This window comes from Planctomycetota bacterium, from assembly GCA_016125255.1.
In the GTDB taxonomy this organism is placed as follows: Bacteria; Planctomycetota; Phycisphaerae; order Phycisphaerales; family Zrk34; genus RI-421.
Genome location: WGMD01000019.1, coordinates 1 through 41,017 on the forward strand (window position 1 = coordinate 1; position 41,017 = coordinate 41,017).

The following is a 41,017-nucleotide window of genomic DNA, read 5'->3' on the forward strand; positions in this document are numbered from 1 at the left end:
ACCGTCATAGTTACGGCCGCCATTGACTGGTGCTTCGGTCGCCAGCTTCTCAGACGAATCTAATAACCGGCTTCCTTAACATTCCAGCATTGGGCAAGCGTCAGACTGTATACATCCTGTTGCCAGTTCGCACAGTCCTGTGTTTTTGATAAACAGTCCCCAGAGCCTCTTCTCTGCGCCCTCACCTTGCGGTGGAGGGACCCCTTATTGCGAACGTACGGGGTGAATTTGCCTAGTTCCTTAACAACCGTTCTCTCGAGCGCCTGAGGCTATTCGCCTCGCCCACCTGTGTCAGTTTTGGTACGGATCGGCTGATTGTCCACAACGGCTTTTCTTGGAATCCATCCATCCAGCATACCCATCTAAGAGGTTACCCTTGCGGGAACGGTCACGTCTAATCGACCGCCTGAACTTCTGGATCCGTCGCGTTGCTTCAACCGCACAACCGAGTGCAGGAATATTAACCTGCTGTCCATCGACTACGCCTTTCGGCCTCGTCTTAGGGCCCGACTAACCCTGGGCGGATTTACCTTCCCCAGGAATCCTTAGGCTTTCGGCGAACAGGATTTTCACCTGTTTTATCGTTACTCAAGCCAGCATAATCGCTTCCTGCCGCTCCACGAAACGTTACCGTTTCGCTTCTGCGCCGACAGGAACGCTCCTCTACCACTTGTGCAAGCACAAGTCCACAGCTTCGGTTCTCGCCTTATTCCCGATCATTTTCGGCGCCAAGTTCCTTGACCAGTCCGCTATTACGCGTTGTTTAAATGAGTGGCTGCTTCTAAGCCAACATCCTGGTTGTCTTTGCAACTTGACTTCCTTAAGAACTGAGACGAGATTTGGGACCTTAGCTGGTGGTCTGGGTTGTTTCCCTTTTGACCACGGATATTATCACCCGCAGTCTGACTCCCACGACAGAGGCATACGGTATTCGGAGTTTGGTTGGACCGGGTAGGCGGGTAGCCCCCCAAATCCATCCAGTAGCTCTACCCCCGTATGCTGTAACGTGAGGCTAGCCCAAAAACTATTTCGAGGAGAACGAGATATCTCCCAGTTTGATAGCACTTTAAGCCCTCCCCACAGCTCATCCCATAACTTTTCAACGTTAACGGGTTCGGTCCTCCAGGAAGTTTTACCTTCCCTTCAACCTGGCCATGGGTAGATCACTTAGGTTTCGCGTCTAACCCCTGCGACTAGTCGCCCTATTCAGACTCGCTTTCGCTTCGGCTACGTCCTTGTTGGACTTAACCTTGCCACAGAGGCTAACTCGCTGGCTCATTATGCAAAAGGCACGCTGTCACCCCCGAAGGGGCTACAACTGTTTGTAAGCATGTGGTTTCAGGTACTTTTCATTCCCCTTATAGGGGTGCTTTTCACCATTCAGTCGCCTTACTGGTAAACTATCGGTCGTTAGGTAGTATTTAGCCTTGGGGAGTGGTCTCCCCGGTTTCACGCCGGGTTTCACGAGTCCGACGCTACTCTGGTACACCTACCAGACTTTGATCTCACACGACAGGGCTATCACCTTCTATGGCTTACCTTTCCAGGTAATTCACGATCAATCTGGTCTGGATATTGGTGCCCGCAACCCCAGTCCGAAGACTGGTTTGGGCTATTCCGATTTCGCTCGCCGCTACTGACGGAATCGAGGTTTCTTTCTTTTCCTGTAGGTACTTAGATGTTTCAGTTCCCTACGTTCGCTTCGACAACCTATGCATTCAGTTGCCGATGAACTGCCAGGTTGCCCTGACAGAACGGGTTGCCCCATTCGGAGATCCCAGGATCGAAGCTTGGTTCCAGCTCCCCTGGGCTTATCGCAGGTTCCCACGTCCTTCATCGCCTCCTAACGCCGAGGCATCCACCACATGCTCTTAGTAGCTTGATCACATCGACTCAGAGTCGATGCCATCATTCCAGTACGATATCAACTGGAAACCCTCCCGTTCGAACCTAGGCGGATCGAACAGAAGAGCAGCCCAATAGCCATGCGCTACTCAGTGTCACATACATTATGTGAATGTATGCGGCATTCCAGACTTATCCACTTGTCAAAGATCACTTCCAGATTTCAATCGGCCTTGGCCGCTTCATCTGGGGCGGAGCAATATACCCGCCTCAAAGTTCGTGTCAACCCCTGTTAAGGGACTGCGAATTATTTTTTTGCCTACCTGATCGAGCGTCTAACGAAACAAGGTCGCGGGCAGTGCCGCGACCTTGAAGATGGGTCGTACGGGGGTGCTGCCGAGTGGTCTACCGTGTGTCCTTGTTTGGCATGTAGTGCGTATTCCTTACCTGAGCAGCGTTACTCCAAGCAGCAGTCTTCTTGCGACTGTGGGGCTAATGATATCCTCATCCATCGGACTGTCAAGCGAACCACCTGCGAATTTTTTCGCTTTTCAAAAGGCCCGGTAAATCCGCTGAAAATAGGCCTCTTTCGCCTCGGAGTGTGCGTCCTAGGACAGGATTGATACGCATGGGTCCGTTGACCAGTTCGATCCAGGATACAGAGGCGATTCGCGTCTTGAAGGTCGTGGCGGACCGGACGTAGCGGAACGAACCTGAATGTCGGCGGCAAGCGGTCCCGATGCCGCTGATTTTCCTTGCCTTCGCGCCGGGGGCGACGGTATATTGGCGTTGGCAGGGACGACGGCGTGTTCCGGAGTCCAAGTCGAGAATGTGATACGCATAACAGAGCTGAGGAGGTTTTGCGATGAGATCGGTCATTGTCGGTGCCGCTGCGCTTGCGGTTTGCGTCTGCGGGGCGGGCATTGTTCCGGGGGCGGGGGTTGCCCGGGCGGCTGTCACCTTCACTTGGGCGGACATCGGCAACGCAGGCAATGCGGCCGATCCCTCGACCGGCTACGGCGCGGTGTTGTATGACTACCGCATCGCCACGACCGAAGTGACCAACGCCCAGTACGCCGAGTTCCTCAACGCCGTGGCCGCAAGCGATCCGCACGGCCTGTATAACAGCAACATGGGCAGCGACGCCCGCGGCGGCATCACGCGGACCGGAGCGGACGGAAGCTACACCTACGCCACGAAAACAAACATGGCCGACAAACCGGTCAATTATGTGTCCTGGCTTGACTCGGCCCGCTTCGTCAACTGGCTGAGCAACGGCCAAGGATCGGCCCCTACCGAAAGCGGCGTCTACACGATCAACAACGGCCTGACCGAAAGCCGAGCCGGCGGCGCGTCGTATTTCCTTCCCAGCGAAGACGAGTGGTACAAGGCCGCCTATTACGACCCCAATACCAGCAGCTACTTCCTCTACGCCACCGGCTCCAACAGTGTACCGACTCTCGCTACCGCCAACGCCATCGGCGATATTTCCAACCCCGGCGCGAACGTGGTGAATTTTAACTCTGGCGCCGTTTGGAACAGTCAGAACGGGAACGTCACGACAGTGGGTTCAGCAGGAGCGGCCGGCGCCAGTCCGTACGGCACGTTCGATCAGAACGGCAACGTTTTGGAATGGAACGAAGCACTCATTTCGGCTTCTTTTCGCGGCGCCCGCGGCGGCTCGTGGAGCGTCAACGAGCTCCGCCTGCGGTCGTCCACCCGAGGCAACGGCATCCCGACGGACGAGACCAGCAACATCGGGTTCCGTGTCGCAAGTTCTGCCTTGGCGGTGCCCGAGCCGACGTCGGCGATGCTGATGTTGCTCGGTTCGGCGGCCACGTTGTACCGACGACGGCATTGACCGGTTGCTGGTCCGCATTCGCAACTTTTGGGCATGAATCCGCGACAACACTTGGAGCAGTTTCGAAGTCCAAATAGCGCTTCCAGCGAGCCGAGGCCATGAGAGACCGGGGTCTTCAAATATTGATTGCATTGATGTTTTTTGTGATTTTTGTTTTCGTCGTAACTGCGAACAACAAAGAAAATGGCGTCATTATCGCCTGCGTCGGCACAATTCTCCTTGGGTCCATTCTTATCCCCGTTCAACTGATCGAGGGCACCGCGAGATTCAAACGATGGGACATCGGCGTCGAAGAACATCCGCGCATTTATTGGATGTGGATTTCGTTACAGGGGGTCCTGCTCGTGCTCGCGCCGGCGGGATATGTGATTTGGCACTTGTTCCAACCGTAAAAGGCACAGGGGGCGCTGAAGCGCCCCCTGCCGTGTGCTGATCCCTGATCCCCGACCCCCGATCCCCGGTCAGCCCAACGCGGCGAGGTCCTCGTCGGGGATTTCGAAATTCGCGTGGACCTTCTGCACGTCGTCGAGGTCCTCGAGCGTGTCGACGAGGTTCATGACTTTGCGGGCGATGTCGCCGGTGCATTCGACGGTGGTCGAGGGGATCATCGACAATTCCGCCACTTGTGTCTCGAGTTTGGCGTCTTCCAGTGCGGTGCGGACGGCATGGAAGTTCGTCGGCGGACAGGTGATCTGCCAGACTTCGCCTTCGTCCGTCACATCCTCCGCCCCGGCTTCGAGGGCCAGTTCCATGATCGCCTCTTCGCCGATGGCGTCCTTGGCGACGGCGAAGACGCCGGTCTGCGTGAAGGTGTAAGCCACGGAATTGGTCGTGCCAAGGTTGCCGCCGGCCTTGTCGAAAGCAGTGCGAATATCGCCGGCGGTACGGTTGCGATTGTTGGTCAGACACTCGACCATCATCGCCACCCCGCCGGGTCCATAGCCCTCGTAAATCACCGGCTCGTAGTTTTCGCCGCCCAGTTCGCCGGTGCCCTTTTTGATGGCGTTGGCGATCGTGTCCTTGGGCATGTTCTGAGCTTTGGCTTCGTCGATGGCGTAGCGGAGACTCAGATTGGTGGCAGGATCGCCCCCGCCGTTGCGGGCGGCGACGATGATGAAGCGGGCGCATTTGCTCCACATCTTGGAGCGGCGGGCGTCCTGCCGGCCTTTACGGTGCTTGATATTGGCCCATTTGCTGTGACCAGCCATGGCGATGATCCAGATTGCGAAGTTTGGTAGGCGGAGTGCGGAGTAACAAGACAAAAGCCGGGGGCGTCACTTGTTGCCGTCGGGCGGGGGTTTTTCGCCGGGGATGGACGCCACGGCGGGCGGACGGTTGGCGGAGACGGCGTCGATCTTGGCCTGAAGACCCGAGCGGATCTTCGCCAGGTCCGGCCGGCGATCGACGTCCATGGCGTTGGCCTGCTCCAGCGCCTGCTTCCAGATGTCCGTCGCCCGGCCCTTCACGTCAAGCCGCCACAGCGCATCGCCCAGGTGATCGAGAATCACCGGGTCGTTGCCTTCGGGCTTCGTGCGGGCTTCTTCGAGCCGGCGACGCGATTCGTCGAACCGGCCCATCTTGTAGAACACCCAGCCCAGCGAATCGAGGTACGCCCCATTTTCCGGGTCGGCGGTGACGGCCTTGGTCGTCATCGACAGCGCCTGCGGCAGATTGCGATTGTCGTCGGCGTAGAAATAGCCCAAGTCGTTGTTCGACGGCGCGTGATCCGGGTCGATCTTCAGCGCTTCGAGCAGCACCTGCTCCGCCTTGTCGGGCTTCTCCATGGTGTGATACACCATGGCCTTTTCGTAAAGCACATCCGCCGGCTTGGCGGGCTTGGACGCCAGCGCCAGATCAAGCTGCTCAAGCGCCTTTTCCGGCTGATCCGCCTGCCGGTACACGACCGCCAGCGCCATCCGCAATTCGACCGCCTGTTCGGGCTTGAGCCGGACCGCTTCCTCGAGCCAGTGCGCCGCCTTGTCGTCCTTCTTCCATCGCGCGTAGAGCGAATAGAGCTTGATCGCGCGATCGAAGGACTCATCCTGACGCATCAGGAAGGCCTCCATGCGCGGATAGTACTGATCGAGCTTGCCGAGTTTTTCGGAGACCGCCTCCAGGAGCAGCATCGGCGTGGTCTCCTTGACCTGCGGATGCTTGTCGAGGAAGTCGAGCAGGTACTTCTCCGCTTCGGGCGCCCGGTCCGTCTCCATCAGCAGGCCGACAAGCTGCGCCATCGCCGTCATGTCCAATGCGTCTTCGGTCAGCAAACTGCGCAGGTTCTGCTCCGCGCGGTCGTACTGGCGATTGGCGCTGTACCACTCGGCCATCTTGAGCCGGGCGATGCGGCTGGCGGGTATCTCGCGTTGGACCTGCTTCATGAGCCGAATCCAAGCCGTATTGTCCGTCCGCGGATTCTGCTCGTACAGATCGAAAAGCTCGACGTAGGCGGCCTCGTACGTGGCGTCCAGATCAAGAATGGACCACAAGGTCCGCTCGGCGGCGTTGTAGTCCTTGCTCTGCCGCTCGACCTGGGCGCGGAAGAGGCGATATTCGAGATTGCGCGGCTCAGCGGCCTGAAGCGTGTCCATGATCTTCAGGGCGTCGCCGAATTTCTCGGTCCGGGCCAGCACCTTGGCGCGTGTGAAGCGGATCGCCGGATCGTTGGGGTCCTTGACCTTGTCCAATAGCGCCAGCGCCTGATCGTACCGACCGAGGCGGATCTGAAGTTCGATCGTCGCCACCTGCGGCGTGAGGAACGCCGGGTCGATTGTCTGGGCCTTGTCGTAGGCCGCCGCCGCCGGATCGACGCGACCGGCCGCATCATTGAACGCCCCGCGCAGATACCACGCCGCCGCCGAGTCGCGGTCGGAATCACTGAGTTTATCCACCAGCGAAAGCAGCTTGTCCGCATCGAGCTTGTGCTTGTCGAGGGCCTCGACGTAATCGCGGGCGGCTTCGGGGCGTTTCTCAATGAGCTTGACGACGGTGGCGATCAGCGCGGCGGGGTCCTTCTCGGCGACACGCGACGCGTAACGATCAAAAACGAGCATGTCGCCGGGCTTGGCGGTCAGATGATCAGCCAGAAGCGCCGCCGCGTCATGGTCATCGACCAGTTCGGCCAGCGCGAGCACCAGCGGGGCCGGACGATCCTGCTGCACGTACAGCGATTGCACGAGCGTGACGAACTGCTTGCGATTGGCGGTGTGATCGGCGACGTAGGGGACGAGCGAGAGCGACGGTGCGGAGACGCCGGTCGAGCGTAGCTGATCGACGAGGGCCTGTTCGGCCGAATGGGGCCGGCCCATCGCCATGAGCACATAAATGCGGCGTGCGGCGAGCTGGGCGTTGTCGATGGGCTCGTCGTCGTCGCCGGTGTTGCACTGGGCGTAGTGGTCGAAAGCGGCGTCGAACTTACCGAGGCGGCAAAGCGCATCGCCGACCTGCATGTGCACCCGGCTTCGCTGACGATCGAGGAAGGCCAGCTCGCGCAGCAGCGCCGTCGTGCGGGCGAAACGATCGGGCAGCTTCAGGTAGTTTTCTAGCTGCGTCACCGCCGCGGCGTCGTAACCCTGCTGCGCCAACGCCTGCCCGAGATAGTACGGGCGAAGGTACTCGACGGCGGGGTCGACAAGCTCCTGCGACACGGCGGCGGAGCGCGCCAGCGCGACGGTCGCCTCGGCCCAGAGCGATTTCTGAAACGCAAAACGCCCGAGCAGGAACAGACTCTGCCCATCGTCGGGGTCGAGTTTGACGGCTTCGCTTAAGCGCTGGGCGCCCTTCACATCGTTGCCGTAGGCGAAGTAGATCGAGCCGAGCAGGCGGAGAATCTGCGGGGAGTTGGGGTCGAGTCGCTGGGCCTGCTCAAGCTGCGTGATGGCCTGCCAGCGGTTGCCTTCCTTGTACGCCGCCCGGCCGAGGACGTAGGCCTTGACGGCCGCGGGGGCGGGCTCGGCGTCCGCGGGCTGAACATCCGCGCCCGGTGCGGGTTTGGGCGCGGGGGTGAGGTAATCGGGCGTGGGCAGCTTGGCGATCACCTGATCGAACGAAAGGGACGCATCCTCGAGCGCCTTGCCCTTGTGCGGTTCGACGAGCTTGGCGTCCACGCTCGGCGGAGCCGGCAGCTTGAGGTTGAAACTGTGCGGCGCGGCATTGGACTCCGCCTGCGCCTGCGCGGCGAGCCGCTCGACCGGCCCGTTGCCGGCGGGCGTCGAAGCCGTCGGCGTCGTCTTGGCCGGTTCACCACATCCGATCAGCCCCGTGACGATGACCACGCAGCCGATGACCTTCAGCCCAGTCCGTCGCACGCATCCAGATCGGCATGTCCGCACGTTGATATTTCCTAATGAATGACCTTGTTGATGGGGTAGCTGAAGATGCCGGTCGCGCCCACTTTGTGCAGCTTGGGCACCAGCTCACGCTCCACGCGCACTTCCAGAATGATTTCCATCGCGACCCATCCCTCATCCGCCAGCGGACTGACGGTCGGCGACTTCTCCGCCGGAAGCATGGCCATGATCGCATCCATCTTTTCGCGCGGCACGTTCATCTTCAGGCCAACGCGATGCTTGGCGCCGATCGCTCCGTTAAGCAAAAGCGCCAAGCTTTCAATCTTATCCCGTTTGACCGGGTCCTTCCATGACTCGTGATTGGCGATGATGCGCGTCGTCGAACTCATGATTTCGTCAATAATGCGAAGATTGTTCGCGCGCAGACTCGAGCCCGTCTCCGTAATGTCGACGATGGCGTCGACCAGCCGGGCCTTGACTTCCGTCGCGCCCCATGAGAACTCGACCTTGACGTTCACGCCCCGCTTCTCGAAGTAGCGCTTGGTTGTGTTGACCAATTCCGTCGAGATGATGCAGTTGGCCAGGTCCTCGGGCTTCTTGATCTCCGATTCCTCCGGCACGGCGAGTACCCAGCGGGCCGGTTTGCTCGTGGCCTTCGAGTACGCCAGCTCGCACACTTCGTGCACGTCCGACGCGTTCTCGACGACCCAGTCGTGCCCCGTGATGCCCACATCGACCACGCCGTCCGCGACGTACCGGCTCATCTCCTGCGCCCGGAACATCACGCACGAAATCTCCGGATCGTCGATCTCCGGAAAGTAGCTGCGGCTGGGGATGCGCACCGAGTACCCCGCCCGGGCGAACAGGTCGATGGTGCTCTCTTCGAGCGAGCCCTTGGGCAGGCCAAAACGCAGAATCTGCTGCTGATTGCGACGGATCATCATCGGGTCGCCTTCTTCTTCGTCGTCGACTTCTTCGTCGGACGCTGGGTGGATTTCTTGGTGGACTTCTTGGTGGTCTTGCGCGGGGCGCCGCCGTCGAACTTGATCGGCCGCTCGACGTAGGCGCGCATGAGCACATACGCGACGATCCCGTCGGCGGCCCGGATATGCGTCTCCAGGAACGACTGCACCTCCGCCATCGTCGCTTCCTCGTCCACGATCCCGTCGCGCTTGAGGCGATCGAGCAGTTGATCGTCGACCGGCATGGCGTGACCGTCCAGACTCAGGAGCACCACGCTCGCCGCCACGAACGGCGGCATGCCCTCCAGCCCCTCCAGATACTCGCGCGCTTCGCGCTTGGGCAGTTCCTTGACGCGCGACAGGTCCATCGCGTGCTCTTTGCGGTAGATCGCATGCAGCGCCCGGCTGAGCCGATACGCACGCTCCTCCGCCCGGCTGTACGACGAGCCGATGATCGCGACGATCTGCGCCGGGTCCGTCACGCGCAGGTCGTTGAAGTCCACGACCTCGCGCATGAGCTTCACGAAGGCCTGGTCGGCCTGATTATGGCTCGACTCCCAGCACAGGAAGCTGTGCACGAGCTGCTCCAGCGGCGGACGCTCGGGCACTTCGCGCTCCGAAGCCGACTTGTGCAGATAGCTGATCAGTTTCGACAGATGCTTGGCGTAGTCGCTGGCATTCTTCACTGGGAAGCATCCTCATTAGCGTCATCGGTCCCGGCGTCCGTCGCCGCGCCCGAATCCGTCATGTCTTCGTTGGCCTTGTGAATGGCCTCCATCACCGCCGCCTGTTTCTTGAGCGACGTGTCGAGCACGAACTGCAAATGCGGCATGGTCCGCACCGCCACGCGCTTGCTCACCGTCGCGTGCAGATGCCGGGACGCATGCTGAAGCGCCTTGACCGTCAGCGCCTGATGCTCCTCCGGCAAGACCGATACGTTCACCAGAGCCGTGTGCCCGTCGTCCGACACCTTCACGCTCAAGACCGAAATCATCCCCCGCACGCGCGGATCGGAAAGCCCTTCGGCGAGCACCTGCCCGAGGGCCTTGCGGAGCGTCGATTCAAGTTGTTCGCGGCGATGAGACATGGGGGGATGGGGGTCGGGGGTTAGGGGTTGGGGATCGGGGGGTTCCGGGGTGTTCGAGTTTCGGATTTCGAGTTTTCCTCAGTATCCGTTCAATATTTCAATCCGTCGGTCATTCAACACGAAGCGCCCGTCGCTTCGGAGCTGCTCGACGATTTTGTCGAGCGTTTTCTGGGCCATCTGCCCGTCGTTGGTCACCGTCACGATGCCCAGCACGGCGACCTGGTGGGCGTCGAGTCGATCCACCTCCGCCGCCGCCACGTTGGCCGACTGCCCCAGCTTCTCCTTGACGCTCATGACGATCCGCCGCTTGTCCTTGAGGCACATCGCGTCGCCGATGACCAGTTCAACCTGAAGGATGCCGATGACCATGAGGAGAGTTCGGAGTTCGGAGCGGGGAGTGCGGAGTAAAAGGCAGGGTCACGCGTCTGTTGCCTATCACTCCCCACTCCGCACTCCCCACTCCACACTTAAGCCAGTGTTGTCTTGACCGTCGTGGTGACGTAGCACTCGAGCACGTCGCCCTGGCGGATGTCGTCGTATCCTTCGATCTTCATGCCGCATTCCATGCCGGCGCGGACTTCCTTGGCGTCGTCCTTGAAGCGTTTGAGGGTTTCGAGGGTTCGGTCGTGCTCGATGACGATGCCGTCGCGCGTCACGCGGATATGCGCGTTGCGGCGGACGACGCCGTCGGTGATGTAGCAGCCGGCGATGGAGCCGACCTTCGAGACGCGGAAGACTTCGCGCACTTCGGCGTGTCCGAGCACGTCTTCGCGTTTGGTCGGGGCGAGCATGCCTTCCAGGGCCTTCTTCACGTCGTCGACGATGTCGTAGATGACGCGGTAGAGGCGGATTTCCACGCCGCGGCGCTCCGCTTCGTTGCGCGCCTGCTGCGAGGCGATGACCTGGAAGCCGATGATGACCGCGTCGGATGCTTCGGCCAGAAGCACGTCCGACTCGGTGATCCCGCCCACGGCCACGTGAAGCACCTTGACCGTGACTTCCTCGTTGCCCAGCTCTTCGATCGCCTTCTTGAGCACTTCCATCGAGCCCTGCACGTCGGCCTTGAGCACGACGCGGAGGTCCTTGGTCTGACCCGCCTTCATCTGCTCGAACACGTTGTCGAGCGTAACGGCGCCCTTGGTGGCCAGCTCCTTCTTGCGCTCACGCTCGCGGCGCTGCTCGGCGATGTTCTCGGCCTGCTTGAGCGACGTCGTCACGTACATCTTGTCGCCCGCGTCCGGCACTTCATCAATGCCGGCGATTTCGATCGGCGTCGCCGGACCCGCTTCCTGAAGCTGCTTGCCGTGATCGTCCGTCATCGAGCGCACCTTGCCGTACGCACGACCGATCACCACGAAGTCGCCCACCTTGATGTTGCCCTCTCGCACGAGCACGCGCGCGATCGGCCCGCGGCCCATGTCCAGCTGCGCCTCGATCACCTGACCGTGCGCCTGACCGTCATAACCGGCCTTGAGTTCGAGCAGTTCCGCCTGATAATCGAGCACTTCGATGAGTTCAGGGACACCCGTCCCCGTCGTCGCCGACACCTTCATCACTTCCGTCGACCCGCCCCACTCGGTCGGGTTCAGTTCATGCTCGGCGAGCTGGCCGTAGATGCGCTGGATGTTCTTTTCCGTCGCCTCGGGCTTGTCGATCTTGTTGAGCGCGACGACGATCGGAATCTTCGCCGCCTTGGCGTGATTGATCGACTCGATCGTCTGGGGCATCATGCCGTCGTCGGCGGCGACGACGAGCACGACGATGTCGGCGAGGTTCGCGCCGCGGGCGCGCATGTTGGTGAACGCCTGGTGACCGGGGGTGTCGAGGAACACGACGGTCTTGTCTTCGCCGTCCGAGCCCTTGATGGTCGTGCGGAAGGCGCCGATGTGCTGCGTGATGCCGCCAGCTTCGCCGCTGGCCACGTCCTCGGAGCGGATGCGGTCAAGCAGCGACGTTTTGCCATGGTCCACGTGACCGAGCACGGCCACGACCGGCGGGCGACGGCGGATGTCCTTGTACTCGACCGCCTCCAACTCGCCGGCGATCTGCTCTTCGGCCGTCTGGGCTTCCTTGACGATCAATTCAATATCGTTTTCGAGGCAGACTTCCATCGCCGCCTCGGAGTCGATGGCGTGATTGATGGTCGTCATGATGCCCTTGTTGAACAGGAACTTGATGATGTCAGCGCCCTTGATGCCCGTCGCCGCCGACAGGTCCTTGATGGTGAACGGCGCGGCGATTTCGACGCGGCCGCCGACGTCCATCGGCGTCTGGGCGATCGATCCGCCCTCGGCGCGCTTCTTCATCTCGCGCCGGCGCTGCTTCAGGAACCCGGCCGCGTGGCTCAAACGCTCCTCGCGCTCCACCAGGTCCTGCTCACGCCGCACGCCCTTGAACCACACATCCGCATCGCCCGTGCGGCCCTTGCGCGGGCTGGCCGTGCCGGTCCGCTTGTTGCGCCGCGGCGAGCGTCCCGACTCGTCGTCCGTCTGACCCTGCGCCGGACCGCCGGCGCCGCGGCCGCGCACCGGGCCGCGCGAACGAATCACATCCGGCGCCGGCTGCTCCGGCGCTCGCGCCGCAGGTCGGGCCGGACCGCCGTCGGCCGCTCGACGCGGACGCGGGGCGCGCATCACCTCCGGCTCTTCGACACGGATGACCTTCGGCCCGCGCAGCTTCGCCGCCTTGGGCGTCACCAGTTGCGGACCGGCCGGCTTGACCACCGGCTTGGCTTCCTCCGCCGGCGGCTCCTGGGCCTTGGGCTCTTCCTTGGGCTTGGCCGTCGCCGGCTCCGCCTTCTTCGCCGCTTCGGGCGCCGCCGCTTCGGCGACCGGCTCGGCGACCGGCTCCTGGACCGCGCCTTCCGCTTCCGCAGGCGCGGGGGCTTCCGCCTCGACCACCTCGGGTTCGGGCTCGGGCTCGGCCGTCTTCTTCGTCGCCTTCGTCGGCTCCTGGACCGGCTCCTGGGCTGTGTCCTCGGCGGGAGTTTCCTCCTCGACCGGCGCCGGGGGCGCATTGAGCTTCTTGCGCGGGCGGGCCTTCTTGATCTTCGCCAGATCGACCTTCTCGGCCGTCTCGATCGCCGTCGAGCCCGGCTCGTCGCTGTCATGTTCGCTGAACCACTCGCGGATCGTCATTTCAAGCCCGATCGGGATCGCCGCCATGTGGTTCTGCAGATCCAGACCTTCAGCGCGACACTTTTCGAGGATCGCCTTGGACTCGATCCCGATTTCCTGCGCGACCTGAAATAGACGTTTGGCCTTGGCCAAGACAATGCTCCTTGCGACCTGCCGCGGCCGCGCTTATCCGCATCAGCGGCGGGCGCACAATACGCCCGAACCGCCCGATGCTTCACGACTCCGATTCATCTTCGTCCGTCTCCGCTTCGCCCGTCGCAAGCTTGGCGATTTCCGTCTCGTCCTGCGACTGTTCGATTTCGATTTCCGCCGGGCTCGCCTGACGCTTGCTCCGCGCCTCGGCCTCCGCCTCGGCCATAGCCACGTCATGCGGCCCGTCGCCCCCGGGCTCCTCGCCGCTCTCGTCCGCATCGGCGCTCCGCCGGCTGGCGAGCATGTCCATGATCGAGCCCGATTCGTCCATCTTCGGCGCGGAAGCCGCCGCCTGCCTGGACGCCCCGCCGCCCAATAGATCGCCCAGAATCGACGCCGCCTGCGCTTCGCCCGGCTGGGCTGCGATCGCCGCCGCTTCCTCGGCCTTCTTCTTCTCCGCCAGCTCGCGCTCCTGCTGCTGCTGCTGAGCCACCACCTTCGCGCGCTCCGAGCACTTGGTGACGACCTGAGCCGCAAGCTCCGGCGTCATGCCCAGGTTGCCGACCTGCTCCACGAGCACTTCCTCGCCGACTTCCTCGACGTCGAACACGGTGATCATGCCCAGCGCGGCCATGCGGTCGATCATCTCCTCCGTCACGCCCTCGACGCTCTTGAGCGTCTCGTCGAGAATGTCCAGTCCACGCGCGAACTCGGCGGGTGTGAGAATATCGACGTCCCAGCTCGTAAGCCGGGCGGCGAGGCGGACGTTCTGCCCGCGCTTGCCGATGGCCAGCGAAAGCTGATCTTCATTGACCACGACGGTGGCGCGGCCAAGCTCGAAAAACAAGCTGATTTCGACGATTTCCGCCGGGCGCAGCGCGTTGGCGATGAGCACCTGCGACGACTCGTTCCACCGCACGACGTCGATCTTTTCGCCGCCCAGTTCGTCGACGATGTTCTTGATGCGGCTGCCGCGCACGCCCACGCAGGCGCCCACCGCGTCGACCTTCGAGTCGATCGACGACACGGCGACCTTCGTGCGATGCCCCGGCTCGCGGGCCAGGGCCTTGATTTCGATGATGCGCTCGGTGACTTCGGGCACTTCGACCTCGAAGAGGCGGCGGATAAAGTCCGGCGCGGCCCGGCTGAGCACGATCTTGACCTGATGCCCCATGTCCCGCACGTCCAGAATCATGCACCGCACACGCTCGCCCGGCTGATGCTGCTCACCGGGAATCTGCTCGCTGCGGGGCATGAACCCTTCGGCCCGCCCCAGCGAGATGACCAGCGACCCGCCCTCATAGCGTTGGGCCGTCCCCGTGACCAGTTCGCCGATGCGGTCGGAGAACTCGTCGTAGATGCTGGCGCGCTCGTCCTCGCGGAACTTCTGAATCATCACCTGCTTGGCGGTCTGAGCCGGGATGCGGCCCAGCGACTCGAGCGGAATCTCCACGCCCGAGCGGAAAAGCTGGATTTTGCCCGTCAGCCGGTCCAGCGTGGAGGAAAACTCGTCCGTGTCCTCGGCGTTGAAATGTTTACGCGCGGCGGACACCATCGCCTGCTCGATGTCCGTGTACAACGATTCCTTGTCGATGTTCCGGTCGCGGGCGATTGAGTCGATGATTCGAAGCATTTCGGGATTCATGTCGGTCTCGCTATTCAGTTGTGTATGACCCTGTTCGCAGGGTGTTTGTCTGGTCAAACAATAAGGCCACGCCGGTTGCTCGCATGCACCGCGTGGCCTGTGGGGTATCCCCTTCGGGATGAACCATGTTGGAGTCGGCGACTTACGTCATGACCGACTCCCGGTCCATCCGTGCGGGAGAGCACGGGCCCACAGGCGCGACGGCATGAAGCGGCTTACGCTCCATGACCTTCGCCCATTCCTCTCGCCATCACATGGCCTTTCCATTCCATCATCACACGCTCCATGCGTGAAATGCCGCCGAACCGCCCATCGGTCCGGACAAGACCTATCAGTCTAGAGCATCAAGCCCCCATGTCAAGGCAACCCGCCCCGCCGCCGCTCAAACCCCAAGCGCACCGGCGCGACCACCCCCCGAGATTTCGACGCCGCTGTGCGCCCCCGTTCGCGACCCCAAAACCGACGCTTTTGGCGTCCCCCGGACCGGCCAAAGCGCGCACCGCGCGGCCGGTGCGCACCGGCGCGGCCCCCCGGTCATCCCTGTGCGACGCATTTTCAGCACTTATAACACCGCGCGCCTCCCCCGTGCGCGTTTTTGCCATCCCCATGCGCGAAAAACGCCTCCCCCGTGCGCCGACTGGGGAATATGCCCCAATGCCTGTCAACAAAGGCCCCGGCGTGAGGGCACGCCGGCTCGGACACGCTTCGTCTGTTGAAGGACAACCGCATTCCGAAGTTTGTCAGAGCCGGGCTGCCCTCAGCCCGGGGGTTTGTTTTTCGGCGGGCGCGTGATGTAGTCTTCGATGAGGTGCGTCACGGTTTTGACCGCGTCGGCGTCTTTGTTGAACTGGATCTGGATGTGATCGAGGTCGGGCGTGTCCTCCCAGCGGTTGGTGCCGTTGGGGAAGATGTGGTTACTGCCGGTGGTCAGAAGATGCCAGTACGGGGCGTCGGGCCGGACGGCGAAGAGCAAGGCGGTCTCGTCCCAGCTCGGACGGGCGGGGGCGTTGCCGAGGTAGAGCTTGTAGGCGCGGCGGATCGGATTGTCATCGGGGGTTTTGTCGAGTGTGCGACCGGTCAGAACGTCGGCGCCGATGCCGGAGAAGTAGATCGGGCCGGGCCAGTCGGCGACGGCCTGGACGGCGGCGGCGGGATCGGGCTTGAAGTTGCCGTACACGTGCGGGTCCATGTGCTCGGGATACCGCCCGCCCATGCAGACCCAGCGATGCACCTTCCGCTTGACCAGCGCCAGCCCGGTGAGCGGACTGATCGCGTCGGGCTTGGACGCAAGCAGATAGCGCAGATTCGTCAGGTACCCGACGGTGACGATCACGACCGAATCGTCGGGCGCCGCGGCCAGCACGCGGCGATACACCGTGACCGCATCGTCGGCATCGTCATTGGTCTTGAGCACGACCGCGCCCTGCCCGATCGCCTTGGCATATTTGGACCCGCGATCGATCGGGGCCCCGGGCAGTTTGGGCGCGCCGATGGGAATGTCGGGGCGGCCGTAGTAACGATTGATCGCCTCCACGCACGGCGCGGAATACGGATAGTGCGAACTGACGACCGTGGCGAGAATCGTCACCTCGCCCTCGTCGGCCATCGCGTGCAGCATCGCCAGCGCGCCCACATCGTCGACATCGGTATCCATGTCCGTATCGAAAAAAATCGGCACCGGATGCGGCTCAGCGGCGCGGAGCGGAACGGACAACACCAGAAGAATGCACCCCATCAACAGCGACACGAAACGTGTGCCTCGGCCCCCTCTCCCTCCGGGAGAGGGTTGGGGTGAGGGTGGCCCCGAATGAGGGCGCGCCACAGATCGATTGCAGTCAGTAATTGAGAGCCCCCTCACCCGGCCCTTCGGGCCGACCTCTCCCGAGGGGAGAGGTGGAAGGCAAACATCAACGACGTGAAGCATGAACACCTCAATCATCAAAAGTCACGGCGCGCCGCTGACGGGCGTCGTCGTATCATAGTTGCGGTGCCACTTGAGGGACCAGACTTCCACGAGCGGGACCGGGGCGGCGTGACCATCGACGAAGGTGATGTTCGTGGCGTCGTCGTGACGATTGGAGACCCATCGGAAGGCCCAGTCGGCGGTGGTGATCGAGAGCGTGGCTTCGGGATTGTCCAGGTCGGAGGGGAAAAGCTTGAGCGTGCCGGGGATGCCGGGCGCGCCGGAGCGGAAAGTGCCGTCGCCGACGATGGGCGTCTGCGCGGGGATGCGAATCTGATTGACGGTCTGAAAGACATTGCCCTTGATGTTGTAGGTTTTCCAGACGGTCGGGCAGAGGTTGATGTTGTAGCTGTAGGATCCGCGATCGAAGGGCGCGCCGGGTTGATAGCCCGCCCGCTGCTCGCTCCACGCCAGTCGGGCCATGCCCATCCGCATGCCCGGCGTGCCGGAGTTGCCCAGTCCCTCCGTGCCCGGCGGATCGACGGTGCTCGGGCACAGCAGGACGGCGGTCGAATCGGCGAAATACTTGTGCAGGACGCCGATCCAGATCAGTTTGTCGGGCCGCTGGAGGGTGTAGTCGAAAAGTCCGCCGCGCCATTCGATGGTGTAGGCGGTCCAGGCGATGCCCAGTTGATGATTGTTCGCCAGACACGCGACGCGCTTGGACACGGCGCGGGCTTTTTTGAGGGAGGGCAGAAGAATCGCGATGAGCAGCGCGATGATGGAGACGACAACGAGGAGTTCGATCAAGGTGAAGGCATGACGCGCGGCGGGTGGAACGGGGTGACTGAAGTCACCCCGCCTCGGGGGGGAGTCATGATGAGTGCGGGTGTGCATCATTTGCGTCGGCGCATCGTCACGAGGCCCATCAGGGCGAGGCCGGCGGGCAGCGCGGCGGGGGTCGGGACGAAGAGGAACTGGTGGGAGTTGAGGACGACATCGCTGATGCGCAGTTCGTCCATGAGTCCGCGCAGCTCGAAGCGGTACGGGGAGCGGGAGGTTCCGCCAAGGCCGAAGGCGGTCGTGATGGCGTTCATGTCGCCGCCGATGGTGGCGGAGCCGATGAAATTGGCTTCGGTGGCTCCGCCGTCCAGACGCGTCCAGTAGAAGGAGACGTTGTTGGCGGTCGCCTCGCCGGTGTAGGTGACGGCGACGTGGAACCATTCGTTGGCGACGAAGGCGTTGGGTCCGGTGGTGGGAATGGCGGCTCCGACGCTGGTGGTTCCGCTGGCCTGTCCGTTGTAGAGGGCGAGGGTTCCATTGAGGATTCGGAAGGCGCCGCCGCGCGTGGTGGCGCTGTCGTGGCTGAAGATGGTCTGTTCGTTGGTGGAGCCGGTGTCGATGTTGGCGATGTTGACGAGTGCTTCGATGGTGAAGGCGCCGTTGGCGGCCTGGAATTCGGCTTGATCGGCGGCGGGTCCGAGTGTGCCGCCGCCGACGCCGCTGGCGGTGGAGTGGGTGCCGCCGCTGCCGGCGTTGAGCATGTTGAAGGCGTTGCCGAAGCCGGAGAACGCGGCGGCGGAGTAGCCGCCGCTGGTGGAATGGTTGCGTCCGTCGGCGCCGCCGGTGCCGGCGGTGGTGCCGGGGATGTTGAGCGTCGTGCCCATGCCCGAATCCATCAGGGCACCGGACGATTCGTCGAAATGGTAGAGATGGAGCGTGTGCGCATCAGCGACGTAGGGCCCCTGAATCGCGGCGTGAGCGGAAGCGCCGAGGGCGATCGAAGCGGCGGCGGCGATCGCAAGTTGGAGGGAGGTGCGTTGGTTTCTCATTGCGTGATCTCCTTGGGCGTTGAGGGGACGGAAATGTCATCGGGCGTCGCGGGGGAAGTGACGGGGTGCGACACGCGGTACATTTCCGCGACCTGTTCGTCGGTGAGCGTGCTGCGCAGGATCAGCACGTCGTCGATCAGGCCGCGGAATCGATAGGCGTCGGGTCGGTCGGGGCGCGTGCCGATTTTCAGATTGGGCATTGCATCGGTGTGAGTGGGGTCGCCATGCGTGGAAGCGGTTTCGGCGCGTCGTCCGTCGACGTAGAGCTTCAGTTCGCCGGCGGACGGGCCAAGCGCACGGAAGGTCGCGGTGATCATGACCCACTGATCGGCTTGCACGGCGGGCGCGGTGACCTGCGTCTTCGTGTCCGGCTCGCCGTTGCGTCCGCACATGACCATCGCGTCGGGGCGACCGTCTTCGAGAAGTCGCAGGAATCGACCGGGGTTCGCGCCGGAGTTCTGCACGCCGACGAGGTAGGCCATGTGATCACCCTTGAAGGCGTCGGGCTTGACCCACGCGCTGACGGTGTAGTCGCCCGCCGGCCAGGTCGCGCCGATGTCGATGTAGCCCGAGCCGTCGAATCGCATCGCCCCGTCCGCGCGGCCGAAGCGATCCGCGGCGGGCGCGACGCGGCCTTCGATCCGGCCGTCGGGCCCGAGCGTCGCCGAGGCCGTGCCGTCCAGCGGGTAGTACGCCATCGCCTGTGCGTCATTGAGGAGTCGTGCGGCGAGATAGGTCTGCCACCATTTCTCATCGGGGCCGGCGAATTCGATGCGCCCGTCGCGCACGCGGACGCGCTGCCCGGCGGTGATGACGCGGCTTTCGTGCGTGGTCACCACCTGCACGCGCCCTTCGATGACGCCCAGCGTGTCGGCGGTCGGGGCGTCGATCGACAGCTCGAAGCGCGTGCCTAGATCGATGACGCGCGTGCCATCGGGGGTTTGGATCATGAACCCGGCCGCTCGGGCGGGGACGTACGCATTGAGCGTTCCGCTTCGCAGGACGCCGCGGTTGGGGCCGAGCATGGATAGTTCGCAGGGACCGGTCAGATCGACGACGGCCCCGCTATGGAACATCACCTGCGCCTTGCCGCGGGTCAGCGCCATCTCGCCCGCCCGCAGATCGGAGCCCAGCGCGTAGGACGCATCGGCGAAGGCGGCATCGGGGGAAAGGTCGCTGAGCATCGCGACGGCCGTGTCGGAGTGCGGAGCGGGGAGTGCGGAATGGGGAGCAGTCGGCAGGAAGACATACAACAGCGCGGCGGCGAGCGTGACGAGTGCGGCGGCGGTGTACCAGACGCTTCGCCCCGGAGCGGGCTCAGCGTCGGCGTGGCGCGCTGCGGATGATTCCCTCACGCCGACGCTGAGCCGCGCTTCACGGCGAAGCGTCTGGTACTTCCGCGCCTTGAGTTCCCATCGCAAATGTGCATGGAGCTGCACATAATCCGCGTAAAAACGGCGTAGTTCCTCCTCTTCGCGCAGCAGGCCGGCAAACGCATGCGACTGCGCTTCGGTCATCTCCGCGGCGAAGAACGACTCGAAAAGCTCCGCGGTTTGGGGAAGCGGCGATTCGTTCATGCTTCGCCTCCCGGATTTTCGATTTCGATCCGCCGGGCGATGCACTTGAGCAGCGCGATGCGGATTCGGTACATCGTCTGATACAACGACGCGAGCGGACGCTGCATCGACTCGGCGATCGCGCGGACCGTCTCGTCGCCGGCGTAGTGCCGCTCCAGAAGCTCGCGCTGCGTCGGGCTCAGCTCCGCAAGACAACGGCCCAGCGCCTTGCGCCGCGCCTCCGACTGGTCCGCGCTGGCGGCGGCGGCGTCGGCGAGGTTCATGAGCAACGCATCATCAAACACCAGCCGGCTCCGCGCAAACTGCTTCCGCGCGGTCAGCACTTCGAAGTAGGCGACCCGGCAAGCCCACGCCATGAACGGCGTCCCCGCCTCAAACTCCCCCGCCTTGCGCCACAACACCAGATTGACCTGCTGAAGCACATCCTGAGCCGTGTCATAGTCGCCGACGAGCGACATGATGTACCCGTAAAGGGCCGGCTGGGAACTGGTGAGCTGCTGCGCGTAGGCCTCGGAGGGTGTCAGTCGCTCATCCATTGCGGTCTCCACTTCAATACGGCGCAACTGCGACGACCTTCAACAGACGCATCCGAAAAAATTTCGCGCCGCGCGGGCAGCACGCCGTAAAAGATACCGTAAATAAAAAACCCGCCAGTCAAAACCGCGGCGGGCGGAGCGTGACGGGGGTTGGATCAGGCGGGTCAGCGGTTGTCCCATTCGCCGGGGCCGATCGATAAGTGCTGGAGATTGACGACGTTGCCGCTGGGGGCGCGGGCTTTCCAGTCGAACGTCGGCGTGGGGCCAAGACCGGTGGAGAGGATGTGCTGGGCGGAGCCGTCGGCGGCGAAGTAGTTGCCCCCGCCGTCGGGGTGCCATGTGCCGAGGCGATCGACGTTGGCGTGGCCGGGCTCGATGTTGGTGCGGTTGATGTTGACGGCCGGGTCCTCCTCGACGATCAACGGCATGGGCACGCTGTCCCATCGTCCGGTGGCGGGGTCCTGCACGCTGGCGTTGAGCGGGACGGAGCCGCGGGAGGCCCCGGCGAGACTGATGAACGAGGCGTAGTCGAACATGCCGTTGGACCCGACGCCCGACCCAAGCACGCCCGCCCGCAGACCCGGGCAGCGGTACATCTCTTTGGACACGATCAGTCCCTCGCCGCCGAGGTATTTGATGAGCGTGCCTTTCTTCGGAACGGCGGTCCAGATTTCCTTGCCCATCCAAGAATTCTGCCAGTCTTCGTTGTAGTGGGTCCAGTAGACGCTGGGCAGGCGCTGCTTGTGATCATCGGCGAACATGAAGAACGCGATGCCGATGCTGCGCTGCTTCGTGCGGCAGACGACGTCCTCGGCGACGTCGCGCGCCCGTGTGATCGCCGGCAGGAGAATCGCGACGAGCAAAGCAATGATCGCGACGACGACGAGGAGCTCGATCAAGGTGAAGGCGCGCCGCCCGGCGGGCGCGCTACGGACAGCGCATTTAGCGGCGGGGCTTGCCCCGCGTGGCGCGATGCGTCCGCCGCGGGGGGCAGGCCCCGCCGCTAAATGACGCGCGAGATGGACGGGTTTGCAGTTCATTTGCGGCGGCGCATCGTCACGAGACCCATCAGCGCCAGCCCGGCCGGCAGCGCGGCGGGGGCGGGGATCACCATGAGTCCCTGAATCTGCGACTGCGAGAGGGCGATGTCGTAGACGCGGACCTCGTCGATGTAGCCGGCGAAGTTTTCGCCGCCGGGGCCGTTGCCGATGCGGAAGATGTCGGGGGTGACGCCGGGGGCGAGCGTGCCGGCGACGGTGCCGATGTTCACGCCGTTCACGTAGAACGTGGCGTCGAAGCCCGAATCGAAGACGACGCTGACGAAGGACCACACGCCGGCCTGAATGCTCGCGGCGATGTCGTAGTCCTTCTTGCCGAAGGCGGTGAAACGAAGTTTGTCCCCATTGAGCCCCAGGCCCCAGCCGGTGCCGCTCGTCGACGCGGTCGAGGAGAAGATGCGCTGGATGCCGTTGGTGTCATCGGGATTGATCCATGCCGAGACGGTGAAGTTGCTCGTCAGGTTGCCGAAGTCGACGTTGTGGGCGTTGACTTCCTGATTGGTGCCGTTGAAGTGGTAGGACGAGCCGAACTCGGGGCCGACGGAGGCGTTGCCGACGGTGGGCGCGTTGACGGCGTCACCGGTGTGGGTTCCGTTGGCCTGATAGCCGGAGGAGTCGTAGGCCTTGGTGCCGGACTTTTCGTCCAGGGCGTAGTAGGCGACGAGATGGGGGACGGTGGCGAGCGTCTGAATCTCCGAGGCGGACAGCACGCCCGAGTAAGCGCGGACATCGTAAAGCGCGCCGTTGAAAAGTTCGTTGGTGTTCAAGCCGGAGATCTGCCATCCGAACCCGGCGTTGCCCTGCGTGCCGATGCTCGAGTCGGTGTTGCCGGCTCCGGTGAGGGCGACGCCGTTGACGTAATACGTGATCGCGCCGCTGGACGCCTGCGTCACGGCGATGTGCCGCCAGCCGGCGGCGACGAGCGCGGCGGCGCTGGACGTGTTGTCCGCCGCGCCGTAGGTCGTCAGCAGGATTTCCGACCCGCTGATGCCGAAGCCCCACCCGTTGCCCGTGGCGTTGCGCGAGAGGACGCGCTGCTTGCCGGAGACGGCGTCGGGCTTGATCCAGGCGGTCAGCGTCATGTCATTGATGATCGTGCGGAGATTCTCGGCGGAGTTGAGCCCGGTCACGCGGGCCAGTCCGCCGGACTGATCGAAGTCGGTGGCGGCGGAGTACGAATCGGGCGTCTCGGCGGCGTGGAAGGCCGAGCCGGTGTAGGTGCCGTCGTCGTTGAAGCTCGACTGATCGTTGGCGGTGCCGGTGGGCGCGTCGATGAGGAGCCACTGGCCGTTAAGCGTGGCGGCGGAGGCGATCGAGGCGCTGAGCGTGAACATCAATGACGTGGTGAGTTTCGTAAGTCGATTCATCCTGTTTGCTCCTGTCCGAAATTAAGGGTGCGGGTTGCCGATTCGGTAATGTTCATCAATCTGCCGTTGCGAAAGCGGGCGGTCATACACCGCCAGGTGCGCCGCATTTTGTCCGAACGCTTCGGCGCCGTCGCTCATCGCGCCGATCGAAAGCCGCACGCGATCGGTGTAGCGCGGGGCCGTGTTGGCGATCATCCAACCCTGCGGCTCGCCGTCGACGTAGAGCCGCGCCGCGCCGCCTGCCTCGTAAACCAGCGCGACGAAAATCCATCGACCCGTCGGCAGATTCAGGTCGGTGAAGTCCATGTCGCGCACGCCGTACTGCGTGAAGCGAACGGTGTGACGGTCCATGAAACCCAGTCCCCATCCGCCGGCGGCGCTGACCGAGCCGTTCGATCGCCCGTCGATGCTGATGAGCCGCTGCACGAGTTCGTCATGCGGCTGTGCGTTGAGCTTGACCCATGCTTCGATCGAGATCGCGCCCGTGAGTTTCAGCGCCGCCGGATCGCCGCTCAGGCGCTGCCCGTCAGCGAAGTCCGCCGCTTTCTGATCGGGCGTCGGGCCCTTGGACATCGTCAGTTTCGTCATGCCCTCCAGCGCGATCGCCGCGCGGCCCAGCGGTTTTTCATGACCATCAAGCGGCCAGTACGCCAGCGGGTCGTCGCTGAGGATGCGCTGCCGATACAGTTCGCCGGGCGTCATCTGGAAGCGATCGCGCAGATTCATCTCGGCGACGAGACTTGTGAGTTTCCGCCCCCCCGCCGCCGCCGACGCCGCCATCCCCGCCGTCATGTTCAACGGCTCGCCCCGGCCGGCGGCGTCGAACGTCACGCGCCCTTCCAGCACATCCGCCCGCACCGTGCCGTCGCGCGACACGCGCACGACGAACTCGGTGCCCAGATCGGTGATGCGCGTATGGTCGGGCGTTTCGATGTAGAACCCCGCGGCGGGATGGGGCACATGCGCCATCAGTTCGCCATACTCGAGCCGCCCGCTGCCGGGACCGGTCACGATGAACTTCGCCGGCCCGCACAAGGTCACCAGGGCGCCGTCGCGGAAGTAGAGCTGGGCCGTGCCGTATTCGAGCCCGACTTCGCCCATCGTCGCCGCTTCGCCGATCGCCGTTGTTTCATTGATCCTCGACGTCGGCGACCAGAGCGCGCCCTGCGCATCGGTGAGCGTGACGATCTGCTCGATCGCCGGCGCGACGGGCGCGACGGGCGAATCGCTGGTCGCGCGCGGCCAGTACCAGTAACCCGCCATCACCACCAGCACCGCCGCCGCCGCCGCGAGCGCTTCCGCGGCGTACCAGACGCTTCGCCGCGAAGCGCGGCTCAGCGTCGGCGTGAAGGAATCGTCCGCAGCGCACCACGCCGACGATGAGCCCGCTCTGGGGCGAAGCGTCTGGTACGCCTTTCCCTTCCCACGGAAGCACCACTGCATCGACACATGCATGTCCATCGCTTCCAGGTACCGCCGCCGCGCCGTTTCGTCCGTGCGCAACAGCGTCTCGGCCAGCCGGCGCTCGTCCGCGCCGAGCCGGCCTTCGATCAGGCGGTCGATCCAGTCGATGGGCAGCGTCATTCGCCGGCCCCCTCGGCGACGCGCTGACGGATGCACTCGGCCAGCGCGTGGCGAATGCGGCGAAGCGACAGGTACAGCGCATTGCTGGTCTGCCCGAGCCGGGTCGCGATCTCGTTGATGGCTTCGACCCCGCTGTACGCCTGCTCGACAAGCTCGCGCTGGCGCGGGGGAAGCGTATCGATGCAGTGCCGCAGGGCGACGCGCCGGTCGTCGAGCTGCGTGTCGATCTTCCGCCGCTCGTCCGCCAATAGTTCGATCACATCGCTCGAAAACGCCTGCGGACTCCGGTCGCCGCGGCGGATGTAATTAAGCACCTCGTACCGCGCGATCGTGCAGGCCCACTTGACGAAATCCGTCCCCGCCTCGAACTGCTCCCACTTGCGCCAGAGCACCAGCGAGGTCTGCTGAAACACCTCTTCCGCATCCGTCCGGTTCGGCAACAGCGTGCCGATGAAGGCGTACACGCGGTCCTGCCCGCGCACGAACTGCTCCGCGAAATCGCTCTGTGCATGCATGCGACGCTCCGCCTTCTATCAAGCAACGTCGCGCCGGCGGCGAATCTGTCACACCCCCAGCGAAAAATATTTTTCCATCACCTTAACCATCTGTGATTTCACCTCCTCCATCGATGGACACCGCGCCCCCAACTGCTCCGACATCGACGTGACCGGCCGGGTCAGCCCGCAGGGCACGATCAGCTTGAAATGCTCCAGATTCGTCGTCACATTCAATGCCAACCCGTGCAAGGAAACCCACCGCTGAATCCGCACCCCGATCGCGGCGATCTTTGAGGAGTTCGGAGTGGGGAGTGCGGCGTGCGGAGTACAAGGCAAGGGCCGCCCCGCCTTCTCTTCACTCCGCACGCCGCACTCCCCGTTCCGCATTCCCACCCAAACTCCCACCGCCCTGCACGCCGATTCATCCCGCCCCGCCTGAATGTCGAACGCTCCGAGCGTGTCGATGACGATCTGCTCGAGCGTGTGGACATACTGGCGGACGTTGAGGCCGAGGCGCTGAAGCGGCAGGATGGGGTAGGCGACAAGCTGGCCGGGACCGTGGTAGGTGATGTCGCCCCCGCGGTCGGTGGATTCGACCGCGACGCCGAGTCGATGAAGCTCCGCCGGCGCGGCGAGTAAATGATTCATCGCACTGTCGCGCCGGCTGACGGTGATGACCGGCTCGTGCTCGAGCAGCAGCACGGTCGGCTCCGCTTCGCCCGCCAGCACCGCGGCGTGAAGGCGCTGTTGCTCCGCAAACGCATCGCGGTAACCGATGCGCCCCAGATCGACAAATCGCGGCGAGGTGTTGGTCTCCTGAGTCACGGCACTTATGATATCCCTCATGGCTCAGATTCACCCCACCGCCATCGTCGATTACCCCCCCGGCCTCGCCGACAACGTCGTCGTCGGCCCCTTGTGCATCCTCCGCGGCAAAGTCAACATCGGAGCCGGCACACGACTCCTCCACCGCGTCACCATGCAGGGGCCCGTCAACATCGGCGAAAAGAACCTGCTCTACCCCAATGTCTGCATCGGATACGCCCCGCAGGATTTCAAATTCGACTCCGCCAAAGAGGGCTCCGGCGTCGTCATCGGGCACAGCAATGTCTTCCGCGAAGGCGTCACCGTCCACCGCGGGTCCGGCGATGCCGGCGACCCGCCGACCTCGATCGGCGATCGCAATTTCTTCATGGTCAATTCCCACGTCGCGCACGACTGCAACGTCGGATCCGACATCATCATGGTCAACGGGTCGCTCCTGGCCGGGCACGTCACGGTGCAGAATAACGCCATCCTCGGCGGCAACGCGGCCGTGCACCAGTTCGTCCGCATCGGGCGGCTGGCGATGCTCGGCGGCGGCGCGGTGCTGACCAAGGACCTCCCGCCGTTCTGCGTCGCGCGCGAATCGCGCGGCGTCGGGTCGCTCAATCTCGTGGGCCTGCGACGGTCGGGACTGCGCGACAGCATCAAGCCCCTCAAGGAAGGGTTCGACATCCTCTATCGCCATCGCCACACCAACCCCCGCGCCATCGAACTGATCATGGAAAAACTCGGCGACGATCCGCTCTGCCGCGAACTCGCCCAGTTCGTGGCTCAAACCAAACGCGGCATCACCTCCTACCGACCCTCCGACGAAGAGTAGCCCATGCACCTGTGCGTCCTCGGCTCCGGCTCAAGCGGCAACGCCTCCGTCCTCCGCCTCGGCTCGCGCTGCCTGCTCATCGACGCCGGGTTCGGCCCACGCACCATGACCAAGCGCCTCGCCGACCTGGGCCTCTCCCTCGCCGACCTCGACGCCGTGCTGCTCACACACCTGGACACCGATCACTTCCAGCCGACCTGGTTCACCACGCTCCTCAAACTCAACATCCGCGTCTACTGTCACCAGCGTCATCTCGCCGAGCTTTACCAGCACACCGTCGCCACGCCCGGCGGAGCCGACGCTCGCATGCTCCACCGCGCGGGTCTGCTGCATCCCTTCACCGACATCCCCTTCACGCTGACGCTTGCCGACGGCTCGACCGCCCGCGTCACGCCCGTCAATCTCGCCCACGACCGCGAAGGCACGACCGGCTACCGCATCGACGCCCCGACCGGACGCCTCGGTTTCGCCACCGACCTGGGCCGCGTGACCCGACAACTTGTCGAAACCTTCGCGAATGTGGACCTGCTCGCCATCGAGTCCAACTACGATCCGCCCATGCAGCGCGCCAGCGCCCGCCCCGCCATGCTCAAGCGCCGCATCATGGGCGGGTCCGGACACCTGTCCAACGAACAGGCCATGGACGGCATCCGCGAAATCGCCGCCCGCTCCAAGCAGCCCCCCCGCCATATCGTCCTGCTCCATCTCTCCCGACAGTGCAACTGCCCCCAGCGCATCCTCGAACTCTATGGCTTGCAACCGCACCTCGCCGAGCGCATCTGCATCACCAACCAGCACGCGCGCACGCCCTGGCTCTCCGCCGACGAAACCCAACTCCAGCTCGACGGCCAGCAGCTTCACATGTGGTGATCCGCTTTTGAATCTACGAAAACGTGTGTGAAGCCGGTTTTTACGAGCCGCGACCGTGAGGGAGCGGTCAAGGAACCGCATTTGGCGCGGATTCGACCGCTTGCTGACGCGCGCGGCTCGTTAGGAGTATGGCTACACATTGATTGAAACCGCTCCAAACAAGCCGAGGGCTGAGCGCAGCGAAGCCCCGGATATCTTGGTTGACTTGCGTCAGGGGGCGTTCCGCCCCCCGACACCCCCTCGATGCAAAAGACACGAAAACAAGAACCCCGCTCGCCGCGGGGGCATCTCATTCTCCTGCCGCCAAACACGGAGCATGGCACGCGACGCGCGGCGTGCCCGGCCTTTGAGGAGGAGAATGAGAAGCCCCCGCGGCGAGCGGATGCCTTGTTGTCTTTTCGGGGGTGTCGGGGGCTGCAAGCCGCCTGACGCAAGTCATCAAGCCGACGCTGTGTCCAATCCATGCAACTGCGTCTGACACAGAACGCGGTAAATGTCCGATGTTTTGAGCAGCTCCGCGTGCGTGCCGACGGAGGCGATGACGCCGTCGGCCATGACGACGATCTTGTGGGCGTTCACGACAGTGGACAGTCGATGCGCGATGACAAACGTCGTCCGATCCTTGACGAACTCGGCGAGCGCGGCGGTGATCTGCGCTTCGGACTCCGTGTCGATCTGACTCGTCGCCTCGTCGAGAATCAGAATCGGCGGATTGCGGAGAATCGCGCGGGCGATGGCGATGCGCTGGCGCTGTCCGCCGCTGAGCCGCTGTCCGCGCTCGCCGATGGGGGCGTCGTAGCCGTCGGGCATGGCGCAGATGAAGGCGTGGGCATGAGCGCGCTTCGCCGCTTCGATGACGGCTTCACGATCGGCGCTGCGCAGACCGTAGGAAATGTTCTGCGCGATCGTGCCGTCAAAGAGCACCGTGTCCTGCGTAACCATGGCGATCTGCTTGCGCACCGACTTGAGCGTGCACTTGGCGATGTCCGTCCCGTCGATGAGAATCCGCCCCGCGTCCGGATCGTAGAGCCGCGGCAACAGACTCAGCAGCGTGCTCTTGCCCGACCCGTTGGACCCGACGATCGCACAGATGCTCCCGTGCGGAACCTCAAGCGACACGTCCCGCAGCACCTTGCGCGTCGTGCCCGGGTACGCGAACGTCACCTGCTCGAACGCCACCGACTGCTTGTGCGTCGCGAGCCGGGGCAGGTGCATCCGCCCCTGCGGCGGATTTTCCACCGGAAAATGCAGCACTTCCGTAATATTGTCCGCCGCGGCGGCGGCTTCCTGAAGCGTATTGTTGAGCCCGTTGAGCTGCTTGAACGAGTTGGCCGAGCCGGCGAGCATCACGATGACGCCGACGAGCGTGTACGTCGGCTTGCCCTGCTCAAAGACGCTCCACGCCGCGATGAGCACCACCATCACCAGTCCCACCATGCTCAGCGTCTCGACGATCGGCGAGCTGAGCGCCCGGGCCGTACGCGCTTTCATCTGATGCGCCAGCACGGTGCGGTTGATCACATTGAAGCGACGCCGCTCGTAGCCCTCCGCCTGATGCACCTTCACGACGCGCAGTCCCTGCATCGACTCGGTCAGCGCCCCGAGCATCACGCCGAATTGAAGCAGCGCCCGCTTGGACGCCCGCCGGATGCGCTTACTGAATTTGCGGATCATCACGCCCATGATCGGCAGCACCACCAGAAAGATCAGGGTGAGTTTCCAGTCCATGATGAACGCGCCGATGAGCAGGACGATGCCGACCGTGATGCCGCGCAGCGACTTGGCGGTGATGGCGTTGAACCCGCGCCCCAGTCCCTCGCAGTCGCGGACGACCCGGCTGGCCTGCTCGGCCGTCTTCTCCTGCGACGCCACCGCCATCGGCAGATGCACCAGCCGCGTGAACACCTTTTTCCGCAGGCGCATCACCGTGTTGAGCCCCATCGTGATCGTCGAGAATTCATGCAGGAACCGCCCGCACGAGCCGATCACCGCCAATACGAGAATCCCGCCCAGCGTCATCGCCAAGCCCCACCACGCATCCTTGGGCACATACGCCATGACCCACAGAACATCGACGTGCCATTGCGTGTTGAGCGCGGTGAGTTTCTGCTCGAGGATATCGTGGATCGTCGTGTTGTCTTCGATGAACTGCCGCACGACCCAGGTCAGCGAGCCGAACCCGCCCAGTTGGCACGACGCGTCGATGAGCATGCCGATGATCGCCAGCGTGACGAGCTTGCGGTATTCGAGCATGATCTTGGCGTAGCGCCAGAAGTTGGTCATCGCGTGATTCCGCCGGCTTGTGGATCGAGACGGGCCAGGTAGTCGAAGTATCGCGGAAACGTCTTGTTGACGCACGCCGGGTCGGCGATCCGCACGCCATCACTGCGCAATCCCGCCAGCGAAAACGCCATCGCCATGCGATGATCGTCATACGTCTCGATCAATGCGGGCGAAAGCTTCCCCCCGGCGGGCGGATCGATGTGAAGATCATCGCTCTCCACACGCACCGTCGCGCCCAGCTTCGTCAGTTCATCGCGCAGAGCCGCCATGCGGTCCGTCTCCTTGACGCGCAGGTTGCCGACGTTGCGAATCACCGTCGGTCCGTCGGCGAAAAGCGCCGCCACGCCGAGCGTCTGCGCCATGTCGGGCATCGCGTTCAAATCAACGTCGATCCCGCGAAGCTGGTCGGGGCCGGTGACGGTGATGGCGTTGGCTTCGACATGCACGCTCGCGCCCATGTTCGCCAGACACGTTTGGGCGAAATGCGTGTCGCCCTGAAGCGCGGTGTGGCCCAGACCGATGATGCGCATCGTGGCGCCGGCGGTGATGGCGGCGGCGGCGAGGAAATAGCTGGCGTTGGACGCATCGGGTTCGACCCACCAGTCGCGCGCCGTGTATTGACCGCGCCGGACCTGAATCGCCGGATACGCCGCGACTTTTTCGGGGGGCACGATCACGACGTCCGCCCCGAACTGTCGCATCAGGGCGAGGGTCATCTCAATGTAGGGCCAGCTTGTCACCGGGCCGTCGAAGTCGATGATCAGGTCCTGCCGCATGTACGGCCCGACGTGCAGCAGCGCGGAGATGTACTGGCTGCTGAGTGTCGGCGCGAGCGTGAGCAAGCCGCCTGCCAGGCCGCGAGCGGCGATCTCCAAAGGCGGGAAACCGTCTTCGCCGAGGTAGCGGACTTCCGCGCCGAGCGAGCGGAGCGGGTCGACCAGTTGTCCGATCGGGCGCTGGCGCATGCGGGGGATGCCGTCGAGCGTGTAGGTTCCGTGCCCGAGGCAGCACGCGGCGGTGAGGAAGCGCATCGCGGTCCCGGCGTTGCCGAGGATCAGATCAGCGTCCTTCGCAGGAATCGTCCCCGCCTTGCCGACGACGCGCACGGTGCGCTTGGGTTCATTGATGGTCAGTTCGAACCCGAGCTTGCCCAGGGCCGCCATCATCACGCGCGTATCGTCGGCGAAAAGCACATTGGTCAAAGTCGACGGCCCGTCGGCGAGCGCCGCCAGCAGCAGCGCGCGATTCGTCAGACTCTTGGACCCGGGCAGATCGTCGAGCGTGATCTGAAAGGGACCACGGAGGGGCGTGATGGGAAGGGATGAAGACATTTGAGAGTGCGGAATGGGCAGTGCGGAGTGGGGAGTACGGACCGCCAAACCCTACTTGTTGGCGCGGAAGACGGCGACGACGTTTTCGATGGGGACGACGAAGAGGCGGTTGTCGCCTTCGAAGTCGACGGGGATCGCCTGGTGCGGGTTGAAGAGCACCTTGTCGTACTGGGCGATGGGGTAGTCTTCGTCGTGGGCCACCTGGGCGCTGACGGCGACGACGCGGCCGGTCAGGGTGGGGATCTCGATTTTGTCGGGGAGGTGGATGCCGCTCTTGGTCTGCTTCTTGTCCTCGTCCTTGCGGATCAGGACGCGCTTGCCGATGGGCTCGACGGTTTCGAGAGGGGAGGTTTTGGTGGGTCGTGTATTGCTCATGATATTTTGGTCCGGCGAGCGGGGATTATACGTCAAGCGGTGCGGGCCGACCACCGCCGTCGTTTCGGTTACAATCACCGCCCGCCGACTTTCACACAGGGAGCGCACCGCGATGCTGGAGCTTCGGGATTTCATCAAGGACGTGCCGGACTGGCCCAAGCCGGGCATCGTGTTCAAGGACATCACGCCGATGCTCAATCATCCCAGCGCGTTGTCGATGGCGATCGAGCAGATGGCCAGCCCGTTCCGGGGTCAACACATCGACCTGGTCGCCGGGGCCGAGTCGCGCGGGTTCATCTTCGGCATCGCGCTGGCGCAGTCGCTGTCGGCGGGTTTCGTCCCGATTCGCAAACCCAAAAAGCTGCCGCGCGCCGTGCACAGCGCCGAGTATGCGCTCGAATACGGGACGGACAAGCTCGAGGTGCACACCGACGCGATGAAGCCGGGCCAGCGCGTGCTGCTTGTCGACGACCTGCTCGCGACCGGCGGGACGATGCACGCCTGCTGCCAGATGGTCCAACTGCTCGGCGCCGAACTGGCGGGGATCACGTGTCTGATCGAACTGACCTTTTTGAACGGGCGCGAGAAGCTCAAGGCGTTCAATCAGAATGTGCATGCGGTGATCAAGTACTGAGTGTGGAGTGTGGAGTTGGGAGTGCGGAGTAAAAGACAGAAGACGCCCCATTGTCTTTCACTCCGAACTCCACACTCCGAACGCCGCATTCCCCACTCCCCCACCCGCCGCAAGCGGCGTCGCTAAACAAATAAAGCGGACCCGGCACATCATGTCCGGGTCCGCTTTTAACTTGGGTCCGATCGGGTGACGATCGGAGAGTTGTGGCGATCAGGCGGCCTTGCGGTTGCGGCGGAGGATCAGAGCGGCGAGGCCCATCAGGCCGGCGGGCAGCGCAGCGGGGGTCGGGACCACATGGGTCTGCGGAGCGAATTCGCCGGCGGTTTCGATGATGTCGTTGCCGCAGCCCCAGACGATGTGGGCGGAGGCGGAAGTCAGGTCGACCTGTCCGAGGATCGAGGCGAGGTCGATCGTGTACTGGATGAACACGGTGCCGTCTTCCTTGCCGCCGTAGTTGGCCATGGCGGTTTCAATCAGGGCGGAGGAGCCGAGCTTGAGGTTGCTGGCGATGTTGCCCTTGACGGCCCAGGGGGCGACCCATCCCTGCACGGTGTTGGTGCCGGGGCCGAAGTCGCTGGTCACCTGCGTGCTGTGGTTGAGGTACGAGCCCGAGACATTCTGAAGGGCAAGGGTCTGCGTGCCTTCGTTGGTGATCTGATAGATGGAGCCGGCGGTCAGACCCGCGTTGAGGGACTGCGTGACGATGCCGTACTCGACGCCGTTGAGCGTGATGAACATGTCGCCGAGGTTGTAGGTGTGACCGCTGTAGGTGTTGGTCAGGGCGCCGTCGGACCCGCCGCCGGCGACGACGAGAATCTCGAGCTTGCCGCTGTTCTGGCGGACATGAAGCTGTTCGAGGTCGAACAGTTCGCCGACGCTGCCGCCGGGGCTGGGCACGTGGCCGACACCGTTGGGGTAGTTGACGGGCGAGTAGTCGTTCTGAATGGTGAAGAAGCCGTTGAGCGTGGAGGTGTTGACCTGATTGGCCTGTGTGAAAGGTGTCAGACCCCACTGATCCACGACACCGGAGGTGACGGTCAGGGCGGCGTTGGCGAACGTCGAGAGCCCCATGACCACGAGAGCGGTAAGACCAAGAGTACGGAACATTCTCATTTTCCTTTCGAGGTTGGTTACGCCGACGCCACATCGGCGGTCGGCCCGGACCCGAGGACATAGAACGAATGGCGTGCCAAACTCGGAGGCGCGGTCGCAAAATCCGTCGAATCACGAAAATGGCGGAAAATGCCGCCAAAAACACCGGTCCGGATGTGCGGTTTGTAACGCCTGCGCGCGGATGTGTCGTCAAGCAACCACGGGCGCGAAGCGATGATGGATGAGAACGACGTGGGGAGAGTGGGGAGTGGGGAGTTGGGAGTGTGGAGTGTGGAGTGAAAGACGGGAGGGGCGCGCCCCCCTGCTTCTACGCCGCACTCCGCATTCCCGACTCCGCACTCAAAAATATCCCGCCGCGCGCGGCGTCGCTACACGGGGGATTTGACGGGCGCGGCCTTCAATGGCGCGACCAATAACTTGCGCAGCACCGCCAGCAGCGTCGTCGGCTGCTCAATGTAGCTGCGCGGCGGACGGTAATACACGGTGCCGGGCTTGTCGGGGGCGGGCGTGTCGACGAGACGCACCGATCCCGCCGCACCGGCGAGCATCGGCGAAAGCTTCTGCACATGATGCGTCGAGAAAATCAGATCGTCGCCATCGAGCTTCAGCGCCATCACATCAAGCTGCGCCAGCGCCGCGCGAATCTCCGCGAGCGTGACCAGAAGCTGCGCCGGCTTGGGCAGCGGGCCGTACGCTTCGACCAGCTCGCGCTCCACCGCCGCGAGCACCTCAAAGTCCCCCGCCCGGTTGATCCGCCGGTACGCATCCATCCGGTGCTTGTCCGAGGGAATGTACGGCCGCGGCAAATGCCCCGACAGACCCAATTCAAGATGCGTCTGCACCGGCGCCCGGCGATGATCGTTCTTCAAATCGCTCGTCGCGTGTTCGAGAAGCTGGCAATACATTTCGTAGCCGACGGAGGCGATGTGCCCGGATTGCTCGGCGCCGAGGATGTTTCCGACGCCGCGGATTTCCATGTCGCGCATGGCGATCTTGAAGCCGGCCCCGAGCATGGAAAACTCCTCGATCGCGCGGAGCCGGCGCTGCGCGACTTCACTGAGCGGGCGCGATTCGGGCAGGAGAAGGTAGCAGTACGCCCGGTGCTTGTATCGCCCGACGCGCCCGCGAAGCTGATGCATCTCCGCGAGGCCGAAGCGATCGCAGTCGGCGATGAACATCGTGTTGGCGGTCGGAATGTCGATGCCCGATTCGATGATGGTGGTGCACACAAGCACATCCGCCTCGCCGCGGATGAACTCGAGCATGACATCCTCCAATTCGTGCCCCGGCATCTGCCCGTGCCCGACGACGAACCGCGCCTCCGGCACGAGCGTCTTCAAATCCGCCGCGACATCGTAAATGCTCCCCACGCGATTGTGCACGAAATAGCACTGGCCCCCGCGATTGATCTCGCGCAGAATCGCATGACGAATCCGCTGCTTTTCGTAAGGAATCACTTCCGTCACGACCGCGCGCCGCTCCGCCGGCGGGGTCGACAAGCTCGAAATATCCCGCAGGCCCAAGAGCGCCATGTGCAGCGTGCGCGGAATCGGCGTCGCCGAGAGCGTCAGCACATCGACCGTCACGCGGAAACGCATCAGCCGGTTTTTATGTTCGACGCCGAACTTCTGCTCCTCATCGACGATCACCATGCCCAGGTCCTTGAAGTACAGATCGTCGGAGAGAATGCGATGCGTGCCGATGACGATGTCGACGCGTCCCTCCGCCAGGCCGGCGAGCGTGTCGCGGACCTGCTGCGTCGTGCGGAAGCGATTGAGCGTCTCGATCTTCACGGGGTAATCGGCCATGCGCTCGCGGAACGTCCGCTCGTGCTGATCGCTCAAGACGGTCGTCGGGCAGAGCACCGCCACCTGCTTGCCCGCCTCGACCGCGCGGAACGCCGCGCGCATGGCAAGCTCGGTTTTGCCGTACCCCACGTCGCCGCAGATGAGCCGGTCCATCGGCTGCGGGTCCGCCATGTCCTTGCGAATCTCGACCATCGCGGCGAGCTGGTCCTCCGTCTCGTCGTACGGAAACTCCGCCTCGAATTGCTTCATCCACATGGTTTCATCGGGATACCGGATGCCCGGCATCGACGCGCGCGCCGCCTGCACGCGCAATAGCTCAGCCGCCAGATCCTTGACCGACTCGGCGACCGCCTCCTTCTGTTTGCGCCACCGCGTTCCGCCGAGCTTCGACAGCGGCGGGCGACCGGCGAAGCCGCCCACGTATTTGTGAACCAGTTCGATCTGCGAGGCCGGCACGTGAAGCAGCGCCTTTTCCGCGAACTCGAGCGTCAGGTATTCCTCGCCGTCGCCTTCCTTGCGCATCGAGCGAAGGCCTTGAAACTTCGCGATGCCGTGATGCTGATGCACCACAAAATCACCCGGCTCGATATCCAAAAACGTATCGACCGCCCGCGCCGCGCTGACCCGACGAATCCGCCGCTTGGCCCCGTACCGATGCAACATCTCGTGATGCGGCACGATGGCGAGCTCGGAGTGCGGAGCGGGGACCGCGGAGTTCGGAGTGCGGAGCGCGGCATCTTCCTTGCCTTTCCACTCCGCATTCCCCACTCCCAACTCCCCACTCCAAATGAACCCCCGATACAGATACCCGACTTCCAGCGCGATCGACTTTGCGCTTCCGGGGGTGTGTTCGTCAATCAACTCCCCGAGCCGCGCCCGCTCCGCCTCGCGCTGGCAGAGCACGACGATGTCCTGCTCCGCCGTCATCTCGCCCAGTTCGACGACCGCCTTCTTGGCATCATGCTCAAACGGCGGCAGCGCGCGAACGGGGAGCGTGATGCGATGTTTCGCCATGCCGGGGGCGGCGAACTGGTTGATGTGCACGATGGCGAATTTGTCGAAGGCCTTGTTGACCGTGCCGGGCGAATAGATGCCTGTCGCATCGGTGAGCCGCTCGTAATACCCGCGCGCCTGCTCGGCGATCTCGAGTGTTTCGTGCTGCACGATGATCGTGTCGGCCCCGAGCATGGACCAGATGCTCGTCGTCCGCTCGTCCGATTGAATCTGCTCCGCCGAAGCGCCGATGAGTCGCACCCCCGGAAGTTTGCGCCCGCTGGCCATTGAGTCCAGGTCCACCTCGGCGATCTCGTCGATCTGATCGCCGAAGAAATCGATACGGACCGGCGTCAGATTGCCCGGCGGACACACGTCGACGATCCCCCCGCGCACCGCGAAATCCCCCGGCTCTTCGACGACATCGACCCGCTCGTACCCCGCCCCCGCGAGCCAGTGGACCAGCTCCGCCTGATCGCAGGTGTCCCCCCGCTTCAGATCGCGCATCAGATTCGTCATCGCCTCGCGCATCGGGACCGCCTGCATGAGCGCCGCGATCGGCGCGACCAGCACGTGCGGCTGATCCCCCTTGAGCAGCCGCCCCGTCACCGCAAGCCGATCCGCCAGAAGTTCGAGACTGACATTCGTCTCGCCGGGCATGACCTCCAGCGCCGAGAGCCCCACCGCGTCGAGCCCTTCGTAGAGCGACAAATCCTCGACCGCCTCGTCCGCCTCATCCAGATGCGCCACCACCAGCAGCACCGGGCGCCCGGCGCGCCTGGCGATCGCCCCCGCCACAAGATGCCCCGCCGATCCCCACGCGCCTTCCGCCAGCACATGCTCCCCTTCGCGCAGCACGTCGATGATCTTCCCGATCGCAGCGTGATCGACAATCTGATGGAGCCAGTCGTGCATACGGATTCCGTGCGCGCAAGCGCGTGCCCGCCGCAAACAATTTGCGGTGGGTCATGCTCCCTATTCCCCTCCCCCTTGAGGGGGAGGGTTGGGTGGGGGTGAATCGAATCCGTCATCACCGCATCCGCATCGAAGCGAACGCAGATCAGACTGACATGTTTCACCCGCCCCCTGCCCCGCCCTCAAGGGCGGGGAGTCAGACTATTCCTCCCGCGCTTCCAGGTCGACGCGCTTCATCGGCGCGCTGAGCACGGGGACTTCGTAAAGCGAATTCGGGCGCAGCTTCTCCGCCGGCGGCGAACGGTCCGGCACTTCTTCCAGAATGCGCATCATGGCGATTTCATCACAGGCCTGATTCTTCGGGCAGCGGTGACACTCGCTCCATACCTTCAAGGGCAACATCTGATGGCGATCCACCACATCGAACCCGCAGCGTTCGAAAAACGCCCGCTCATACGTCAGCGTGAACAGCTTGCGGATTTCCATGTGACGCGCATCGTCGACCACCGCTTCGACGAGCCGCTGCCCGATCCCCTTGCCGCGCATCTGCGGCGCGACCGCCAGCGCGTACACCTCCGCCAGATTGCCCCACATGATCCGCAGCCCGCACACGCCCACGACCTGCCCCTCGTGATCCGCCACCTGATAGTCCCGCAGCCGCTCGTACATCTCCGCGTGCGAGCGGTGAAGCATCAGCCCCTGCTCGGCGTAGTTGTTGATGATCGAGCAGATCGTCGGAACGTCGCCGACCTTGGCTTGTCGGAATGTGGTGTCTGTCAGAGGCATGATCTTTTGCTGTGTATCGGTCAGGTCAAGCGCGGCGGTTGACATGTTCGCCGGCCCTTTTGATCAAAGGCGCGAGCGGACCGTGCGTCAACAGATACGTCGGATTGAACACCTTGGTTCCCACGGCGAAATGCCGCGCCCCCGCGGCGGCGTAGTCGTCGATGTCGGCTTCCGTGCGGATCCCCCCGCCGCCGATGATCGTCAGATCGTCGCGCCGGCTGATGATCTCCCGAATGCACGCCAGCGCGACCGGCTTGAGCGGCGCCCCGCTCACGCCCCCCGCCGGAACCGGCAGCGTGTTGCAGCAGTGAAACATCCGCACCCCCGCCTCCGCCGCCTGCGCGAACATCACCTGATAATTCACCGGCGGCAGCTTGGCGATGACCGTCAACCCCGTCCCAACCGCGCGGGCGAACAATTCCGGGGGCCAGTCAATGTGCCCCACGTTCGGGCAGCTCATGTTCAGTTCGACCGCCAGCGGCTTGAGCCCCGCCATCACGTCCAGCAGTTTCCACCAATCCTCGGCGACGAATCCGTGAATCGAAACGATCTTGTCGGCAACGTCGATCCCGCCGCCGGCGACGCGCTCGGCGAGCCAGTCGACGCCGGGGTTCCGCAGGCCGATCTTGTTGACCCATGCTTTGAGACGCGGGTAGTAGCGGACGGTTTTGACGATGCGCCAAAGTCGCCCGGGACGCGCCGCGGCGGTGAACGTCCCGAGCGTCGGCGTGCAGCCGGCGGGCTGCACGTAGTTGCCGAACGGGGCCGAGATGATCAGCGGTGCGATCACGCGTGCGTCCAATGGGGTGCGTCCAGTATAGTACCCCCCATGTCCGATCCCCACTCGCATCATGACGACCCCGCCGACAGCCCCGTCAGCCCCGAGGAACGCGAGCTTTTCGACACGCTGCTCGATGAACTCCTTGCCGAGTTGCCCGCCTCGCTCGTCGATCGGCTCCAGGAAATCCCGCTCATCGTCGAAGACTTCCCCGATGACGATGTGCTCGACGACATGGGCCTCGAAGACGGCGCCGACCTGTGCGGACTGCACACCGGCGTCCCGCTCACCGAGCGCGGCGTCGAAACGTCCGGCGACCTGCCCGATGTGATCCATCTTTTCCGCGACGCCATCCTCAACCTCGCCGCCGACGCCGACGGCGTCGTCGACGAAGAAGAACTCCGCAAGCAGATCCGCATCACCCTGCTGCACGAGATGGGCCACCACTTCGGGCTCGATGAGGATGATCTGGACAAGCTGGGTTACGCGTAGAGCGGTTTCAATCCATGCGCAGCCCGCCGCCCCAACGAGCCGCGCGCGTCCGCAAGCGGTCGAACCCGCCTCCAATCGCGTTCCTCGCCCGCGGAAGCAGACGTCCAACCGACAAGTCTATGGTCCCTCACGGGCGTCGCCGGTCAACCGCAGCCGGTGGTTAGGGGGCAGCCTTCGTCAGTTGCTTACGCAGCAAAGCACGCTTCTCTTGCATCCGCTCGGGTAGCTCAACACCGCCATCCTCAAGCGTTTGAATCACTTCCAATAGTCGCTGCTTAACATCTGGTTCGGCATGACGCATCAATGCCTTCTCGATCTCTAGGTCATATTCCTGACGAAGTGACTTGAGCTTTCGCAACTCGCTACGACAAGTTGCACAGTGCTTCGCACGAGAGTCAATCCAAAATCTGAGTTCTTCGTACCAGAACCGTTGTTCGTCCCGCGTGAAGGTGAACTTTTCACCGCATCGCGGGCAGAGGAAGGTTGCATCGACATACCAGTGTCGGGGGCAGACGCTAAAGTTCTGTTTGCTGGTGTCAGCACGCGTGGCCGAAGCGAAGTCGATCTGCAACGCACCGGAGAACAGGTGCCGGGGCATCTTCCGTGGGTCACGTTCGCCAAAGAACCCGTCGAACATGATGTTGCTGTGCCCCCTAACACCAAGCTAACTTGCGTGGCCCGCCGGAGACACGCTCAGCCATTGAGTAAAGCCGCATTCGGCGGACACGTCAAGTTGAGCGATCCGTTAGCGAAAAGCGCAGTACCTGCTTGCCCAACCACGAAGCATCTCGTCCTCTGATTCGTCAGCGGCAATGCGGAAAAGCTCTGCGGTGAGTTCCGTGTAAAGTGGGCTACGGGCATCGACGCAAATGCCGGTGGCTTTGATTGCCTCGACTCGCGCCAAATCGTATTCGTTTGGGTCGTGCAGAATCTCCAAGAGCAGCTCGGACACCAGTGGGTCGTTCGCATCGTCGTCGAGTTGCTCAAGGATTTTGCACTTGCGATCATTCTCAGACGTGTCGCCAAGTGCATCGCTGCTTGGAGGGAGGCTGCGATATTCTTGAACACCGGAATGCATGGCCGCTAACGAAAAAGGCTCAGTTGCCGGCCGCCCGCGGAAGCAGGCGTTCAACCGACCACATCATTCTCCCTCGCGGGCGTCGCCGGTCAACTGCAGCCGGTGGTTAGACGACCTTCTCCCAAGTGTCAACCAAACGCATGTCAAGCTGCAGCCGTGGGATGGCCGTGCAAAGTTGCTCGAACTGCTCTTGAGACAATTGAGCAACCTCGTTGTCAGTCATTCGAGACTGATGCCACGCAAGTGAAAGGTGGTCAAGGAGGTGCGCCAAGGCAACTTCGTAAGAGAGGTCGCCATCTTCGTCATATCTCCCTTGCTCAATCTCGGCGATGAGCCCGGGGATATCGCTAGCGATCTCGTGAAGATGAAAGATGGCCCGGTCACGATTCATTGGTCGTCTAACGTAAATCGGCTCAGTTGCCGGCCGCCTGCGGAAGGGGGCTACCAACCGGCAACTCTATTCTCCCTCGCGGGCGTCGCCGGTCAACTGCAGCCGGTGGTTAGGCGACCCTCTTGCAGCGCCTCCAATGCCGACTGCTCCTCGTGAGTGCTTTCACTTGGCCACCGTTCAATCTGGAAGCGGAAGTAGTCACATAGTGATTCGCGT

At 63.5% G+C, this 41,017-nt stretch carries 33 protein-coding genes, 1 rRNA gene and 1 pseudogene; 6 read left to right on the top strand and 29 right to left on the bottom strand.

Features of this window, described 5'->3' with window-relative positions:
* Positions 1–1,888, bottom strand: a 23S ribosomal RNA gene (locus tag GC162_14055); the annotation flags it as partial.
* 822 nt (positions 1,889–2,710) lie between these two features.
* Here GC162_14055 and GC162_14060 point away from each other — a divergent pair.
* Together GC162_14060 and GC162_14065 are read left to right on the top strand one after the other, a co-directional pair.
* The gene (locus tag GC162_14060) at positions 2,711–3,706 is read left to right on the top strand and encodes an SUMF1/EgtB/PvdO family nonheme iron enzyme (GenBank protein ID MBI1369766.1); all 996 of its coding nucleotides are present in this window, start codon (positions 2,711–2,713) and stop codon (positions 3,704–3,706) included.
* A gap of 134 nt (positions 3,707–3,840) precedes the next feature.
* A complete protein-coding gene (locus GC162_14065) occupies positions 3,841–4,098 on the top strand; it encodes a hypothetical protein (GenBank protein ID MBI1369767.1) in 258 nt (85 codons plus the stop codon).
* A 69-nt stretch (positions 4,099–4,167) separates the two neighbouring features.
* On the opposite strand, the gene GC162_14070 is transcribed toward GC162_14065, so the two are convergent.
* The 18 genes and pseudogenes from GC162_14070 to lipB form a co-directional block, all read right to left on the bottom strand.
* Entirely contained in the window at positions 4,168–4,914 is a 747-nt protein-coding gene (locus GC162_14070) for a YebC/PmpR family DNA-binding transcriptional regulator (GenBank protein MBI1369768.1), read from the bottom strand.
* Between the two features lie 66 nt (positions 4,915–4,980).
* Positions 4,981–8,010: a tetratricopeptide repeat protein gene (locus tag GC162_14075; protein MBI1369769.1), complete on the bottom strand. Its 3,030-nt coding sequence runs from the start codon at positions 8,008–8,010 to the stop codon at positions 4,981–4,983.
* A gap of 35 nt (positions 8,011–8,045) precedes the next feature.
* Positions 8,046–8,933, bottom strand: coding sequence for an ATP phosphoribosyltransferase (locus tag GC162_14080; GenBank protein MBI1369770.1), 888 nt, complete (start codon positions 8,931–8,933; stop codon positions 8,046–8,048).
* Positions 8,933–9,640 carry a hypothetical protein gene (locus GC162_14085; protein MBI1369771.1) on the bottom strand — a complete coding sequence of 236 codons (708 nt, stop codon included), beginning with the start codon at positions 9,638–9,640 and terminating at the stop codon, positions 8,933–8,935. The genes GC162_14080 and GC162_14085 overlap by 1 nt, the downstream gene beginning before the upstream one ends.
* A complete protein-coding gene (rbfA, locus tag GC162_14090) occupies positions 9,637–10,041 on the bottom strand; it encodes a 30S ribosome-binding factor RbfA (protein ID MBI1369772.1) in 405 nt (134 codons plus the stop codon). The genes GC162_14085 and rbfA overlap by 4 nt, the downstream gene beginning before the upstream one ends.
* Before the next feature lie 78 nt (positions 10,042–10,119).
* Positions 10,120–10,410: a DUF503 family protein gene (locus GC162_14095; protein MBI1369773.1), complete on the bottom strand. Its 291-nt coding sequence runs from the start codon at positions 10,408–10,410 to the stop codon at positions 10,120–10,122.
* Positions 10,411–10,508: 98 nt separating this feature from the next.
* The gene (gene infB / locus GC162_14100; protein ID MBI1369774.1) at positions 10,509–13,316 is read right to left on the bottom strand and encodes a translation initiation factor IF-2; all 2,808 of its coding nucleotides are present in this window, start codon (positions 13,314–13,316) and stop codon (positions 10,509–10,511) included.
* 76 nt (positions 13,317–13,392) lie between these two features.
* Positions 13,393–14,955, bottom strand: a complete 1,563-nt coding sequence (gene nusA / locus GC162_14105; protein MBI1369775.1) for a transcription termination factor NusA — start codon at positions 14,953–14,955, stop codon at positions 13,393–13,395.
* Positions 14,956–15,712: 757 nt separating this feature from the next.
* Positions 15,713–16,894: a nucleoside hydrolase gene (locus GC162_14110; GenBank protein ID MBI1369776.1), complete on the bottom strand. Its 1,182-nt coding sequence runs from the start codon at positions 16,892–16,894 to the stop codon at positions 15,713–15,715.
* 6 nt (positions 16,895–16,900) lie between these two features.
* The gene (locus GC162_14115; GenBank protein ID MBI1369777.1) at positions 16,901–17,758 is read right to left on the bottom strand and encodes a prepilin-type N-terminal cleavage/methylation domain-containing protein; all 858 of its coding nucleotides are present in this window, start codon (positions 17,756–17,758) and stop codon (positions 16,901–16,903) included.
* The gene (locus GC162_14120; GenBank protein MBI1369778.1) at positions 17,755–18,690 is read right to left on the bottom strand and encodes a hypothetical protein; all 936 of its coding nucleotides are present in this window, start codon (positions 18,688–18,690) and stop codon (positions 17,755–17,757) included. Before GC162_14120 ends, GC162_14115 begins: the two co-directional genes overlap by 4 nt.
* Positions 18,687–20,267 (bottom strand): hypothetical protein, encoded by a 1,581-nt coding sequence (locus GC162_14125; protein MBI1369779.1) that lies wholly within the window; start codon positions 20,265–20,267, stop codon positions 18,687–18,689. The genes GC162_14120 and GC162_14125 overlap by 4 nt, the downstream gene beginning before the upstream one ends.
* Complete coding sequence (locus GC162_14130) at positions 20,264–20,803, bottom strand: sigma-70 family RNA polymerase sigma factor (protein MBI1369780.1); 540 nt, start codon at positions 20,801–20,803, stop codon at positions 20,264–20,266. The genes GC162_14125 and GC162_14130 overlap by 4 nt, the downstream gene beginning before the upstream one ends.
* Before the next feature lie 767 nt (positions 20,804–21,570).
* A pseudogene (locus GC162_14135) lies at positions 21,571–21,843 on the bottom strand (prepilin-type N-terminal cleavage/methylation domain-containing protein).
* The gene (locus GC162_14140) at positions 21,840–23,228 is read right to left on the bottom strand and encodes a hypothetical protein (protein ID MBI1369781.1); all 1,389 of its coding nucleotides are present in this window, start codon (positions 23,226–23,228) and stop codon (positions 21,840–21,842) included. Before GC162_14140 ends, GC162_14135 begins: the two are co-directional and overlap by 4 nt.
* A gap of 21 nt (positions 23,229–23,249) precedes the next feature.
* The gene (locus GC162_14145) at positions 23,250–24,812 is read right to left on the bottom strand and encodes a hypothetical protein (GenBank protein MBI1369782.1); all 1,563 of its coding nucleotides are present in this window, start codon (positions 24,810–24,812) and stop codon (positions 23,250–23,252) included.
* Positions 24,809–25,327, bottom strand: coding sequence for a sigma-70 family RNA polymerase sigma factor (locus GC162_14150; protein MBI1369783.1), 519 nt, complete (start codon positions 25,325–25,327; stop codon positions 24,809–24,811). The genes GC162_14145 and GC162_14150 overlap by 4 nt, the downstream gene beginning before the upstream one ends.
* Positions 25,328–25,375: 48 nt before the next feature.
* The gene (gene lipB / locus GC162_14155) at positions 25,376–26,155 is read right to left on the bottom strand and encodes a lipoyl(octanoyl) transferase LipB (protein ID MBI1369784.1); all 780 of its coding nucleotides are present in this window, start codon (positions 26,153–26,155) and stop codon (positions 25,376–25,378) included.
* On the opposite strand from lipB, the gene lpxA reads away from it, so the two are divergent.
* Both lpxA and GC162_14165 read left to right on the top strand, forming a co-directional pair.
* A complete protein-coding gene (gene lpxA, locus GC162_14160; protein ID MBI1369785.1) occupies positions 26,142–26,954 on the top strand; it encodes an acyl-ACP--UDP-N-acetylglucosamine O-acyltransferase in 813 nt (270 codons plus the stop codon). The genes lipB and lpxA overlap by 14 nt on opposite strands.
* Positions 26,955–26,957: 3 nt before the next feature.
* Positions 26,958–27,824 (top strand): MBL fold metallo-hydrolase, encoded by an 867-nt coding sequence (locus GC162_14165; GenBank protein MBI1369786.1) that lies wholly within the window; start codon positions 26,958–26,960, stop codon positions 27,822–27,824.
* Between the two features lie 438 nt (positions 27,825–28,262).
* Here the strand turns inward: GC162_14165 and GC162_14170 are convergent, their stop codons facing one another.
* The 3 genes from GC162_14170 to GC162_14180 are packed head-to-tail and all read right to left on the bottom strand — an operon-like array spanning position 28,263 to position 31,813.
* Complete coding sequence (locus GC162_14170) at positions 28,263–30,107, bottom strand: ATP-binding cassette domain-containing protein (GenBank protein ID MBI1369787.1); 1,845 nt, start codon at positions 30,105–30,107, stop codon at positions 28,263–28,265.
* Positions 30,104–31,438, bottom strand: coding sequence for a 3-phosphoshikimate 1-carboxyvinyltransferase (gene aroA, locus GC162_14175; protein ID MBI1369788.1), 1,335 nt, complete (start codon positions 31,436–31,438; stop codon positions 30,104–30,106). Before aroA ends, GC162_14170 begins: the two co-directional genes overlap by 4 nt.
* Before the next feature lie 51 nt (positions 31,439–31,489).
* The gene (locus GC162_14180; GenBank protein ID MBI1369789.1) at positions 31,490–31,813 is read right to left on the bottom strand and encodes a co-chaperone GroES; all 324 of its coding nucleotides are present in this window, start codon (positions 31,811–31,813) and stop codon (positions 31,490–31,492) included.
* Positions 31,814–31,925: 112 nt separating this feature from the next.
* Here GC162_14180 and GC162_14185 point away from each other — a divergent pair, with 112 nt between their 5' ends.
* Positions 31,926–32,447 (top strand): adenine phosphoribosyltransferase, encoded by a 522-nt coding sequence (locus tag GC162_14185; protein ID MBI1369790.1) that lies wholly within the window; start codon positions 31,926–31,928, stop codon positions 32,445–32,447.
* Positions 32,448–32,657: 210 nt separating this feature from the next.
* Here the strand turns inward: GC162_14185 and GC162_14190 are convergent, their stop codons facing one another.
* The 4 genes from GC162_14190 to GC162_14205 form a co-directional block, all read right to left on the bottom strand.
* Entirely contained in the window at positions 32,658–33,554 is an 897-nt protein-coding gene (locus GC162_14190; GenBank protein ID MBI1369791.1) for a hypothetical protein, read from the bottom strand.
* A gap of 374 nt (positions 33,555–33,928) precedes the next feature.
* Positions 33,929–37,276 carry a transcription-repair coupling factor gene (mfd, locus tag GC162_14195; GenBank protein ID MBI1369792.1) on the bottom strand — a complete coding sequence of 1,116 codons (3,348 nt, stop codon included), beginning with the start codon at positions 37,274–37,276 and terminating at the stop codon, positions 33,929–33,931.
* A 201-nt stretch (positions 37,277–37,477) separates the two neighbouring features.
* A complete protein-coding gene (locus tag GC162_14200) occupies positions 37,478–38,107 on the bottom strand; it encodes an N-acetyltransferase (GenBank protein ID MBI1369793.1) in 630 nt (209 codons plus the stop codon).
* Positions 38,088–38,915: a hypothetical protein gene (locus GC162_14205; protein MBI1369794.1), complete on the bottom strand. Its 828-nt coding sequence runs from the start codon at positions 38,913–38,915 to the stop codon at positions 38,088–38,090. The genes GC162_14200 and GC162_14205 overlap by 20 nt, the downstream gene beginning before the upstream one ends.
* Between GC162_14205 and GC162_14210 the strand changes: the two genes are divergently transcribed.
* Complete coding sequence (locus GC162_14210) at positions 38,892–39,332, top strand: hypothetical protein (GenBank protein ID MBI1369795.1); 441 nt, start codon at positions 38,892–38,894, stop codon at positions 39,330–39,332. The two genes, GC162_14205 and GC162_14210, sit on opposite strands and share 24 nt — an antisense overlap.
* A gap of 160 nt (positions 39,333–39,492) precedes the next feature.
* Here GC162_14210 and GC162_14215 read toward each other — a convergent pair whose 3' ends face one another.
* The 3 genes from GC162_14215 to GC162_14225 all read right to left on the bottom strand — a co-directional run bounded on the left by GC162_14215 (position 39,493) and on the right by GC162_14225 (position 40,801).
* Positions 39,493–39,969, bottom strand: a complete 477-nt coding sequence (locus GC162_14215) for a hypothetical protein (protein MBI1369796.1) — start codon at positions 39,967–39,969, stop codon at positions 39,493–39,495.
* 108 nt (positions 39,970–40,077) lie between these two features.
* Positions 40,078–40,464 carry a hypothetical protein gene (locus tag GC162_14220; GenBank protein MBI1369797.1) on the bottom strand — a complete coding sequence of 129 codons (387 nt, stop codon included), beginning with the start codon at positions 40,462–40,464 and terminating at the stop codon, positions 40,078–40,080.
* Between the two features lie 52 nt (positions 40,465–40,516).
* Positions 40,517–40,801, bottom strand: a complete 285-nt coding sequence (locus tag GC162_14225) for a hypothetical protein (GenBank protein ID MBI1369798.1) — start codon at positions 40,799–40,801, stop codon at positions 40,517–40,519.
* Positions 40,802–41,017: the final 216 nt, after the last annotated feature.

Bases quoted from the DNA above. Each gene is read 5' to 3' on its own strand.
- GC162_14150 (MBI1369783.1), bottom strand. From the start codon at position 25,327: ATGCATGCACAGAGCGATTTCGCGGAGCAGTTCGTGCGCGGGCAGGAC.
- GC162_14080 (MBI1369770.1), bottom strand. From the start codon at position 8,933: ATGATCCGTCGCAATCAGCAGCAGATTCTGCGTTTTGGCCTGCCCAAG.
- nusA (MBI1369775.1), bottom strand. From the start codon at position 14,955: ATGAATCCCGAAATGCTTCGAATCATCGACTCAATCGCCCGCGACCGG.
- GC162_14210 (MBI1369795.1), top strand. From the start codon at position 38,892: ATGTCCGATCCCCACTCGCATCATGACGACCCCGCCGACAGCCCCGTC.
- GC162_14215 (MBI1369796.1), bottom strand. From the start codon at position 39,969: ATGTTCGACGGGTTCTTTGGCGAACGTGACCCACGGAAGATGCCCCGG.
- GC162_14140 (MBI1369781.1), bottom strand. From the start codon at position 23,228: ATGAATCGACTTACGAAACTCACCACGTCATTGATGTTCACGCTCAGC.
- GC162_14180 (MBI1369789.1), bottom strand. From the start codon at position 31,813: ATGAGCAATACACGACCCACCAAAACCTCCCCTCTCGAAACCGTCGAG.
- GC162_14200 (MBI1369793.1), bottom strand. From the start codon at position 38,107: ATGTCAACCGCCGCGCTTGACCTGACCGATACACAGCAAAAGATCATG.
- GC162_14115 (MBI1369777.1), bottom strand. From the start codon at position 17,758: ATGATGCACACCCGCACTCATCATGACTCCCCCCCGAGGCGGGGTGAC.
- GC162_14060 (MBI1369766.1), top strand. From the start codon at position 2,711: ATGAGATCGGTCATTGTCGGTGCCGCTGCGCTTGCGGTTTGCGTCTGC.
- GC162_14065 (MBI1369767.1), top strand. From the start codon at position 3,841: ATGTTTTTTGTGATTTTTGTTTTCGTCGTAACTGCGAACAACAAAGAA.
- GC162_14070 (MBI1369768.1), bottom strand. From the start codon at position 4,914: ATGGCTGGTCACAGCAAATGGGCCAATATCAAGCACCGTAAAGGCCGG.
- mfd (MBI1369792.1), bottom strand. From the start codon at position 37,276: ATGCACGACTGGCTCCATCAGATTGTCGATCACGCTGCGATCGGGAAG.
- lipB (MBI1369784.1), bottom strand. From the start codon at position 26,155: ATGAGGGATATCATAAGTGCCGTGACTCAGGAGACCAACACCTCGCCG.
- GC162_14125 (MBI1369779.1), bottom strand. From the start codon at position 20,267: ATGAACGAATCGCCGCTTCCCCAAACCGCGGAGCTTTTCGAGTCGTTC.
- GC162_14145 (MBI1369782.1), bottom strand. From the start codon at position 24,812: ATGACGCTGCCCATCGACTGGATCGACCGCCTGATCGAAGGCCGGCTC.
- GC162_14095 (MBI1369773.1), bottom strand. From the start codon at position 10,410: ATGGTCATCGGCATCCTTCAGGTTGAACTGGTCATCGGCGACGCGATG.
- rbfA (MBI1369772.1), bottom strand. From the start codon at position 10,041: ATGTCTCATCGCCGCGAACAACTTGAATCGACGCTCCGCAAGGCCCTC.
- aroA (MBI1369788.1), bottom strand. From the start codon at position 31,438: ATGTCTTCATCCCTTCCCATCACGCCCCTCCGTGGTCCCTTTCAGATC.
- GC162_14205 (MBI1369794.1), bottom strand. From the start codon at position 38,915: ATGATGCGAGTGGGGATCGGACATGGGGGGTACTATACTGGACGCACC.
- GC162_14120 (MBI1369778.1), bottom strand. From the start codon at position 18,690: ATGAGAAACCAACGCACCTCCCTCCAACTTGCGATCGCCGCCGCCGCT.
- GC162_14170 (MBI1369787.1), bottom strand. From the start codon at position 30,107: ATGACCAACTTCTGGCGCTACGCCAAGATCATGCTCGAATACCGCAAG.
- GC162_14190 (MBI1369791.1), bottom strand. From the start codon at position 33,554: ATGTTCCGTACTCTTGGTCTTACCGCTCTCGTGGTCATGGGGCTCTCG.
- lpxA (MBI1369785.1), top strand. From the start codon at position 26,142: ATGATATCCCTCATGGCTCAGATTCACCCCACCGCCATCGTCGATTAC.
- GC162_14130 (MBI1369780.1), bottom strand. From the start codon at position 20,803: ATGGATGAGCGACTGACACCCTCCGAGGCCTACGCGCAGCAGCTCACC.
- GC162_14165 (MBI1369786.1), top strand. From the start codon at position 26,958: ATGCACCTGTGCGTCCTCGGCTCCGGCTCAAGCGGCAACGCCTCCGTC.
- GC162_14225 (MBI1369798.1), bottom strand. From the start codon at position 40,801: ATGAATCGTGACCGGGCCATCTTTCATCTTCACGAGATCGCTAGCGAT.
- GC162_14185 (MBI1369790.1), top strand. From the start codon at position 31,926: ATGCTGGAGCTTCGGGATTTCATCAAGGACGTGCCGGACTGGCCCAAG.
- GC162_14110 (MBI1369776.1), bottom strand. From the start codon at position 16,894: ATGATTGAGGTGTTCATGCTTCACGTCGTTGATGTTTGCCTTCCACCT.